This is a genomic window from Enterococcus sp. DIV0421, from assembly GCF_051713745.1.
Taxonomy (GTDB): Bacteria; Bacillota; Bacilli; order Lactobacillales; family Enterococcaceae; genus Enterococcus_D; species Enterococcus_D casseliflavus.
This window is the reverse complement of record NZ_JBIOQM010000002.1, coordinates 634,386-692,056: the sequence shown is the minus strand read 5'-3', so window position 1 is coordinate 692,056 and position 57,671 is coordinate 634,386. Positions and strand designations below refer to the sequence as shown.

Below are 57,671 nucleotides of genomic sequence, written 5' to 3'. Positions count from 1 at the left end.
CATGGGTTTCAAACAACGCTTCAGCCTGCTCTTTCTCCTTGATCGATGCCAAGACTTGTGAGTCCTTCTCATCAAAAATTTGCCAATAGGTAAGATGATAAAAATAGCGGATCGCATATTCATCACCTGCCAAAGGATCACCTTTTTTTAAACTATAGGACAAATGATAGTTCGCCAAAACATGATTTAACTCCTGCAATTTTCGTTGAATCGTGCGGGGACTGCTAAAGGTTTTGTGACTGAGTTGTTCAAGGGAATGATAATCCCCCTGAAAGAGTGCATCCAGCAAGATAAACCCAACGGTTCCCTGCAACAATACACTATAGGCTTGGCTCAATAGAAATCGTGGAGAAAAAGCAATCGACACTTCTTTTTCCAACCGATCATAGGTCAAAGTAAACTGAGGATAGCGTGCACGAAACACCTCTACTTGCTGAACGATCGACTGCATTTTGTTGGTTTTCCTATCGAAAACACCTGAGAGCTCTTTAATTGTATAGTCTTTCTTGTTCGTTTCGTAACAATAACTTAGAAACGCATATATTTGTTTTTCTGTCGTATCCAAAAGTGCCTGTAACATGAAATTTCCCTCGCTTGTATAATCAGCAAACGCTGTTTTTGTCCTAAATTTGTCATCTTACAAAATTGTAAGCTGGCAGTGTTTGGTGATCGTACCACCGTGCGCTCTTTTCTGTCAAATCACTTTTAACAAATTTTCCTTTCGTTATCTGTATATTTTCATAAAAAAAGTCTGACGCCTCAAAACGATCGTCAGACTTTTTGTTAAAAACGGTAAAACAAAACGTGATTGTGCTTTCTGGGGAAGAAAATTCCAATCGTGGGTTATCAATTCTCTCATTATCCTCGGCTTTTTTCTTTACTGCCTCTCCTCAGAAAATAACTTTCGATTCAGCCAGTAAAGGAAGACAGTAAGGATAACCACGCCTAGACCAAAGAGTAAATAGCGAATACTTGTATTTTTGCTACCGGTTTTCGGTAGTAAGGCTCCATTGACCTCCTTAGCGCTGCTTGTCTCCGTACGTTGTTCCTGTTGCATTTTCACTGAAGACGATGCTTTAGCGAGTTGTTTGCCTGCGGGATCATTGGAGGAAACACTTCGCTTGCTTGACTGACTTTGGTTCGGCGCTAATTTGTTTGGTTTCGTTTCTGAATCTGAAAGATTCTCATATGCCGCTTCACTGACGGTCGTTGTTCCTGTTGTTGCGGTGGTTTCTTGACTCCTAATTGTCTGACTCGATTCACTCTCACTAACTGGTTGGGTGTTCAAATTTTCTGACTCACTTGCATTGTGACTACTTTCGATACTTTGAGAATCCTGACTTGTGTTTTCCGTAGTAGAAGTCCTTGGATCCGTCGATTGAGAGTCGCTAAATTTCGGTTCGATACTACTAAAGGAAGAGCTTGTTTCTTCAGACACCTTAGCGCTTGTGCTTATCTCAGAGTTCGTGCGCTCACTAGAGCTCGGGGGTGTTATTACCTGCCATTGACTAGGCTTCAAGTTTTCAGTAATCGTTGTTTCACCGTCATAAATCACAACTAAATCTACTTTATCCACACTTTTGATCTCATCGATGGCCATCTCAGCATAGATCCTTAAGTAGTTTTCAACACCTGAAAACCAATCGACATTTGTTAGATACGTTTCACCAATCACCTTTTCACTGTGTCCATTGCCATCCCAACCATAAGTTAAACGGATACAAACGTTTTGTGAAGTCAGCGTTTTGTTCGGCCGTACCGGGATCGTAATGACGTTCAAGGCTTCATCATAGATCACACGGTTCGTTTGAACAGAAAACGATAAATTCCCTCCGGCTCGTTCTTTTGCTGAAGTATGATCGAAACCAAACACCAGCAGCAATAATCCCGCTAACAGCAAAATCAACACAATTCCAACCAGTTTTCTCATTTCCTCACTTCCTAAATGAATATTTCAAGATAACTTGATAAGGAAATTATAATAAATTCTCAGAGAAAACATGCGCCGAAAAAAAAAGGAAAGTGGCCATAAAATGGCATCTTCCCTTTGCTATAAAGCATCTGAAATTGTTGATAATCTTCCACGGAATCAAATTGGGCGTGCTTATTCACACATTTTACGATTGTTCTACGTCCATTTAATCGAAACCACTATTCAAGAAAACCTTTGTTCGATAGATAGTAATAAATTATAAACCGCACCAAGAAGGTTCGCTTCGTTCCCGTAAAGACAAGCTTCGATGCTAATTTCTTTAAAATTCATTTCCAAAAGTGGTAACTGTTTTCGAACTGAACGGTACTGGTGTTTTATTTCTTGTATTAAAATCGGTTGGGCACTAATGCCACCACCAATCACTAGTTTGTCAAGATCAAGTGTCACCTGCAAATTAATAATCATTCGTGCAATCAGCTGACAATAGTCCACAAACAATTTCTTTAACGCCACATTCTCACCTTTGACTAGTTCATCAAAAACAGTTTTCCCGTCATACTGATCGTCCATATTTAAAAGTGCTGCCCCACTTTGCACGAAGCCTACAGCGGAACCTTTCAACCCAATTAGTTGTTCCAAAGATAGTTCTCCAGTCATATTTGCTAAAAAACTTATCTCACCAGCCTGAAAGTTGCTTCCTTGATAAAGCTCGTTGTCGAGAATCAAACCACAACCAATGCCTGTACCCAAGACAATCGCTGCCCCGTGTGAACAGTCTTTTAGATTTCCAATCCACCATTCTGCTAACGCGGCGGCTTTTCCATCATTTGACAATGCACAAGGAAGTCCGTGTGTTTCTTCGATATATTTTTTTAGTGGGTATTCATGAAGATACGTTAGTGCTCCCCCGAAATACACAACTCCTTTTTTGGTATCAATTTTACCTGGTAGACTGATGCCTACCCCCTTGATTTGGTCATGATAGCTTTGAATAATAGAAGAAATCGTTTCGAGGAAATCGGTCAGATCATTCGGGGTTACACGTTGTTTTTTCTCCACGATGCTTCCTGTGTAGTCGATCAATGCATATTTGATTGCTGAACCACCAACATCAATTCCTAAATAATTCATCTATCCACTCCTGCTCTTTAATCGAACTGGTTTTTAAATTTCATAACTAATCGTTCAGTTTGTTAGTTTTCTGACACTCTCAATTGTTTACTAAAGAAGAATGTGATCAAAGCAAAGCCCGTAAAGGCATAGCCTGACGAAAGCATACTGAATGCTGCTGACTGGTTAGTAAAAAAGTTGCTGATAGCAGACATAATATACGGGGAAAAGAAAACACCCAAATTAACGCCTACCATGCCAATTGATACTGCTAAATTTGCCGCATTTCTCGGTGCTTTTTGCATTAGTATCCCAAAAGAATAGGGTGTATATAATGCTGCTCCCGCACTGGCTAAAAAGATTGCTACGGTCAATGAGAACATGCTCGAACTGTTCGAGATTAAAAAGAATGAGATCCCCAAAATAAGATAACTAATAGGCATTGTGTAATGTTTCGTGTACTTTACAATGTTTCCATACAAAAAATTACAAATAAATGCGACGATCGTCGCCAATGATAGAGCAGTGCCTAAAAACTCGGCATTCGAAAAATTTGCTTCTAAAACAAACGTTGTTGCTTTCGTGTATAAATTCATAATAAATGCAAAGGTGAAAAAGAAGCCTAGCGCCGATAGAATGGTAAAAGAATTTATTTTGATCGTTCCCTTATCTTTCTCATCGCCTTCAGTCTTCGTGTGAATTGTTGGAATAAAGAAAAGAAACAAAACAACTGGTACCAAGGCTAAACCATAAACGATGTATGCATACTGCCAACTGATCACAGCCAACTGACTTGCTAAAAAGGTCATAATCATCTGACCTAAACTTTGAAAAGCAGTTTGATAGCCTAGCATTTTATTACGAAGCTCCCCTTCATAAAAATAATCAATCAGACTCACAGCCAATGAATTGTACATTCCTAACCCTGCACCAAGCGCTAAACGCGACAGATAAACAATTGTATAATTTTCTGTAATCATGGGCACCATCCCACTGATCCCAGCAATCGTCAATCCTAATAATACAACCGTCTTTGTCCCTAAACTTCTAACTAAAAATGTGCTTAGTAAGACAAAGATCATGATCGTAATATTTGGTGCAGTTACTAGGGATTCAACGGCAGTCGCCGAATGATCAACAAAGGTTTCTTTCATTTTAGAGACCGCTATGGCAATTGTTCCGCCCGATTGTAGCATCAATGAAATTGAGAGAAGTGCTAGCTTAAAGCTGGCACTTCTCGGACTTGTTTTCTCCATAAAAACACTCCTTTTTTGATTGCTTTTATTACTTTTGAATGAATATTTTGACGTCCCAAGGGTTTAGCTCAACACTCGTTCCGGCAATCGTTGTCTTATTTTCAAAAAGGTCATAATATTCTTTGGTGAGACAAATTTTTTGAGGATCATTACAATAATTAAAGTAGAAAGATACTTTTTGTCCTTGGTCATTTAAACAATTTTTGATAATTACAGGGAAAGCTTCTGAGGGTCTTTCAATTTGAGCATGGGTCAACGTTTCAATGAGTAATTTACGAATCACTTTATTTGAAGCAAAGCACCCAATATATGTTGCTGTGCCTTTTCCATAATGATTTTTTGTGATAGCTGCATATTTTCCCCAATGCTGATGATTGTAGGAAGCGATCGTCTCTGCAGTAGTTGGGACCAGCAGTTCCATCCATTCAGAAATATCATACGTTGTTGCTTCGTCATCCGCGAATGACAGAGTCACATTCTTTGGCTTAACAAATTGCTGATAGTGGACCCCACAAACTTCCGAGATATAACCTGGCTGAGCGGTGGTCCGAACTTTCACATGCTCATCCGTAAAGCCAGACTTAAAGGTGTAAAGAATATGTCCTCCATTTTCCACAAATTGATTTAACTGTGCCAGTTCTGTGTCAGAAGCAGTGTATAAAGCTGGGACGATCAGCAACTTGTAACGGTTGATTCGTTCATCACCAACACTTATTACATCAGCGCCAACATTCAAATTATAAAGTTCATCATATAGTTGACGAAAAATATCATTGTAGCCATGCGCACCGTTATTATATAATTCATGACCAGAAAACGGGAACCAGTCATTAATGGCTGTCAAGCTCTCATTACTGACAACAAAGGCAACTTGATTTTTCTGTTGTAACCCAGAAAGTTCTTTTTGATATTTTTTCAACTCTGAGCCAATAATTTTCGCTTCGTTATAAACTGGATTTGGTTGCAGATCATGGCTTAACAAACCTTTCCAATAGGTTTCAGCAGAATTATGAATCGAATGCCAGTGCCAATAACAGATCATTGATGCACCTGAAGCAATATGGCTGAACGCTTGCAATCGCAATTGATTTTCATAAGGAACCCATTCCTTAAAGGCCTGTGCTTCTGTTTCAACAACAAAATAATTTTGATCTTTTGTTGTCCTAGCAACATCCCCCGCAAATGAAATCTCTCTGCCCGTGAGTTCATCCTGTGAAGGATGGTAAACATCAATTCCAGTAATATCGAGAGGTTTTGCAGCTTCAAAATGATTGACGTCTGGTTGAATGCCGAAAGAATAGCCACGCCATTCAAAATCAAAGTTGTGCATGACAAACTGATGATCTTTCTTATATTCATTGACGATCGAAACTTGCCATGCTAAAAAGTCAGTGACAAGTTTTCTTTGGAATTTTGAAAACTCACTGCCTAAGCTCCCATTGATCGTACCATTAACAGAGGGAAAATCTTCCCAAGCATTGATGCGATTGCTCCAATAAGACAAACCAAAGGCTTGATTCATTGCCTCCAAATCATGACTGAACATTTCTTTTACATATTTTTGAAATTGAATCTGGATATTTTCTCCTGCAGTTCCATAATGTTTCGTTTCATTATCTACCTGAAAACCAATCACCGCTGGATGATCAATGACTTCCTCAATCAGCTTTCGTATAATTCGTTCACTGTAATAAAGGTATTGAGGATTTGTTATATCCATAATTTGTCGCGCGCCGTACGTTTTCTTACCTTCTTTCGTAGTAACCAATACCTCCGGATATTTTTTTACTAGCCAAGTCGGTACAGCATATGTCGGTGTTCCTACGATTACATCAATTCCGGCTGCATGCATTGCATCTAAAACACGATGGACCGATTCGAAATCGAAAACTCCTTCTTGTGGTTCGTGGGTACTCCAAGTACTTTCCGCGATTCGCACAACATTGATATTCGCGTCTTTCATCATTTCAATATCTTTTTGCAATCGATCGTAGGGCATATACTCATCATAATAAGCAACGCCGTAGTGAATCTTACTCATAAAACTTCCCCTCTCTTTGAAACCGCTTTTATATTTGTGTTTACATTCTATAAAACATTTGCTAATCTGTATATGGACAAATATTTAGAGAATTTGTACATTTTTCAGGTGGTGGATCTATGAGTATATTAAAAGATGCTAAGCGATTACCAGCAATTGATTGGAAATTATCGTTCTTCGGGGGGCATACACAAGAAGTCGATGAGGGATGGTCTGTAGCTGAGGACAAGCACTTGGCTTTTGAATTGATCTATGTCATTCAAGGAAGTGAAGATGTTATTATAGATAAGACTTGTTACCACTTAGAAGCAAGTGACATGGTCATTATTCCCCCAAACAGCCTTCACAAAATCCAGGCCGGTCCTAAGCTTCATTATTTTTGCACGCATTTTGATATTGACGACCCAGATTTCGTCTCTGACATGATCAATTACAGCGACATTAAGATTACACCACAAAGTAGTTTTTTTATAGCAATCAAAGAAGTGATTCAACGTTGGATTCAATTGATCAATAACCCCGCTATCAAAGAATTCGAGAAGAAAATGCACATTCAAATTTTATTATCCCAATTTCTGCTTATATTGAATCATGAGATTGAGAAAAAAAAGCAACAGCAGCTCTTCCAAGAAAACAGCAACTTAACGATTCACTATGCAAAAACTATTTCAAAAAAAATTCAGTTGGAATTACAGAAAATTTGGAAAGATCCTCAAAAGCAGCGCTGTTTATCTGATATATCAATCAAGGAGCTGATTGAAGAGATTGGTATCCAAGCATCTTATGGCAGTACTCTCTTTAAAAGAGTGTATGGTCTTTCTCCAAAAAAATATGAATCATCCTTGATTTTAAAAGAAGCAAAAAATTTGCTTAAGATCCACTCCCTTTCGATTGAGGAAATCAGTGAACAACTGCGTTTTAACTCCCTAGCAAGTTTCAGCAAGCAATTTAAGCGGTGGGTCAACATGTCTCCGCAACAATACCGAAACAAATACTACAAATCCCTGAAAGAAAATGAACAATCAAAAAGTCGTTGAAACTATATTGTTTTCAGCGACTTTTTGATTGTTCATTTTTCATTCCATCTAACGATAACAAATAAAAACGAACGAATCATTTATATGAAAAGTTAGCTTTGTGTATCCAATTCCCACAAAGGTATTTGAAAAGTTCTCGCTCCTTTATACATAAAACGTTAGTATACACGTGCCAATGAATAATCTCTTTATGCACGATAGAGAAAATACAACGGTAGTTTTGCTAACTGGGATTCAGCGATTCAGCAAACATCAGGAAATGTTTCCATACATAAAAACACGATAGAAATTTTAGATAAACTGAACCCTAAACAAAATAAACCGCCAATAAAACAGTTTATTATTCATCATTTAAATATATATTATATATAATATATGACTATTTTTGTGCTAAAATTCAGGTATAAGCAAATCAACCTTTAGGAGTACGTGATCGATGGAATTAGAGCCAAAAGTAGCAAAATTGATTGTTAAAAGCTTAAAAGATATCATCAACCATGAAATCAATCTTTTTGATACCTCGGGTACGATCATAGCTAGTACAGATACCGTGCGGATTGGTACCAGTCATGAAGGCGCCCGTTTAGCAGCCAAAAATCAACAGACATTAACGATTGAACATGACAATCAGTTTAAAGGAGCAAAAAAAGGAATCAATATCCCGGTCCTTTTTAATCAATCCGTTGTAGCAATTATTGGAATTACTGGCGAGCGTACAAAGGTAGAGCCTTTGGGGAATATTATCAAAAAAATGACGGAGATTTTGATCCGAGAAAACTGGATTCAATTGACAAATTTCCATCAACGGCAAAACTACCACAGTCTAGCTACGATGCTGATCGCTCCTCAAAGAGATGATAGCTTGGCGGCTTATTTAGCCTCGCTCCTGGATATTGATTTGGAACGACCTCGCATCCTCGTGATAGGGAAATTCCTTTTTACTAGAGAAAAAAATAATCTGAATTATGAAAAACTGCTCCATACCATCCAATCGCATTTGCACATTTTTCCAGGTAGTTTCTTCTCGTTGATCAATCAAGAAATTTGCCTGTTTTTCGAAAAGCAGGAAGAAGCTTCGCTGATCCCCCTACTGATGCAAATGCAAAAGGATATTTCTAAGCGTTTTGATCGTCAAATGTCCTTTGGGATCGGCGGTTTAGCAGAAACCATCGATGAGTATTGGTCTAGTTATGAAAAGGCGCAAAAAACCGTCAATTGGTTGATCAATCAAAAAAGTGCGACCATCTCTTCTTATCAAGAAATGGATTACGGGTTGCTCTTTGTCGGGATTTCTACAGAAGATAATAAACAATTGCAAAAGAAAGTGCTTGGCAGTCTGACAGTTGAGGAGATTGAGCAGTTCCAATTGATCTTTGAAACGTATAAACGCTACAATGGTAGTATTATGAAGTGTGCCGAGGCACTTTTTTTACACAAGAATACTTTTCAAAACAAACTGAATCGCATCACGGAAAAGACGGGCTACAATCCACGTAATTTGAGTGATTTTACTGTGTTGTCGGCTGCTTTTATGAGTTATCGCTTGTCTAATCTAGAGAGATGATTTGTTGAACAAGCAAATGCTTCAGCGTAACAAACTTCGCATTTAAAATCGATGGTATCATTTGTTGTTCAAGTCATCTGTTTCCAATCAGCCTGATCATCCATCAACAGCCTAACTCATAGCACCAGCAACGTTTCCCTGTTTTCTGTCTTCCAGTTGACGTAAAATTGTTTTTACACTGTATTTTTGAGTTTCAATACACATAACAAAAAGAGCGCTCCTCTGAGAAGAAACGCTCTTTTATTATGTCTTTTAGTTGTGAACAGCTTGTGCTCTCTTTTCAGTGAAAAGGAAAACAAATGACCTCGATTTGTTACTGTTAACCTTGCAATTTTAAATCATTAATCGTTTCATAATAGTTTGCGATTGCAGAATGATCCCTTTTTTCTAATCCGTAGGCTTTCAATGATTGCATAATCTCCATTGCAGATGCTGTAAATGGTGTAGAAACATTACTATCATGTGAGGTGTCTAATGCATTTTGCAAGTCCTTGATATGCAATTCGATACGGAAACCAGGATCGAAGTTACCAGAAAAAATCTTTTCTGATTTTTGATCCATGACTGTGCTTCCTGCCAAACCTGTCCGAATGGCTTGATAAACTGCTTCAGGAGAAACACCTGCTTTTTTGGCTAGACAATAAGCTTCAGAAATAGCTGCGATGTTGATTGCTACAATCATTTGATTGGCAAGTTTCGTAATATTTCCAGCTCCTACTTCACCGACTCGTGTCACAGAAGAAGCCATCGTCTTCAATAAAGCTTCATATTTCTCAAAAACTGCTTTTTCTCCGCCAACCATTACCGCGATCGTCCCATCAATGGCTTTTGGTTCTCCACCAGAGACAGGCGCATCAATAAAATGGACTCCTTGTTCTTTCAAACGAGCCGCAAAGTCTTGGCTGGCTTTTGGCGCGATTGAACTCATATCAATGACTGTTTTACCAGCTGACAAGCCTTCAGCGATCCCTCCAGGATTGAATAGTGCCGCTTCTACGTTTGGAGAATTCGGCAGCATCGTAATAATCACTTCTGCTGCTTCTGCCACCTTGGCGCCTGACTCGGCTGCATGTGCACCAGCTGAAACAACTTCATCGATTGCGGATTGGTTAAAATCAAACACAATAACCTCATAGCCATTCTTTACTATATTTTTCACCATTGGTTTTCCCATGATTCCTAAACCGACAAATCCTACTTTCATCAATACCATCTCCTACTTTCGTTGATTTAATAAATATGCTCGGATCGCGGTTTCTCCAGCGATCACCACATTTTCCTCTACTTGTGTCATTGCTTCTTGCAAACTCATTGGTCGATGGATAATTGGCAAAATAAGGTCAATTCCAGCGGCATAAGCTGCCGAAACCTCTTTCTCCCGACTACCGACCACAGCAATCACCGGTTTATGGTGCTTTTTGGCTAGCTCGGCAATTCCCACAGGAACTTTGCCGTTCAGCGATTGCTGGTCAAGCTTGCCTTCGCCAGTTATGACGAGAGCAGCTTGGGCAATTTTTTTTTCAATTTCTACTAAATCTAAGATCGTTTCAATACCGTTGCACGTTTTGGCTTGGCAAAACACTTGCAATGCAGCCCCTAGACCGCCTGCTGCCCCTGCACCTGGTGCGTCAGCAATATCAATCTGCATCTCTTTTTTGATCACAGAGGCATAACGTTTCATCCACTGATCATAGGTTTTCGTTTGGTCAATCGGAATGCCTTTTTGAGGACCATAGATAGCAATGGCACCTTTTTCACCGACTAACGGATTCGTTACATCCGATAAAATATTGATTTTTACATCTTTTAATCGTGGATCGATCTTAGAAATATCTATCGAAGCAAGCTTTGCTAATCCAGCTAATCCTCTCGGGATGTCCTTTCCTTGATCGTCGTAAAAGGAGACCCCTAATGCTTTTGCCATTCCAGTCCCGCCATCACTTGTTGCACTGCCGCCTATGCCAAGGTAGATCTCTTTTGCGCCTTCATCGAGGGCTGCCAAAAGCAACTCCCCTACCCCGTAAGTCGAAGCATTTAAGGCATTCTCAGCATTTTGCTCGATCAAAGTAATCCCACTTGCTTCTGCCATTTCTAATACGACGATTTGATTAGGTAAAACACCATATTGCGCCTTCACAGGATTTCCCAATGGATTTTGAACAGTTATCCTTTTTCGTTTTCCTGCCAAGGCATCAACTAAAGCTTCGACTGTGCCTTCTCCACCATCGGCGACTGAAAATTTATCGATAGGACTATGGGGCAAAACCCGACGAATCCCTTTTTCTAACCACATTGAGATATCTTTACTGGAGGCACTTCCTTTGAAAGAATCTGCTGCAATCACAATTCGCTGTTCTTCCATGAATCCACCCCCTTTTCTATAGTTAGGCTTGATTATAAGAAACCCGCCTTCTTCATTTCATCAATCATCTTGTCTAAGACAACGCCCTTACTTGCTTCCGTCGGCAAGATCGAAGGTCCCACATTCAAGCCCATCAAGTTTGCCATATCTTTGGTAGCTGAAGGGAAACTTGCTGCATCTTGCGATAAACGGATCGGGTTCAGGGTAAATTGGTTCTTTAGCGCGCCTTGGAAATCACCAGATACGTACTGGTCATAAATACCGCAAACCAATTCAGGATAAATATTTGCCGTTGAACACACACCGCCGACTGCTCCCACACAGAGTGAAGGATAAACAATGGTATCTTTTCCTGCAATCACCCGAAAGCCAACATCAGCATTCCGTCGAACCAATTCGCTTAGGAAGGTCAAATCTCCGCTTGAATCTTTGATCCCTACGATATTCTCAACGGTATGCGCCAGCTTTTCGATCAATGGTTGACTCAACGAATACCCAGCTCTTGCTGGATTGTTATACAAAAGCACCATCGTATCGGAAACCGCGTCTGCGATTGCTTTAAAATGATTGTACAGTGCTTCTTCTGTGGGTTTGATGAACATTGGGTGTAAAACGGAAATACCAGCGATCGGCAATTTTGCTGCCCGTTTGGCAAGTGCCACCGCATGTTTCGTACGTATTGGGCCCATCCCAAAGAAAACAGGTACTTTTCCAGCGGCTTCATCTAAAATGATTTCTGTTGCTGCAAGCATTTCATCATGTTCGAACATATAAAACTCACTATTACTGCCAAAAGCCAAAATGCCATGAACACCATGATCGATCACATGCCGTACGATCTTTCGCAACTTAGTTTCGCAAATCATTTCTTCTTCATTCACTGGCGTGAGTAAAGGAACAATGATCCCTTTAATCTTTTCTTTTTCCATTATGGTCAATCCTCTCACTCAAAGCTTCGATTAATTTGTATTCGCTCGATTACTCTCTGACTAAAGCTGGTTTCTTATTGTCAAATGTCCAGCCAGGAATCAAGTACTGCATGGCAATCGCATCATTGCGCGCCCCTAAGCCTTCTTTTAAATACAGTTGATGCGCCGCATCTAGCTTTTCTCGGTCAAGTTCCAGCCCAAGGCCATGGGAATTTCTTGGAATGGTAATTTCACCGTTTTTGATTTGATGCGGATTTTTGGTCAAGCCTTCGCCATCTTGCCAAATCCAGTGGGTATCTGCGGCATTTACTTCCCCAGGTGCTGCCGCTGCAGTATGAGCGACCATCGCCAAAGAAATATCAAAATGATTATTGGAATGCACACCCCAAGTCAAATCTAAGTCATGACATAACTGCGCCACACGTACACTGCCTTGCATCGTCCAAAAATGCGGATCTGCCAGCGGAATCGTCACACTATCTAAGCGAATCGCTGCTTTCATTTCTCGCCAATCCGTTGCTACCATATTCGTCGCCGTCGGCAATCCTGTTTTTCGGCGGAATTCTGCCATCGTTTCTCTACCAGAGAAGCGACCTTCTGCACCACAAGGATCTTCTACATACGCTAATACGCCGTGAAGGTCTTTGCAAAGCGCAATTGCATCATCTAGTAACCATCCGCCATTCGGATCAAGGGTAATCCGAGCATTGGGAAATTCTTTTTTCAACGCTTTGACGGTTTGTACTTCTTCTTGCCCTGATAACACGCCGCCTTTTAATTTAAAGTCCTCAAAACCATAGCGCTCATAGGCAGCTTTCGCTAACTTGACGATTGCTTCTGGGGTCATCGCTTCTTCACGACGTAGTGCTCCCCATGAATCATCGAGCGTATTGTCAGAAGCATAAGGCAAGTCTGTTTTGTTGCGATCTGCTACATAAAACAGATAACCTAAAAACTTCACTGATTCGCGCACTTGTCCTTCACCTAACAAAGCGGCAACGGGCACCTTCATGTGCTGTCCTAGTAAATCCAACAATGGCGCTTCAACAGCAGTCATAACATGAACCGTCGTTCGCAAATCAAATGTTTGGTTCCCGCGCCCACCAGCATCCAACTGCGCATAACGTTCGTGAATCTCTTTCACGATGTTTTTGTATTCGCCCAAAGTCCGACCCACAACTAATTCACGACAGTCTTCCAATGTCTGACGAATTTTCTCACCACCTGGCACTTCTCCTAAACCTGTATTACCTGTGTCATCAGTTAAAATAACGATATTTCTAGTAAAGAAAGGGCCATGGGCTCCACTTAGATTTAGTAGCATACTGTCATGTCCTGCTACAGGGACAACTTCCATTTTTACGATTTTTGGAATCATCAAAATCTCTCCTAGTCAAATTGATAGTTTTTAATATACTGTTTCCCCAAAAAAGAATACAGAGTATCGAGTGCAGACTTTTCGTCGAAAAACAATGAATTTATGTGCTAAAGAACATTTTTAAATAAAGATCCCCAATAAGATCCCTACTAGCGTCCATGCCAAGCTGATTCCCCAGAATTTAAAGAAGGAATAACGCAAGAATTTTCGTACATTGGTTTCCCCTAAATCACAAGCCATGATGATTTGTGGTTGGGCAATCAGTGAAGCAAACGCACCAATATTAAAGAATAATGTCAAGGCAACAATATCTGGAGCAACGCCATATTCTCCTGCTAAAGCTGCAATGATCGGAATGAGCGCAAAAAACCAAGTATCGTTGGTAAACAACAGCATCAATGGTGTGCTGAAGATAGCGATCGCAATATGAACATAGGGACCAACAGCTGCGGGAATAATATTCACGAGAACTTGAACCATCGCATCCATCATGCCCGTTCCTTGCAAGATCCCTACGACAACCCCAGAAAGCAAAACGATGGGCGCAATCGGATATGTTTTTGAAGCATATTTACTGATCAATTGATTTTGATCTTTGAAGTCTGGATAGTTCACGCACAAAGCAATGATTAAACCAGCTGCGAAAATATAGTAAGAAGGCAGGTTTGAAAACGACAAAGCGATCACTAAGAGGATGGTCAAGATCAGATTGAACCAAAATAGCTTGGGACGAGCAAGCGGTCCATAGTTTTGCTCTTTCGCTAATGAATCAGCGATCCCTTCAAATTTTTCTCCATTTGCCAGATGCTTTTTATGGACACCTAAACCTAAGAAATAACCAAGGATCATCGTTCCGATAAAGACAGTGATCCAAACAGGTAGCAAGGTGGTAAATAAGGTCATCGGTGCATTGGGTACATCTGGAAGCAGACTTGCAGCCCGTAAGATCCGTGCGTTCCATGGTGTGATCGATCCTAACATGATACCGACTGAGCAAAGAAAAACGAGTATCACCGGATCGATTTTCAACTTCTTAAATAGCGGCAAAAACAACGGGATCGCAATTAGATAGGTCGACATGACACTTCCATCTAATGTGGTGATCACCGAAATAAACACAGTCAAGCTGCAGAGAATCGGTGCTTTGATTTTTACTTTTTTCAAAAACTTGAATACCATAATATCGAAGACTGCTGCATCAGATATCAGAGAAAAATAAGGTAATGAAAACATGATCATCAAAAAGATGTCTCGTGTCATATCAAGACCGTCAGCGATATATCCTTCCGTCGCTGTCCAGCTTGCCCCGCTTAAGAAAGAAAATCCGACAGGTATCAATGCAAAACAGACAAGTATATTAATTTTATTTCTTAGTAATAAACCCGTGATCAATGTCATCATGACAAAGCCAAGAATAGCTAAATAGCTCATTTTTTATATCCCTCCGAATAATAGATCAGTCAAAGAGGAATATAGCTGAAACTTCAAGCAAAAATTTCAGCTATATCTCTGACATCAAGTAGTCCTTCAATAAATACCTTTAGCGCACAAAGCAAGGTTTTTTTGCGTCAAACTGCCAATCTTCAATAAAGTATTGCATCGCAATTGAATCATCACGATCACGGTATTTGGGGTCCATTGACTGGTACAATTGATGTGCTTCCAGCAATTTCTCCATATTGATTTCAATACCTAGGCCAGGTTTATCGGTGATTTTGATCACGCCATCTTGAATCAAGACAGTGTCATCGCAAAGTTCTTGTCCATCCTGCCAAATCCAGTGTGTATCGATTGGTGTAATATTTCCTGGTGCAGCTGCGGCACACTGTGCGAATGTTGCCAACGTAATATCAAAATGGTTATTGGAGTGAGAACCCCAAGTCAATCCCCAGTCATTCAAGATTTGGGCCATGCGAACACTTCCGTTTAATGTCCAGAAATGCGGATCAGCCAGAACGATATCTACTGCTTTTGAATTTAATGCATGATAAAATTGTCGCCAGTTGGTCGCAATCATATTTGTTGCCACTTGATGTCTCGTGGCTGTTTTGAATTCATTCATGATCTCACGACTTGAAAAACCTGCTTCAGGACCACATGGATCCTCCACATAAGAAATCGTGTCAAGTTTGTCTTTGCAAAGCTCGATAGCCTCTGCTAACGACCAAGCACCATTAGGATCAATATTGATTCGCGCTTCTGGAAACGCCTCATGTAAAGCAACTACTGCTTCCATTTCCTCTGTTCCCTTCAGCACGCCACCTTTGACTTTGAAATTTTTGAACCCATAGCGTGCCTCAAGTGCTTTTGCTTGCTGCACCATTCCCTCTGGTGTTAAGGTTTCCTGTCTTCTAATGCGCTCCCACTCATCTTTGGGCTCTTCCTCTACGCGATAAGGCAGATCAGTTTTCCCTGCATCGGCGATATAAAACAAATACCCCAACACTTCAACTTCATTACGCTGCTGACCATCACCTAATAATGCACACATCGGTTTATTTAGAAACTTGCCAAGCAGATCCAGCATCGCACATTCAACCGCTGCCTCCGCTTGGACGACAAATTTCAGATTTTTTAAATCCAACCCTTGAAGTCCTTCCCCACCGTTTCCTTTCATCGCCGCTGCATTTTTGCGAATCGTTGTAATCACATTACGATAATTGGCAATTTCTTGACCCACGACAAAAGGAATGTAACTCTCCAGCATTTTGGTGATGTCTTCACCGCCATGGATCTCATCAATGCCTCTATTCCCAGTTTCGTCTTCTAATACAACAATATTCCTCGTAAAATAAGGTGCATGACACCCGCTTAAGGTAAGGGTCGGACTGTCATAACCAGCAATCGGAAACACCTGCATCTTTGTCACTTTTGGAGAACCATTTTTACTCATATTCATTCCACCTTCTCTATTATTATTGGTTTGTTCAGTTTGAAGAAAAACTTGCTTCGTAATCAAAACGCTTTAGGTTTTTATAAATTGCTTCCTGTGCATACCACTAAACCCTTCTTCGCTCATTCTTGTTAACAAAATCACAATCCATTGGTCAGTAAATGTTTTTGAAGAATTCTGCTCATTTTTCGAGCAATCGAAACAAAAATCAGTTTCTAGAAAGAAGGGTCCGAAACACTAACTAGACTAAGGGAACTTCTGATATTTCTCGCACATTTCCAGTCATATGTCGAAAAAGCGTCAGCGTATGGAAGCGGTTTATGATCATTAACTTGCTCTAAGAATACAAATATTCTTCGCGAATAAAAAGGGTATGTGAGATAGTTATCCGCATCGTTTCTGCTTGATAAATGTTACAGAAACCATTTTAAGAATTCCAAAACAGCCAAATTTTTTCTGTAATCGACGGGCTACAAGCGTAAAAACGGTAGGTCAACCCATCGAGAAAATAGCAAAAAAAAACCGATAATGCCCTTGATGACCTCTTTCAGCAAAAAGAACTAAATTTTACTGAATCAGTCGATCAAAACACATGAACGGTTTTGTCACTACTTTTTATTCTGTTTTCTGCTAACCCAAGTCCCCATTGAATAATTATGCTTGTTTTTGCCCGTTGTAGACTTTTGTTATCTGTTGAAGGGACTTTTCCCCATTGATTTTTTTAGCGTCATATAGGTAACGATAGACAGTATGACTATCCCTAAGAAAATCAACCGATCATTCAAGACTTCATCCGTCTGCGGGAGAAGCTTCTGCTGATTATGGTTGGCACCATCACTTCTTGCCGAGCTGGAAGAGTGACTTGAACCACTATTATTTAGCAAACCTTCCACTGTATTGCTTGTACTGCTTTCACTACTTGGTTCCGTGCTGCTACTGGTGCTGCTTTCACTACTTGGTTCCGTGCTGCTGGTGCTACTTTCAGTACTTGGTTCCGTACTACTACTTGTACTGCTTTCGCTACTTGGTTCCATGCTACTACTTGTGCTGCTTTCGCTACTTGGTTCCATGCTACTACTTGTGCTGCTTTCGCTACTTGGTTCCGTGCTGCTACTTGTGCTGCTTTCGCTACTTGGTTCCGTACTACTGCTGGTGCTACTTTCACTACTTGGTTCCGTGCTGCTACTTGTGCTGCTTTCGCTACTTGGTTCCGTGCTGCTACTAGTGCTGCTCTCACTACTTGGTTCCGTGCTGCTACTTGTGCTGCTTTCACTACTTGGTTCCGTGCTGCTACTTGTGCTGCTTTCGCTACTTGGTTCCGTGCTGCTACTGGTGCTGCTTTCGCTACTTGGTTCCGTGCTGCTACTGGTGCTACTTTCACTACTTGGTTCCGTGCTGCTACTGGTGCTGCTTTCGCTACTTGGTTCCGTACTACTACTCGTACTGCTTTCACTACTTGGTTCCGTGCTGCTGGACTCTCCGGGTTCACCGGTTCCGCCACCACCGCCACCATAGCGTGGCGTATAGCCAGTAATACTGCTTGTTCTTGGCACATCATTGACCAAAGCATCAAGGATGCCCCGATTGGTATATTGTTCCAATGAACCATCCGTTTCTGTTTTGTAGGTAATGTAGATCCGTTCCTCTGTATCCCGCAAAGGAATTTCAAAGGAGCCGTCACTATTTAAAACGATCGGTACTTGCTCGACATACGTTGGGTTGGAAACGCTGGGTCCATAGACCACTCGAGCACTCGTACTGACTAGTGTCTGATGAGGACCTAAAAAGTCAATAAACGTTCCATCTTTGATCGTCACTTGGTCCGTGTCAAACGAGTTGATATACACTCGCCAATCAATGATCCGTTTGGGTTCTTGCGTACCTAAATACAGTCCTTGTTTGGTGAGTAAGGCACCCTCCCCTGAATCATCCACTGCTTGAATAAAAATAGGCACCGATTGCGTCCCATTTGCCGTTTCAAAGTTGATGTTGTTGATCTGGTTTTCTATCACGTCATCACTGAACTTTGTCCAAAAATAAAAGTCCCCATGTACATTGGTATTTTGTTCGACAAATTCCGTGAAAACAAAGGTCAGCTGATTGCCAACTTGGGTAACATTGACCACTAAGTTGTTATTTTCATCGTATAAAGCATACGTATTATTAACGCCTTCAATCTCAGCTGGCAAGGTGACGGTCGCTTTGTCACCTGCTTTTAAATCACCTAAGTCCTCCAAACTCCAGGTCATATCTATTTTGAAGGAATCATCCTTTTCAATACTTGTGATGACCTCGTTGTGGCTATTAACGATCGATACATTGGTGATCAGCTTGGCACCCACATCGGTTTCCCCATAAACAACCCGCATACCAGCAAAAACAGGAATCAACAGCAGCAAGACAGCAAATGCTTTTCCTAAACGTTTGATCATTGGTTTCCTCCCTTAAGTGATCGCTTAGCTAAACCCATCGGTCACAGCAATTACTGTACTCGACATGAATATTTTCATTAACAGTTGTCTTTTCGTTTCACGGTGAGAAAAATAGACTTCCAGTTGCCACATTCTTGCAGGGTATCCGCGACTGCCTAATAGAATCAGTGTTAACTAATTTTATCGGCTTTTCGGTGATTTACACAATTAAAACGCTTCATTGGTGAAAGAAAATAACAATGCAGCAAACAAAAAAACCAAATCCCAATCTGTGTTGATTGAAAGGGATTTGGCTAAAAAATAAATCACTCTGTCGGATCGGCGATCCGATCAATTTGCTGGAAGTACCGATACTGACAAACAAAGTAAAAAACGATTTGGAAAATCAAAAAGAGACTAACGATCACACCATAGTATTGCCAAACAGGCAATTCTACTAAAATACGCAAAGCGGTCATTGCCACCGCAAAATGGATCATTGCCACAACTGTTGGCAAGAAGTACATCACTTGCAGCTGGCGTCTCAGAACGTTGTGACGCTCCTTCGGCGACACACCTAAAATATGCAAGGAACGATGATACGCACCATCTTTATCTAAATCTGCAAATAAACGGAAATAGATAATCGAAGCGGAGAAAATAAAGAAAACCGAACCTAGTAATACCGTGATCATTAAAATGATGCCATTTCCTTGACGATTTTCTTGGAAAACTTGGTATTTCGAGGTATAAGACGTACGCATCGGAATGTCTTTTGCCGCTTCTGACCACTCTTCATCTGTATAGTCACCTTTGGCTTCAAACTCCCGACTGAGTTCTTCGTATTGCTGATCGATCAAGGCATTTTCTTTATCTAACTTTCCATTGAAATCAGATACCAATTCAGGTGTTTCAGCCCATTCTGGATAGTCTAACCAAATAAAACCAGATTCCATATCATCGTTAGATTCTTGTAAGAGAGCTTGCCATTCCTCAAAGGTCTTATCTGTCACAACTGACAAACCAAAGTGATTCAGAGAAAGCATTGAGGGGCTGTGGACAATCGTAATATCCTTTTTTATACCGGTTTCTGAACCTAATTCAAGTGGATAGATACTTGTGCGTTCGTTCTCAGGGACTTCTAGAAGCTGTTTTCGACGTGAATAATTAGCACTAAGTGTCATTATTTGATTATCTGCAACGGAATCAGCTTCCTCACCGATTTGTTTCATCATTTTCTGATAGTCACTTTCTCGCATAATTGAAAAGCCATTCGTCGTATAAAATGAATCATTCATAACTGCAGATTCATCAAGATTTGCATAGGCCCATAGTAAGGAAACACTATCCGTTACAGGTGAGTACCCTTTTTCTTCTATGGCAGTTTTAATTTCATTCATTTTCCCCTCAGAATGATCGAGGTCTTCTGGCCCAGACCACGGAAACACATAGGCTACACTGATTCCTTGGATTGAAGAAAAAGAAGAACTGCCGATCGCCAGCATCACGGAGATCCCAACGAATGCCACGGAGGTACTAATAGCGATCAGACTGTACATCGCCGCATTGTCTCGCATGCGAAAGATCCATTCGCTGATAGTCAGCATCCGAGTCCCACGTAAGAAGGTCGGGCGTTTTTTTAATCGTTTCAATAGAAATACGCTGAACTGATGGAATGACAAGATCGTGCCTGCAACAGTCAACAAGACTCCTAGCATAAGTGGCAGCATTGAGTATGTTTGGTAGCTAAAATAAAAGACCGATCCATAGCCCGCCACCAATAATATAATTCCTGAAAATGCCAATGCCCAATGACTTTTTGGCTCAGGACGTGGTTTTTCATTTTCCTTGATCAATGAGATGATCTGTTCTCCTTGCAAGGCCCGAGTACTGAAAAAGGAGATCAAGAGGAAAATAAAGACATAGATCCCAAAGGTCAATCCTAAACCTTCCAGAGGAACCATAAATTTCAGTCCTTCTGTTAGATACATGACATTTTGCGCAATCAGCAGCAACAATTTCGTCACTAAAATCCCTAACCCAATACCAGATACTGTGGCACATGTTCCTAAAAGGGCATTTTCGACAAACAAAATCTTTCGCAGATCTTTTTCTTCGATCCCCAAAATCAAGTAGATCGCCAGATCACGTTTGCGTCGTTTCAAAAAGACCACAAATGTATACCATAAAAACAACAGCGACAGTAAGGCGATCACCACGAGTGCGACGGATAGACCAACCTTAGCTAAGCTTGAAATTGTATCGCTATTAGATAAGTTTTCTTCCAATTGCGGATGAAAGAGCAAAAGACTAAAGATATAAAACACCATCGCCGCAAAGGCGCTGCTGACGAAGTATGCTGCATAGGTTCGAAAATTCCCCCGCAGATTACGAATGATCAACTGTCTGAAATTCATGACGGCGACCTCCTAAATGTGCTAGGACTTCAAGAATTTTTTGATAAAATTGCTGTTGATCAGCACCACGATAGACTTCGTTATACAGCTTTCCGTCTTTGATGAAAACGACCCGATCAGAAAAGCTGGCGGAATACGGATCATGGGTGACCATCATAGTGGTGACTTTTCGCTGTTTGTTCATCTGACTTAGTATTTCCATGACATCTCGTGCTGCCTTGGAATCAAGATTACCCGTCGGTTCGTCTGCTAAAAGCAATTCTGGTTGATGGATCAAAGCTCTAGCAATCGCAACTCGCTGCTGCTCTCCACCGGAAAGCTGATAGATGCGTTTGTCTTTTTTCTCATAGATCCCAAGTTCACGTAATAGCTGCTCCGAACGTTCTTTCATCTCAGGAACTGCCACCCGATCCAATGTCAGTGGTAAAATCACATTCTCAAGCACGCTCAATGGCGAAAGTAAATTGTAGTTTTGAAAAACAAAGCCTAGTTGCCGACGACGAAACTCCGCGAGTTTTTGCTTAGATAATTCTAGTGGCTGCTCTCCCTTGAGGATCACCGAACCTGAAGTCGGTTTATCCAATGTTGCCACCAAATTCAGCATGGTGGTCTTGCCACTGCCAGATGGACCCATAATGCTGATAAATTCTCCTTCTGGCACTTTGAGATCGATTTGTTGTAAAACCTCAACAGACACTTCCCCTGTATAGGTTTTCGATACATTTTTCAATTCTAGTAAAGCCATCATCTTCACTCCTTTGCTACCAGTTTAGCAGGCGGCACCGCAATCAGTTATCGATTTCATGATAGAAAGCTTACAAAATTGTAAGAAAGCCTTCACCTCCGAAATGTTAAGGTAACTGTCGTGCCTTGATTCTCCTTAGAGGCAAGCGCCACATCGATATCTAATTGCGTACTGATCGTTTCAACTAAATAAAGACCGATCCCAGTTGCCTCTCCTGTTTGCCGCCCATTCTGACCTGTATAAAAGGGGCGGAAAACTCGCGGGAGATCCGCTGTTGCAATCCCGCAGCCTTCATCTGCGATCGTTAAGCTTCTAGAAAAAGGATCGATCTCAAAATAGACTTTACTGTCTGGCTTTGAGTACTTGATGGCGTTGCTGATGAGTTGAAAGAGCAAAATACCTAGCCATTTTTTGTCTGTTGTCACCGTGATATCTGCTTCACTCATCAGCTTCGGATAGACTTCACTGCGAATAAAATTTCGCTTCTGGTCACCGATACTGTGTTTTAACAATTCCAACAATGAGGCTGATTCGATAACGAAGTCCTCCGTGAAATCTTCCAAGCGCACAAAATTCAGCGCAGTCGCCAAGCCACTTTTTAAGCGATCTGTTTCAGCCAAAAGATCATAGCTATCGACTTCTTCACTTTCAGCCATTAGCGCCAAAACTGAGACAGGTGTTTTCATTTGATGAACCCAGATATTCATGAAACGAATATGATTTTGATGGTGCTGATCTAATTCTGTCAGCCGCTCTTGCTCTTTCTGTTCATGGGCATCGAACTGCTTGCGCCATTGCTTGGAAAGGTAGCCATTGCTTCGGTGTGTCGCTCTTCCATGCTTGATATACTGATAAAACGCAGTATTGGAAAGGTAATCTACCAAATAAACAAGAACAATGAACAGCCCAAATAGAAGCAGACCATAACCAATTACGAGGTAATTTCGATAGCCATCCAACCAAATCACTAAAACGAACAATGAAATGGCTAAGAAGGTAACGAGTAGTTTAGGTAAATGAACACTTGCATATGCTTTCATTCTTCCGTACCTATCACTGATAAAGCGTAGCCCTTTCCGCGAATCGTTTGGATCGGATCATTGATGCCCATTGCCGCCAGTTTTTTTCGCAAACGGCCGACATTGACAGAAAGCGTATTGTCATCAACGAAGCGTTCATCATCCCATAATAGATTTAAGATCCGTTCCCGTTTGACCATCTCTGGGTGTGCCGACATTAACAGGGTCAATAATTCTCCTTCTCGAACAGTCAGCCATTCACTGGCTTCACGATAGACCATCTTCAATGCTTCGGGATAGTAGATCAATTCGCCGACTTTCAAACTTCTCGCCCGATCAGACTGTGCATAATCCCCGTAGACTCTGCGAATGTGGCTTTTTACTTTTGCCAGCAGCAAGTCATAAGAAAAAGGTTTGACTAGATAATCATCAGCACCATATTCTAGAGCCATCACTTGGTCCATATTGCCGTCACGGGCGGAGATGAAGAGAATTGGAACCAACGAACGTTCCCTGATTTTTTGGCACCAATAAAACCCATCATAATAAGGTAGATTGACATCCAACAAAACCAAATCAGGTTGGATCATCAAGAATTCATCTAAAACCGCAGCGAAATTTTCAGGAACAAAGGTTTGATACGCATAGCGGGATAATTGGTTTTCCATCATTTTGACTAACGATTTGTCATCTTCGACCACGAATATTTTCATAGAAATCCTCCTGTTTTCTCTAAAGTTTACCAAATCTGTGTGAAAAAAACTGTAAAATTCCAGCTTTTTTAAAAAAAGTGTACTTATTTATTGTAAGCAAAATTATTTTATAGTATACTACGTTTTGTGATTAAAACTTACTTAAAGTAAAGGTGGAAAAAAATGAAAAATATTTTAGTTGTTAAAGCCAATAACCGTCCTGATGGAGTATCTGCAAAAATGTTTGATACGTTCGTTGAAAATCTTGATACCAACAATGTGGACGTTGTAACCTTTGATGTGTACGCACAACCAATGCCTTATATCGGTCAAACGTTATTTGAAGCATTTGGCAAACTTTCACAAGAACAAGAATTAAACCAAGAAGAACAAGAATTGATGACTGTCCGTCAAGACGTGATGAACAAATTCGCAGCAGCGGATACCATCGTTTTCGCTTTCCCAATGTGGAACTTAACGATTCCTGCTGCCTTGCACACATTCATCGACTATATCTTCCAAGCTGGCTTTACTTTTTCTTATAACGAAGATGGTTCAATGAACCAATTATTGAAAGACAAAGAAATCGTTCTATTGAATGCCCGTGGTGGTGTTTACTCAGGCGAAATGAGCGCAATGGAAAACGCTGTAACCTTTATGGAAAAAGTTTTCGGTGGTATGTTCGGCATGAACATCACAGAAGAAGTAATCATTGAAGGCCACAATGCAGATCCTTCTAAAACAGCAGAAATCATTGCTGAAGGTTTAGAACGCGTAGCAGCTGCTGCGAAAAAATTCTAATCATTGCTATCGATCAACTCCTCAACAAAGCGCTATTGCTTGTTGAGGAGTTTTTTTATCCAAAAGCGTAGCTCGTCCATGGGATCGATAAAATAAAGAAGCCCCTTAGAACACAGCGGTCTAAGGGGACTCTTTTTATTTTGATGCTTTCCAATCAACAGGCAACAGCTCTTCTAGCGTCATAATTTTTCCTGCTGCGATCATGACCTGCGTGTTATGGTTGGCAGGATCCAGCTGGCTGATGAATTCACGGCAACGACCACAAGGTGGGATCGGCTCACCTGCCGAATTGATTGCAACCATCTGTAACACCCGCTGCTGACCATCGGTGATCATTTGCGCAGCCGCAGCCTGTTCGGCGCAAAAACCCATAGAACAGCTGGTATCGATACAGATCCCTGTATAAATCTGTCCATCTGCAGTAGCCAGAGCTGCCGCGACACTCCCTGCTTCTGCAAATTGAGAGAGCTGTCTGAATCCCAGTTTTTGCTTCGCGGCATCGATCAGCAACTGAAAGTCCATTTTTCTTCCTCCAATAATAAGCTGGCTCATGGTTAAATGAACCGTTTAAGCACCCGCCATGATTTTCGTCAATAGCTCAGGATCAAAGGTCTTTTCCCGCAGCATCGCGATTTCATAGCCATAAGGGGCTTTTTTATTCTTTTTGTCTTCGCCAACATAGGGTGTTTCCAAAATTTTCGGTAACGCTGATAATTGCTCATGATGAACGATCTTATTCAAGGCTTCAAAGCCGATCGTGCCAAAACCAATATTCGCATGTCGGTCTTTGTGGCTGCCCTGTGGATTTTTTGAATCATTGACATGGATGACCTTCAAGCGATCCAACCCGATGATTTTGTCAAACTCGTTTAACACGCCGTCAAAGTCTTCTTTGACATTGTAGCCAGCATCATTCGTGTGACAAGTATCTAGTGTAACGGATAATTTTTCATTTAAGGTGACACCATCGATAATTGCTGCCAATTCTTCAAAGCTGCGACCAATCTCGGTGCCTTTACCTGCCATTGTTTCTAATGCGATCTGGGCAGTTTGATTTTTTTCAAGGACCTCGTTCAAGCCTTTAATGATCTGCTTGATCCCAGCTTCTGGTCCTGCACCGACATGGGCACCGGGGTGCAATGTGATTTGAGTTGCACCTAAAGCTTGGGCTCGTTGGATTTCTTCTTGTAAGAACGAAACAGCAAAGCCAAAGTTTTCTGGTTTGATGGTATTGCCTAAATTAATGATGTACGGGGCATGGACGACGATATTCGAAATTCCTTTTTCCGTCATAAAATCTTGTCCAGCTGCGATCTGCATCTCTTCGATCGGTTTGCGCCGCGTGTTTTGCGGAGCTCCGGTATAGATCATAAACGTAGTAGCTTGATAGCTAGCTGCCTCTTCTGCTGCTCCTAAAAGCATTTTTTTGCCGCTCATTGAAACGTGTGAACCAATCAACATTTTTCTTTTCCTCCTAAATCTAGTCTTCTCTATTATCGATAAAAGCGCCTTGTAAAGCGATTATTTTGCTCATTGCCGTATTTTTTTATCAAGCGAGTCCAAATAACATCAGGACACCCGTCATTAGCGGCATACTTATCAAAAAGCTAATGGAAGAAACGAACCCCACCGCTTCTTCCTCCATTCCAGCAATCACGGAATTAATGACACCGAATAAAGGAATTGGAGCAAACACTAACAAACAAAGAACTGGCTTTAATAAAACTGGGATTGGTAAAACATAGAAAGCTGCGAACAGCACGAATGCCAGTCCGTACCGCAAGCTTAAAATTTTGATCACGGTTTGGGTGGTGTGCTTCGGTAAGCGGAAATCCAAAAATAAGCCAATCATAAACATGGACAAAAACGTATTTGCGATCCCGATTGGTTGGACAAGCGCCAATGCCGCTTCGGGAATCCTCCAATCCGCACTGCGGATAATCAGCATCACTAGATAAATAGTAAACGTTGGCGAACGCAGGAGATTCAAAAAGATTTTCCCTGGTTCAAACGTCGTCCGCTTTCCAATCAAGAATTCGATGAAAATCGTCGTTCCCCCTGCCAACATGATACTGTTCCCCATATCAAACAGCGAAATCAGCGGAATCCCTAAAGGATAAAAGCTTTGGGCAAAAGGAATCGCAAAATTGCCGATATTAAAGCCTGAACCGCAGTACATCGCAAACTGCTGCAGCGTGTTCGATTCTTTTTTGGTCAAGAAAAATGCGAAGAGGATCTGGACGATCGTAATGATCAACGCGATCACAATCAAACTAAGCGCACTGACTTGTACTTGCATTGAAGCTAAATTCAAAATGATTGCTGCCGGTAACGTCACATTCAAAATAATTTTGGATAAGATCGAGCCATCCGCTTTTGAAAGGACATTTAGCCGCTTAAGAAAATACCCTAAGAAGATCATGGCAAATAAACCGGCGGCATTCAACACTATATTTCCCATTCCAACAAAAACCCTTCCTCTACAAAAATTTGAAAAAAGCGAACCAACAAGGCGGTTCGCTTTTTGCGATTAAAATGTTAATAAGAAATATTTTTTCTTGCCACGACGAATCACGACGTATTTTCCACCGATCCGATCACTTGCTTGGAGCTCGTACGTTAGGTCTTGGACGCGTTCCCCATTAATGTAGATGGCACCATTTTGAACGTCTTCTCTTGCTTGACGTTTTGATGGTTCGATTTTAGCAGTCGTCAACACTTCAACGATGTTCAAAGAATCATCTGCTGTTACCTGATGGCTTGGCACCCCTTTGAAGCCTTGTTCGATCTCTTCAGCGTTCAATTCTTTGATATTGCCACTGAATAAACTTGCTGAGATACGTACGGCTTGTTCATAAGCCTCTGCCCCATGAACCAAAGTAGTGACTTCTTTTGCCAAAGCTTTTTGTGCTGCTCGAGATTCTGGTGCAGCGTTAAACTCTGCTTCGATCGCAGCGATTTCTTCTAATGATAAGAAGGTGAAATATTTCAAGAATTTGACTGCATCACGATCATCCGTATTGATCCAGAATTGGTAGAACTCGTAAGGCGTCGTTTTCTTGGCATCTAGCCAAACCGCATTGCCTTCTGTTTTCCCAAATTTCGTTCCATCTGCTTTTGTGATCAATGGCATAGTCAAACCGAACCCTTGGACTTCACGCTCACGACGTAATAATTCGATCCCAGAGGTGATATTCCCCCATTGATCGCTACCGCCTAATTGCAACAAGCAACCGTGGTTGTCGTAAAGATTCAAAAAGTCATAGGCTTGTAATAGCTGGTATGCAAATTCCGTGTAGGAGATCCCAGTTTCGATCCGACGTTTGACACTTTCTTTGCTCATCATGTAATTGATCGTAAAGTTTTTCCCAGTGTCACGCAAGAAATCAATCAGTTTCAATTCCCCTAGCCACTCATAGTTATTGGCAATGATGGCAGGATTTTCTTGGTCATCAAAATCAATGAAGCGAGATAATTGGCTCTTGATACTTTGTGACCATTCTAAAACGGTATCTAGTGTGTTTAATTGACGTTCTTGATCTTTAAAGGATGGGTCACCGATCATTCCTGTACCGCCGCCTACTAATGCGATCGGCACATGTCCGTTTTGTTGGAAACGGCGCAACATCAAAATAGGCAATAAATGACCAATATGCAGGCTATCTGCGGTAGGATCAAAGCCGATATATAGTTTCACAGACTCTTCATTTAATTGTTGGGTCAAGGCTGCTTCGTCTGTGGTCTGATGAACTAATCCGCGTTGCTTTAGCTCTTCAAAAAAGTCTGTACTCATTCTTTCTCCTCCTAATAATTGCTTCATTGTTCATCTTAACTGAAAAAGAGGTCAATGAAAAGTCTTTCTCTCAAAGTCCTTTACCAAAAAAGAAACTTTTAGGCAAATCCGTTCATTTTCCTTTATTATCGCTGGTTCAATACAAACACCAACTGGCATTTTCTCCCACACTTCTTTCGATAACAGATAGGGTGCTACCCAAGCGCCTTGTTTTTTGCTATAATTACACGGAATCTATTCTAATTTATTGAGGTGACTCTTTTTGTCCCAGAAAACGAAAAATCAAAAGAATACAGAAAACAAAAATAGAGGCTGGTTCTATTTCAACATCAGTCTTAGGGTTTTACATGCCTTGTTCTTAGTTGCTATTTCTTTGCTGGTTCTAGGCGGTTCTTTAGCCTTAGGGATCGGTGCCGGCTACTTTGCTTTTCTTGTGGAAGATACCGCAGCTCCTTCTAAAGATGAGTTACAAAAAGAATTGACCGACATCACAGAGACTTCTCAACTCGCATACGCTGATGGCAGCAAAATCGCAACGATTCGCTCGGACCTAATGCGAACGTCGGTTAATTCCGATCAAATTTCAGATTATTTGAAAAAAGCGATCATCGCAACAGAGGACGAATATTTTAATATTCATAATGGGGTCGTACCAAAAGCAGTCGTGCGAGCATTATTATCAGAAGCGACAGGCTTTGGCGGCAGCGGGGGTTCCACTTTGACCCAGCAGCTGGTAAAACAACAAATCCTTTCCAGTGAAACGACCTTTAAACGCAAAGCCAATGAGATTTTATTAGCCATGGAAGTGGAGAAATTTTTCGATAAAGATGAGATCGTCACCATGTATTTAAACATCTCCCCTTTTGGTCGAAACAATAAAGGGCAAAATATCGCAGGTGTGCAAGAAGCGGCGCAAGGAATTTTTGGCGTCAACGCAGCTGACCTGTCTTTACCGCAAGCAGCCTTTATTGCGGGTCTGCCACAAAGCCCGATCGTCTACAGCCCTTATACAAATACGGGTGAGATCAAGGAAAACTTGACCGCTGGCTTAGAACGGAAAGACTTCGTGCTCTTCAGTATGTATCGTAACCACGATATCACGAAAGAAGAATACGAAGAGGCGCTTAATTATGACTTGAAGCAAGACTTCAAAAAACAAGAAGCCATTGAACAAACGGATCAAAGCTTCCTTTATTACACTGTGTTAAATGAAGCAAAAGACATTATTGCCAAACAGCTGGCAGATGAAGATGATGTCAGTGACGAAGAATACGCCAAAGAGGAAACCTATCAAAAATACTTCGAATTGGCGCAGCAAAAACTTGTTAATGGCGGCTATACCGTCACATCAACGATCGATAAAGATATTTATAATGCGATGCAAGATGCCGTCGACAAATACGGCTATATGCTAGACAACTGGGGTGACTCCACCATCGAAGTCGGCAATGTCATGATGGACAACGCCACTGGGAAAGTACTAGGCTTTATTGGCGGACGTAACTATGCTGACAATCAATTCAACCATGCCTTTGATGCCAAACGCCAAGCAGGTTCAAGTATCAAACCCATGCTGGTTTACGGACCGGCGATCGAAAGTGGCTTAATGGGCTCTGAATCGATGGTTTCTGACTATGCCGCAAAATGGCGGACAGGAGAAAACGCCGGTGAGCCGATCGTCAATGCCACAAACCGTGGAACCAATACCTTCATGTCGATTCGTGAATCATTGGAGGTTTCCAGTAATATCGCAGCGACAAATATTTTCCAAGATCTTTGGGAAAAAGAAGGCGATCATTTTTATGCCTACACAAATTATTTAAGCAAAATGGGCTATCCCGAAGATAATAGCTGGGCGTATGAATCAGCGCCATTAGGGGTTACAGATGTCACAGTCTTGAATCAAACGAATGGCTTCCAAACATTTGCCAATAATGGTGTTTATCAGCAAGGCTATATCATCGAATCAATCAAAGATAATGAAGGCGAAGTGCTTTACCAGCATGAAGCCAAACCTGTCCAAGTCTTTTCAGAAGCGACGGCTTCCATCATGACCGACATGATGCGCAGTGTCATCGATGAGCAAAAAACCAGTTCCTTTAAATCGGTTATCAGCGGATTGGATTGGAACCTCGGAAATGCCGATTGGGTCGGAAAAACTGGTTCCACCAACAACTGGTCGGACTCTTGGCTAGTCGTCTCCACCCCATCGATCACCATCAGCAGCTGGTCAGGTCGAGATGACAATAAAGGGACCGATAGCGCTGCAGGAACTCGGACAGCCAACTATATGGCTTACTTGATCAATCGTATTTATCAAACAAACCAAGAAGTCTTTGGTGTGAATCAGAAGTTTGAACTTTCTAGTGATGTCAAAAAAGCTCAAGTTTCCAAGTTTACTGGTACCCAACCAGGAGGAACCGTGCGAGTCGATAATCGAACCTATACCAATCCAAGCAGTACCGTTACTTCGTATTGGGCCACTGGCGGACCAGATACGGTCGATTTCAAATTTGGACTCGGTGGTTCAGATGCAAACTACGCTGACTATTGGAGAAAAGCATCTTCTAGCCGTTCAACAAATCGTTCGTCGAATACATCATCGAATAACACATCCAACAATGTTACACCTACGGCAAATGATGAGGATGACGATGAGGAACAGCAAGACAATAATCAACAAAATACCAACAATAATGATGACTGATCAGCCTTGTGCTGATCAGTTTTTTTATGCAAAAAAAGTGTGAGGAGAAAATCCATAGATTTTCTCCCCACACGAACGATCGTTGAAGCAAAAAGTGGAACAACAAGGCGTTGTTCCACTGATCGTTTGATCAAATCGCTGCTTATTTCGTAGAGCTTTTTTCTGAAATACCGTAAGGCAAGACGATCGTTTTTTGTTCTACATCTTCTTTGTTCATCATTTTTGTCAATAGACGCATCGCAACGGCACCCATATCATACAATGGTTGCGTCACGCTTGATAAGCGTGGACGAGCTGCTTCAGCCAATAATGAATTGTTGCTGGTGATGATCTCGAAATCTTCAGGAACTTTAACACCTTTGTCTAACAAACCATCTAAGACGCCGATGGCTAACTCATCGTCTGTGACATAAGCTGCTGTTGCACCACTGTTGATGATGCGATCAACTAAGGCTAAGCCTTCTTTAAAGCTGTATGGTGATTCAAAGATCAACCCTTCAGAATATTCAAGGTTGTTTTCTTTCAAGGCTTCTTTATAGCCTTTCAAGCGGTTTTGGCCATTGATTGGATCGATCAAAGCACCGCTGACAAAAGCGATTTTTTGATTGTTTTTCGCCAATAATGAAACAGCATCTTTGGCAGCTGCTGTGTAATCGATATTGACACTTCCTACTTGTTCATCAGGATCGATCGAACCAGCTAAAACGACTGGTGTTTTTGAGCGAGAGAATTCCCCGCGAATTTCATCCGTGATGCGATGACCCATGAAGATAACGCCGTCCACTTGTTTTGCTAACAAGTTGTTCAAAACGTTGACTTCTTTCATTGTATCGCCATCAGAGTTGGCTAAGATGATATTGTATTTATACATGGTCGCTACATCATCGATCCCACGAGCAAGTGATGAGAAGAACATATTGCTGACATCAGGAATGATGACACCAACAGTCGTGGTCTTTTTACTTGCTAACCCTCGAGCAACTGCGTTTGGACGATAATCCAAGCGGTCGATCACTTCCAGCACTTTCTTACGAGTTGCTGGTTTTACATTTGGATTTCCGTTGACTACCCGTGAAACAGTTGCCATCGATACATTCGCTTCCCGTGCAACATCATAAATCGTAATTGTTTGTTTTTCCATGATATATCTCCCTTATTCTATTTTCAGAAAATCTTATTTACATTTCTTTGTTAGGATAGCAAATTTTTTCCGTATTTGCAACCGTTTTAATTTTGTTTTCATGAAAACTTAGCAATTTCCTACTTTCCCCGCCCCTATTCTCTTCTAAAGCATGATAAAATAGAAAAAGAATACTTGAAAGAAGGTTTTTTCAAATGAATGATAAAAAAATCAATGAGTTAAATGGCTGGTTGAAAACCAATGGCGCAGATGTTGCCTATATTTCTAATCCAGCAACAATCGCTTATTTTTCAGGTTTTAAAAGTGAACCTCATGAACGGGTCCTTGCTTTGTTTGTCGCACCTGGAAAAGATCCCTTTCTTTTCACACCAGCTCTGGAAGTAGAAGAAGCAAAAAATAGTGGCTGGTCCTTTGATATTATCGGTTATCTCGATAGCGAAGACCCTTGGGCGAAAATCTGTCAGGAATTGACCTCTCGTTACCAAGTTTCTTCCTTGGCACTAGAAAAAAATGACCTTTCCGTCGAGCGCTATGAAGCATTGAAACGGTTTTTGCCACAGACCGATTTTTCTTTAGATGTGACTCCGGTCATTCAAAAAATGCAGTTAACCAAAACGGCTGCTGAAATTGACACCTTGCTAGAAGCTGGCAACTGGGCAGACGTTGCTTTTGAGATTGGGTTTGCTGCCATCAAAGAAGGCGTCAGCGAAATGGCAATCGTGGCAGAAATTGAGTACGAGTTGAAAAAACGTGGGGTTTCCCATATGTCCTTCGATACAACGGTGTTAGCTGGTGCCAATGCAGCAAGTCCTCATGGCGTACCTGGTGACCGCAAAGTGACTGCCAATGAACTCGTCTTGTTTGACCTAGGGGTCGTTTGGAAAGGATATTGCAGTGATGCAACCAGAACGGTTGCCTATAAAGAACCGACTGCATTACAAAGAAAAATTTATGACATCGTTCTTGAAGCAGAACTAGCAGCGCAAGCAGCGGTCAAACCTGGGATTACCGCTGGAGAACTAGACAAGATTGCTCGTGATGTGATTACTGGCTATGGCTACGGCGACTACTTCAACCATCGTCTAGGTCACGGCATCGGTACCACGGTTCATGAGTTCCCCTCTTTGATCACTGGCAATGATTTAGTGATCGAAGAAGGCATGTGCTTCTCTATCGAACCGGGCATTTATTTACCAGATCAGGTCGGTGTCCGCATTGAAGACTGTGTGTATGTCACAGCAGATGGCTGTGTACCTTTTACCAAGACAGCAAAAGAATTATTGATCTTATCTTGATTTTCCTAATGAAACGGCGCAACATGTTGGCATTACATGAAAAGGAGTGTTCTTTTGAGTAAAAAAGTGTTGGTTTTAGGCGGCACGCGTTTTTTCGGTAAATATTTGGTCCAATCACTAATTGATCAAGGATTGGACGTGACGATCGCTACCCGAGGGAACACGAAAGATTCCTTTGGCGATCAAGTCAACAGAATCATCTTCGATCGCACCGACGAAGAAAGTATCAAAACGGCATTAACAAAAGAAACCTATGAGGTCATTTACGACAATATTGCTTATACTTCCAACGACATTGAGATTCTACTGCGTCATGTCACACCGAAGCGCTACATCGTTACTAGCTCAATGTCTGCGTACCATGAATTACACTTCGATTTGATTGAAGCGGATTTTGACCCTGCTAAAGAACCCTTCAGACTGGTTGGCTCTGAGGAGGTCGATTATGCACAAGGCAAGCGAACCGTGGAAGAGATCCTGACCCAAAAATACAGTCAGATCCCGTCCGTTTTTGTCCGCTTTCCTTATGTGATCGGTGCAGATGATTACACAAAACGTTTTACCTTTTACATTGACCATCTGATAAAGCAAAAGCCAATGGCTGTCGATAATCTAACGCATCAAATGGGCTTTGTGGATGCCCAAGAGGCTGGTAAATTTTTAGCGTTTCTAGGTACTAGCTCGTTCACAGGACCCATCAATGGTGCGTCAAAAGGTACAGTTTCCTTAGAAGAAGTGCTGCAATACGTAACGAAAAAAACTGGTCTTTCCCCGCTCTTTTCAGAAACAGGTGATCAAGGCCCTTATAATGGTACACCTGCTTATTCGATCAATGTTGGTCTCGCTGAGGAAATTGGCTTTCCATTCAGTCACCTGCAGGATTGGCTCTATCAACTTTGCGATTGGGAAATCACCCAAGCATCAAGCGAATAACTACCAAAATCACAAAAAAACGTTCGCCGATTTTACTGGCGAACGTTTTATCTTTTGAAGTAATCAAATTTTTGTATCCTTGCTTATGCTTCAGGATTGTTTTTTTCTAATGTATCTTTTAATTCTTCTTTCGCATCTTCCAAGTCAGCTTTGGCATCTTTTGTTTCTGCTTTCGCTGTTTTTTTGGCATCATCTGCTGCTTTTCCAGCTTCTTTTTTCAAATCAGCTGCGGCTGCTTGACCGTCTTTTTTGGCTTCTTCAACGACAGGTTTTGCTTCTTGTGCCCCTTCTTTGACGGTTTGTTTCATATCAGCTGCAGAAGATTTTGCATCAATGATGATATCTTGCACCGTGTCATCAGCGTCTACTTTGGCATCTTTCGCTGATTCTTTGACCTCGTTCGCTGATTTTTTGAAGCGTTCTGATAGATCACCTGCTTGTTTCTTTAACTCTTCAACGGTTTCTTCTGATGAACCAGCTGCTGTTTCTTTTAAGTCATCGACTTTCGCTGTTAAAGAACCGGTGAAGTCAGATGCTTGCTCGCTTAGTTTTGCCGCTTTGTCTTTAGCGATATCGACAAGATCCGTACTTCTTTCTTTGGCTAAATCACCATAATCAGATGCTTTATCTAATAAATCGTCTGCTTGTTTTGCTAATTTATTTCTTAATGTTTTACCAGATTCTGGCGCCAACAAAAGTGCTGCTGCTGCTGCCGCTGTTCCTCCGATGATTGCTCCTAATAAAAATCCGCCTTTTTTACTCATTGAAAGTCCTCCTTTTATTTTTGGTTATTTTTGTCTTTGAAAAATTTCATGGCTGTTTGACCGACTTTTCCAGCTACCGTTGCTTTGGCAGTGGTCCGGCCAAGACTACCCACGCGCGTAATTAAATTTTTTCCAGAAACATTTAGTTCTGAAACACTGGTACTTAGATCTGCAACTGCTGTGAACAAAGGATCGATGGTTGCGACTTTTCCGTTCACATCTTGTAAAAGCTCATTCGTTTTTACCAAAAGACCTTCAACCTCTTTTGAAAGAATATCAACGTCTTTGGTAATGACACGGATGGTTGTGTTTGCCTCTTCGACCGTTTTGTCTACTTTGGTCATTGTCTTGCTGACTTGCATCAACAAACGAACGACGAAAATGACCAATACGACAAATGCAATCGCAGCAATCAATGCAGCTAGTTCTCCTCCTGACATAGAATGGCTCCTTTCCCCATTTACTTATATTAAGAATAGCATTTCACTGCACTTTCTACAAATAAAAGACTGCATTTTTAAGAAAATTATCCGCTTTCAACAGGAAATAATAAAAAAACAAAGCAATTTCATCAGAAATCGCCTTGTTTAGGAGTTTTTGTTATTTTTTTGACGCTTTCGGTGCTTCTTTGACTTCTTTTTGAGCCGGAGCTAGTTCTTTTCCTAACTCGATCAAATACTCTTTCAAGTTGTCTTTGACTTCAGGGTGCACTAGACCATACTCGATACTTGTTTTTAAGAAACCGAATTTGTCTCCAACATCGTAACGCTTGCCGGTAAATTGATGGGCAAAGACGCGTTGGGTTTTGTTTAATGTGTCGATGGCATCCGTCAATTGGATCTCGCCACCAGCACCTGGTTCTTGATTGGCTAAAATATCAAAAATTTCAGGGGTCAGCAAGTAGCGGCCAATAATTGCTAAATCACTTGGCGCGTTTTCTGGCGCTGGTTTTTCAACAAAGTTTTTGACATTGAACAAGCCTTTTTCAACTTCCATACCAGGATCAATGATCCCGTATTTTGATGTATCTTCATGAGGAACATCCATGACAGCGATCGTTGATGCATGCGTTTTTTCATAATTATCGATCAACTGTTTCGTCAATGGTACTTGATCTTCCATCAAGTCATCACCTAGCATAACTACAAACGGTTCGTTTCCGACAAATGCCCGAGCCTGTAATACGGCATGGCCTAATCCTTTCGGATGAGATTGGCGAATGAAGTGAAGATTTACGTCAGTTGTTTCTTCCACTAATTTCAAAAGCTCCGTCTTGCCTTTTTCTTTTAGATTCATCTCTAATTCTAAATTGGCATCGAAATGGTCTTCGATCGGACGCTTTGCTTTCCCTGTTACGATCAAAATATCTTCGATCCCCGATTGTAAAGCTTCTTCCACGATAAACTGAATCGTTGGTTTGTCAACGATCGGCAACATTTCCTTTGCCATTGCTTTTGTAGCTGGTAAAAATCGGGTACCCAGACCGGCTGCTGGGATAACTGCTTTTTTGACATTCATGTGACTCGCTCCTTTAATCATAATGATTGATCTACCGAAAATTCGTTTTCTTCTTTGCCGTCTCGCAGCATAATATCTTTCGCTGCTTGCTTGATGTCTTTGCCTTCATACAAGACCGAATAAATCGTTTCTGTGATTGGCATTTCCACCGACAAAGCTTCTGCTAATTCGCGGGCAGCTTTGGTGGTTGAAACTCCTTCAACGATCATTCCCATATTGTCTAATACTTCATCTAAGCTATGGCCTTTTCCTAATAGGTTTCCTGCACGCCAATTCCGTGAATGGACACTGGTACAAGTAACGATCAAATCGCCAACCCCACTCAATCCGATAAAGGTTAAAGGATTGGCACCCATTGCCACACCAAGACGACTGATTTCTGCTAACCCACGGGTCATGATCGCTGCCTTCGCATCATCCCCAAAGCCAAGTCCTGCGATAGCACCGGCACCAATGGCGATGATGTTTTTCAAAGCGGCGCCAGTTTCGACACCGATCACATCGTTATTCGTGTAGATTCTAAAGTAATCATTCATAAATAGCTCTTGTACATACTTAGCAGCCGCTTCATTTTCTGAAGCTGCCGTGATCGTGGTGATATCATGGACAGCGACTTCTTCCGCATGAGATGGTCCTGACAAGACAACGATTTCTTGCCGTTTATCAGCTGGGATCTCTTCGGCAAGTACTTCTGAGATTCGTTTATGACTGCCTTGTTCTAACCCTTTTGAGGCATGGATAATGACTGGCTTGCCGGTTGTCTTTTCAGCGAACTCTTGTGCCACGGCACGAATCGCTTTAGTTGGTACGACAAACAAAACGGCATCGGCATCTTGGATCGCCTCTTCTAAATCTTTACAGCCTAAGATATTTTCAGGTAATTTTAAATCTGGCAAATAATGCCGATTCGTATGATACGTATTGATTTCATCGATTTGGGCGGGATTGTTCCCCCAAATAGTCACTTCATGTCCATTTTCAGACAAGACTTGTGCCAAAGCAGTCCCCCATGATCCGGGACCTAAGACGGCGATTTTCTGTTTCACTATGGAAACCTCCTCTATCCTTTTCGCAAATTCATGCACTTCATCATTTTACCATAATTTCGATAAAATAACTGTTTAGATAATCGTTTGGTTCTTACCAAAGCTGCGGTTGTAATCCTTTAACGCTTGTTTTTTCCTGCGCCAGATCATTAAAGCGATCGCTCCGAAGAATAATAAAGCGGAAAGTGCCTGTGACACACGGATGCCACCAAATAAGTATAAACTATCAGTACGCATTCCTTCAATAAAGAAGCGCCCGAATCCATACCAAATCAAGTAGCTCAAGAAGACTTCGCCTTCTTTTAATAACCCAGTTTTCTTACGCAAGAAGATCAAAACGATAAAACCAATCACGTTCCAAACCGATTCATAAAGAAAGGTCGGCTGCCGATACGCTTCATCGATATACATATTATCGATAATGAATTTCGGTATATACAAACTTTCTAAGAAGGAGCGGCTGACTTCAGCGCCAAATGCTTCATGGTTCATAAAGTTGCCCCAACGCCCGATGCCTTGTGCCAATAAGACACTTGGTGCGGCGATGTCTAAGAAGGTCCAGGGAGAAATAAAATTTCGTTGGCAGAAAAAGTATAGCCAGATCCCCCCGGCGATCAGTGCGCCGTAGATCGCGATCCCACCAGAGCGAATATTGAAAATTTGACTTGGGTCATCAATGTAGTATTGCAAGTCAAACAGAATATAATAAAGCCGCGCACCAATGATCGCTACTGGCAATCCAATCAACATAAAATCAGTCACATCATCTGGCTTGAGCCCGACACGAACTGCCTCTCTCGTGCTTAACCACATAGCAATGATCACGCCTGATACGATAATGATCGCATACCAATAAATCGGCAAACCAAATAGTTCAAATGCGACTCGATTTACTAAACCTAACATCTATCTTATCCTCTCTAGTTTCCAGAATTTTCTTCGATCAATTGCGTCAATCGATTTTCAAAGGTCTTCGTTGCATCGTAGCCCATCGTTTTCGCTCGGAAATTCATGGCAGCGACTTCGATAATGATCGCAACATTTCGACCAGTTTTTACGGGGATCTTGATTTGTGGTACATCGACGCCACCAATTTCAACCGTCGTATCATCGGTTCCTAGTCGATCATACTTTTTGTCTTTCGCCCAAGCTTCTAAATACACCGCTACTTGAACCTGCATATACCCTCGTACGGCACTGGCACCAAAAAGATTCATGACATCGATGATTCCGATTCCGCGGATCTCGATCAAGTGCTGCAAGATTTTCGGCGGTTCCCCTACCAAAGTCAATTCATCTTGCTTATACACATCCACCCGATCGTCAGCGATCAATCGATGCCCACGTTTGATTAACTCTAAGGCTGTTTCGCTTTTCCCAATTCCGCTATCGCCTTGAATCAAAACACCTAGCCCATAGACATCCACTAATACCCCATGGACACTGGTTCTTGTGGCTAAGCGTCCATCGAGGAAACTAGAAAGCTCTCCTTGCAGACGTGAGGTTGAGATGGGCGAACGCAAAATTGTGATCTCATGTTCTTTGCAGGCTTGAATCATTTCTGCTGGTACTTCCAAGCCGCGAGAAACGATAAACCCTGGGGTATCCTCGGCACACATTTTGCGCATCACCATCAAGCGTTCTTCTGGCATCATCCGTTCCGCAAAGGTGATCTCTTTGCTGCCGAATAATTGCAGACGATCATGGGAATAGTAATTAAAATAACCCGTCAATTCCAAACCAGGTCGGGAAATATCGCCGGTAATGATTTCTCTTTCTAAACTGTTTTCAGTTCCTTCAACTATCTCTAAATTTAAAGCCTCCGCCAGCTCGCTAACTTTGACGGTTTCTGCCATAGGTTTTCCCTCTTTTCTCAATGATTCTTGCCGCTGTTTCTTGTAAACGACACTCTGGTTCTATTTTATCATTCTATCAGTAAAGTTACTACCTTCGCCAATAGAAGTCCTCATTCTTTTTCGTTTGTGTTATTATTTTACTAAGGAGGGATTTTTAATGAAATTTTCAGCATACAAGTATCAACGCCCTGATTTTCCAGTTTATCAAGAAACATTCAAAAAAGCATTAGCAAACCTTCAGTCAGCCGATACCTTCTCGGAGGCGAAGCAAGCTCTTGATGCTTTGAACGAACTAAGAGGAACGATCGATACCGCAATGAACTTGGCTTCGATCCGCTATTCGATCGATACCAACGATGCCTTTTATGAAGCAGAAGACACCTTTTGGAATGAATACCAGCCTCATTTTGAAGCTCTGGATTTCCAATTCTATCAAGCACTCCTGGCTTCACCTGTCTTAGATGAATTAAAAGCCGAATATCCAGAAACACTTTTTTTATTTGCCGAAAGCCGTGTGAAGCTTTTTGATGAGGCCTTGATCGAATTATTTCAAAAAGAAAACCAATTGGCTTCTGATTACAGCAAATTGGTCGCTTCTGCCCAAATCGACTTCCAAGGAGAAACCTATACCCTCGCACAACTGCGACCATTTACCGAAAACAAAGATCGCGGTGTTCGAAAAGAAGCGTTTGAAAAACAATCGGCTTTCTTCACGGAAAATGAAGACCGTTTTGATCAAATTTATGACGAGATGGTCAAGGTTCGTACCGAGATTGCCCACAAGCTCGGCTTTGAAAATTATGTTGCCTTTGCGGATACCCAAATGAATCGTTGGGACTATGATCGTTCAATGATCGAGACCTATCGTCGGGAAATTTTAGAAAAAGTCGTCCCAATTACCCAAAAACTATACCAAAGACAGGCGCAGCGTAATCAATTGACTCAGGCAACCTTTACCGACCTACCGCTTGTTTATCCTAGTGGTAACGCAGAGCCTAAAGGAACTCCTGGAGAACTAGTGGAAAAAGCCCGTGTGATGTATCAGGAACTATCCCCTGAAACTGGCGAATTTTTTGATTTTATGGTCGAGCATGACCTACTTGATCTACTAAGCAAAAAAGGCAAACAATCTGGCGGCTATTGTACGTTTATCCAAGACTATCAATCGCCATTTATCTTTGCCAACTTTAACGGCACTTCTGGCGATGTCGATGTTTTGACCCACGAAGCTGGCCACGCGTTTCAAGCCTTTCGCTCTCGTTGGATCAAAGAACCGGAAATTCTCTTTCCCAATTATGAGTCTTGCGAGATCCATTCAATGTCGATGGAGTTTATCGCCTGGCCATGGATGGATGCTTTTTTTGAAGAAGAAACAGAAAAATACAAATTTGCGCATCTTGCTAGCAGCCTGCAATTTCTGCCTTATGGCGTTTTAGTGGATCACTTCCAACAAGAGGTTTATGAGCATCCTGAGTGGTCACCAGCACAGCGCAAAGCCCGTTGGCGGGAATTAGAGCGCCAATATTGCCCAGAACGGGATTATTCAGAATATCCAGACCTTGATCGTGGCTTGTATTGGTTTAGACAAGGGCATATTTTTGAATCACCTTTCTATTATATCGATTATACATTGGCGCAAGTGTGTGCGTTCCAATTTTGGTATCGATTCATCGTGGCAAAAGACGAAACCGCTTGGCAAGATTATTTGGCCATCTGCGAAGTCGGCGGCACGAAAACATTCCTTGAGATCCTGTCTCTTGCTCATTTGCGTTCACCTTTTGAAAAAGGGGCGCTTGATGAGACGTTACAGGCAGTAGATACGTACCTTGCTGCTATCAAAGAAGAACAGTTAAACTAAAAAAAGACGTTTCCGTTTCTCCACTAGCTTCATAGCTAGTGGGAGAACACGTGAAACGTCTTTTTAACGTGAATATTTTTCGATATGGTGTTCAGTCACGATCATATTGATCACTGACATGATCAGTGCCACTAATAGCGCTGCCCCAAACGAGGATAAGCCGAAGTTGGCTGACCCAACAAAATATGAAGTCAAATTCAGCATGAGCGCATTGATCACAAAAGTGAAGAAACCAAGCGTCAGTAAAGTCAATGGAAATGAAATGACGATCAGAATTGGTTTAATCAAAGCATTCAGGATCGACAGTACGAAACTGGCGATCACTGCAGTCATAATGCTTTGAACATGGATCATATTTGGTAATAGAACCGCCAATGTGACAAACGTCAATGTATTCATGATAAGCCGTTGAAAATAAGACACTAGAAGTCACTCCAGTCCTCATCCTCCACCTTTTCCGCTTCTTTACGGGGACGATTTGCTTCATTGTATTTGTTTTGCTTGTAGTAGTGATTGTCGTGGCCATATCCTGAGGTACTCTTGCGACCAGAAGGAATCAAGACCGCCATGATGATATATAAAGTGATTCCAGGAAACGCAGCAGTCACTAAAGATAGAAAGACATAGATCACGCGAACGATGGTTGGATCAATTCGCAAGTATTCTGCCAGCCCCCCTAGAGTACCTGTAATGACAACGTTATTGGCTGATTTTGTTAATTTTTTGTTCATTTATCTACACCTTCCTTCTTTTCTTTAATGAGTGTAAACCCAGCGATTCTTATTTGTCTGTATCTTTGATAAAGACATTTCCTGTTGTTGTGGATAGATCAATTTGAGCGACTTTATCGGCAACCCGACGGAATTGCAATAGTTGGTTTAGGCGTTCTTTTTTCTCACGCACAACTTCCATCTCGCTTAAACGATTGTTGATGCTACCTAAACTTGTTTTTGCGATCCCTTCAAAACCGATTCCTGTCGGTAATGCTACTTTGACATTCCCGTTTACAGAGCTGGCGTTTAATTTTTGGACCGTTTCTTCTTTGTAGGTCACACGGATATTGCCGTTAACTAAAGAAATACCGGTATTTTGTGGCGTTGCTGTCAACGTAACGTCGCCGTTCACCGTTTCGATAATGGCATCTAAAATCTCACCCTCTTGAACAGTGATCGTTCCATTCACGCCTTCAATCTCTAACATCGATGCGTTTACTTTGCGGAAATCGATATTGCCGTTTGTTGATTTTGTATAGACATCTTTCGCATCCAATTCATTGAATGTAACATTGCCGTTCAACAATTTCACTGCCACATGATCATAGGTACGTTTTGGCAAGTAGAAAACGAGATCGGCACGAATGCGTTTGTTGGGAATTTGGAAAGAGATGCGTTCATCATCGACATTGATTTGGCTTCTTGCTTCAAAAGCATCGAAAGGCTCCGCCGCATCCATTTTACCATATAGTTTGATTTTGGCATCTACTTTGACACCTGGTTCATCCCATAATTGGAAGGAAACATTGCCGTTTGCCAATTTCACATCGATCAATGTCGCTGCCGTTTCATCATAGCTGAATGTGTGCTCAAATTTTGTCGCTGCAACACCAGGAACTTTCAAGTTGATGTCTTTCCATTCCATGTTGTCATTGACTGACTCTGTCACTGCCCGAACCGTTTTCTTCAAGAAGTGTCCGAAGTGTGTGCTGGCATCGACCATTTTTTCACTTACTTGGTTAAAGGTGTCAGTCGCTTGCTCTTTCCAATCCTCTGGAATATCTAATTTTTGAGAAATTTTTTCTTTTGTTTGAGACCATTGGTCTTTGCGAATATTTTTTAATTTTGCTTCCAATTCTGCTTTTTCTTCAGATAAACCATCTAAGGTTTCTTCCAAGGCAGTAATGGTCGCTTCTGTTTCGTGACGCGTAGCCAATTCATCTTCTGACAATTGATCCAACTCTTCTTTGGTGTTCAATTGCATCAGTGTTTCTTGTGCTTCTTTTAATTCTTCTTTGACGCCAAGAATTTCAGCATTGATTTCGTCCAACTCAGCAGATGCTTGGTTGGCTTCCGTTGCTAAACCATCGAGAATCTTTTCAAGATTTTCTTTGTCTTGCGCTTCGTTTTGACGAAGTTTTTCTTCGCCGTCAAACGTGAACATCTCATCGTCGTTTTCAGTATCATCAAATGGGCTTGTCGCATTCTTATCCGCGGTTACCTCAGCAGCAGCTTTGTTAATTTGTTTTTCGTCTTTGGCTTTTGCCATACCTTCTAGTAAATCCAAGGCTTCTTCTGTAGAAAGCACACCTTTTTTTACTAGATCCAATATACGTTCTCTTTCGTTCATGGAAATTGCCTCCTTCAGCAAATGTGTGATTGCAAGTTTAGCTTACGAACCTATTATGCCTTGTTTTTGCAAAAGTGTCATAGGTCTTAAGTACCAAGTTTTTCTCAATCTGCAGATTGGCAAGCAAAACCGACACTTTTTCTTCATTACACTAGGCTCAAAACGACCTTCCTATTATTAACAGTACCACGAAAAACCAATAGAAACAAAAGTTTCAGCTAGTAGAAGGCTTAAGGAATAGGCCTGCTAGAGTAAATGAGTGATTGCTCCTTTCACTGCAGGTCGGCGACGAAAAGAATAGACGGCTCAACTAGTAAATTTCAGGGACGATAGAATCGATTTCCATTGGCCATCTTTACGGAGGAGCCATTTTCTAATTTGCCTATCCTATTTACGTCATCGATTGAAGCGATTCTTTCAAATCAAAAAGACCGCCGAGAGAAGTTACTCCTTAAAGGACAACTTCTTTCGACGGTCCGTCCCATCTCTTTTAAAAGAGATATGTGATCAAGAACCCAAGCTGTTTCTTAAATCATTTCCGTACGGTTTGTATTCAATTCACTGATTTTCCCAGTAGCAAGATACACGATCCATTCACAAATATTCGTTACGTAGTCACCGATTCGTTCCAAGTATTGAGCAACGGATAAATAATCGGTCCCGCTGACAACTGTTTCTGGATTTTCTTTCATACTCTCGATCGTTTTGTAATAAATGTCTTTGTAATATTCATTGACCCGATCGTCCATTTGAGCGATCATGCGGGCATCATCTTGATCAGTTTTTACATACGCCACTAAGACATTATCAACCATTTTTTTGACGTAATCCGACATATCTGAGATTTCTTTTTCGATTTCGGCAATCCGCGTTTCGCCTTTGACCCGAATCGTTGACTTCGCGATGGATACCGCATGGTCCCCCATCCGCTCCAAGTCAGAGCTTGCTTTCATTACAGTAATGATCATTCGTAGATCGGTCGTTACTGGTTGTTGCAAAGCAATCATCTCAAAGCTCTTTTTTTCTAAACGAACTTCCATATTGTTGATCGCCAAATCATTTTCAATTACTTCCTGCGCAATTTCTTTGTCATGTCTGACATATGCTCGCACAGATTTATGAATGGCACTGCTGACTAGCATCCCCATTTCATAAAATTGATTGTGTAAATTTAATAATTCTTCTTCAAATTGTGTACGCAACATCCCTTTTCCTCCTAACCAAATCTTCCTGAGATATAATCTTCTGTTTCTTTTTTGCTTGGACTTAGGAACACTTTTTTCGTGTCATTGAACTCGATCAAGTTACCGTCCAAAAAGAACGCGGTTTTATCTGAGATTCTTGAAGCTTGTGACATGTTGTGAGTCACGATGATCATGGTGTAGCGTTCTTTCAGTGCTAGAAGGGTATTCTCGATTTTCCCTGATGAAATGGGGTCTAACGCACTGGTTGGTTCATCCAGCAAAATGATTTCTGGATCGACAGCCAATACCCGAGCGATACAAACCCGCTGCTGTTGTCCACCTGATAAAGAAAGCGCACTTTGGTGAAGTTTGTCTTTGACATCTTCCCAGACAGAAGCTGCTTTCAGGCTTTCTTCTACCGTCTTATCAAGAATCGCCTTGTCCGTGACTCCTTTTAATTTTAACCCATAAATCACATTTTCGTAAATTGAAAAGGGAAAAGGATTCGGTTGTTGAAAAACCATCCCGATTTCTTTGCGCAAATCAACGATGTCTTGCTTTGGACTATAAATGTCTTTCCCTTTATAGACAACACTTCCTGTAATTGTCACACCAGGGATCAAATCATTCATTCGATTAAGAGAACGCAAGTAGGTCGATTTCCCACAACCTGAAGGTCCGATCATTGCTGTGATCTCGCCTTTTTTGATGGAAAGGTCGATTCCTTTTAATGCTTCTTTTTTTCCGTAGTATAAATGCAGATCTTTCGATGTAATAATTTCTTCTGCCATTGTTTTGCCTCCGTTTACTGATCGAATCGGCTCAGCCAAAATGACCGGATACGTAATCTTCTGTTGCTTTAATTTTTGGACGAGTAAATATCTTACGGGTCTCATCGTACTCGATCGCATTTCCTAAGTAGAAAAAGGCAGTATAATCGCTGATCCGAGCAGCTTGCTGCATATTATGGGTCACGATGATGATAGAATAGTCGTTTTTCAAGTTGATAAGAGTTTCTTCCACTGTCCCGGTCGAGATTGGATCAAGGGCACTAGCTGGTTCATCTAGAAGCAAAATATCTGGTTTCATCGCAATTGCTCGAGCAATACACAGACGTTGCTGCTGTCCACCGGACAATGCCAAAGCACTTTTGTCTAAGCTGTCCTTTACTTGATCCCAAAGTGCGGCTTGTTTCAAGCTGGTTTCGACTGCTTCATCCAATTTCTTTTTGTTTCTTTCTCCATGACGTCGCAAAGCAAAGGCGATGTTGTCATAGATCGATTTACTGAAAGGGTTTGGTCGTTGGAAAACCATGCCGATACGCTTGCGCATTTCGAAAACATCGACTTCTTTTGTATTGACGTCGACTCCTTTATACATGATGTTTCCTGTGACTCTCGTATTTGCGATCCCATCATTCATTCGATTCAAAGAACGCAGATACGTTGATTTACCGCAACCGGAAGGTCCGATCAATGCGGTGATTTTATTTTTTTCAAATTGTAGATCAATGCCTTTGATGGCTTCATTTGATCCATACCATACATGCAAGTCAGTGGTATAAAGCGCCACATCTTCTGGTTTATCGAAGGTAATGATATTTCGATCGTCCCAATTGTAATCGTTCATACTGTCATTCTCCTTATGCTGACGTCATTTTCTTGTACAACCGTTTGCCAGCTACACGGGCGCCAAAGTTAAATAGCAAGACGGCAATGATCAATACCGCCGAAGCCCCGGCTGAAACTTGAGCGCCATCAGGCATCGTACCTTCTGTATTGATTTTCCAAATATGGACTGCCAGCGTCTCCGCTTGTCGGAAAAGACCGATCGGGCTGGAAACACTCAATGGATTCCAGTTTGTAAAATCAAGGGCCGGTGCACTTTGTCCTGCAGTGTAGATCAGCGCTGCCGCTTCACCAAAAATCCGACCAGAACTTAGAATGACCCCAGTCAAAATCCCTGGTGTTGCTTCTGGGACAATGATGCGTGTGACAGTTTCCCAACGGGATAAGCCTAAAGACAAGCCCGCTTCACGCTGCGTATAATGAATCGCTTGTAGAGATTCTTCCACATTTCTAGTCAATAGTGGCAAATTGAAGAAAGTCAATGCCAAGGCACCTGAAATGATCGAAAAGCCATAACCAAACTGGATAACAAAGACCAAGAAACCAAAAAGACCGACAACCACAGAAGGCAGTGAACTCAAGATTTCGATCGATGTCCGAATGATATCCGTCAACCAGTTTTTCTTCGCATATTCTGATAAGTAGATCCCCGCTCCTAAAGAAATCGGAAAACTAATGATCATTGTCACTAAAAGCAAGTATAGGGAATTGAACAATTGGATGCCGATCCCGCCACCTTCTTGATACGCTTTTGAAGAAGAAGTCAGAAACTCCCAATTGATATGGGGAATACCACGTACCAAAATGTACAATAGTAAGGAAGCCAAAATCAAAACAATGACTCCAGCAACAGCATACAAGACGCCGGTAGCAATTTTATCTGAACGTTTTGCATTCATTATTTCAATGCTCCTTTCTTCCCAATAAAGCGAATGACAATGTTAAATAGTAAGGACATCAATAAGAGAATCAAGGCTAATGACCATAGAACGTTGTTTTGGACTGTTCCCATGATCGTATTCCCAATACCCATGGTTAAGATCGATGTCAATGTTGATGCAGGTGTCACTAAGCTCGTCGGCATCAATGCCGCATTACCGATAACCATTTGGATCGCCAATGCTTCCCCAAATGCGCGAGCCATTCCGAAAACAACCGCCGTTAAAATCCCAGGGACAGCTGCTCGTAAAACAACTTTATAGATCGTTTGCCAGCGTGTTGCCCCTAAAGCTAAGGATGCCTCACGGTAGTGCCGAGGGACTGCCCGTAACGCATCGACAGTCATCGTAGTCACTGTCGGCAAAATCATGATAAATAGGACAAAGGTCCCCGCCAAGATCCCAAACCCTGTACCGCCAAAAACAGAACGGACTGCTGGTACAATGACAGACAAACCGATAAAACCATAAACTACAGAAGGAATACCGACTAATAGTTCGATGACGGGCTGCAAAATCTTCTCTCCGTTACGAGGGGAGATCTCCACCATAAAGACTGCTGCACCGATCGCAAATGGTGTTGCGACGATCGCTGATAGGAAGGTTACGAAGAACGAACCAAGGATCATCGGTAAAGCACCTACTAATGGTTGTCCATCAGGACCAACAGCACTTGGATTCCATTGCGTACCAAACAAAAAGTCGAAAACATTGACTTTGTCTACAAAGAATGTCGCTAATCCACGGCTAGCAACGAAATAAAAAATGGAGATCACAACCAATACAATCAACGCAATACATAGAAAGCTAACCAGCTTTCCTCTTTGTTCCATTCTTGCGCGCTTGGATTTTTTTGTTAACACTTCTTTTACATTTTCCACGAGGGTTCCTCCTCAAAAATCAAACTAAACTCATAACCATTAGTTTATCGGTTCAACATCAATTTCTGTTAAAGCTTGTGTAAATTTTGTGTAAAGATTACTCGACGATGTTGCCTTCCCAATCTCTTTCCACCTGCATGATGGAAATTGGAATATAACCCAGATCCCCGACGATATGCTCTTGTACTTCATCAGAAAGCATATATTCGAGAAATTCAGCGGTCAATCCCGTTGGTTCTCCTTTTGTATACATATGCTCGTAAGCCCAAACTTTCCAATCATTGGTCGTTACATTTTCAATCGTTGGTTGAACCCCATCGATCGAAAGGACGTTGACTTCATCTGTCACATAAGAAAATGCAACATAACTGATGGCGCCTGGTGTATCTGAAACGATCGAACGGACCATCCCACTAGAATCTTGCTCTTGGGAAGGAATCGCTGTTTCACCATCCATGATCCATTTTTCAAACGTACTTCTCGTGCCGCTTCCAGTCGCCCGATTCAACAAAACGATGGGCAGATCATTTCCACCAACTTCACGCCAATTTGTAATATTTCCTAAGAAGATATTTTTTAAGTCCTCTGTTGAAATATCCGTGATCCCGACGCCTTTGTTGACGATCGGTGTGATACCCACCGTTGCCACTCGGTGGTCAACGAGTGCATCCGCATCGATCCCTGGCTTTTCTTCTGCAAACAAATCAGAATTCCCAATATCGACTGCGCCTGCTTGGACTTGACTTAACCCAGTGCCGCTCCCGCCTCCTTGGACATTGATAAATCGCCCAGGATTTGAGTTTTGAAATTCTTCCGCAACGGTTTCTACGAGTGGCTGCAAGGCAGAAGACCCGACTGCTGTGATCGATTCTCCTCGATCTGCCCAGCTTGCACATCCTGAGAGTAAAATAACCAATCCGATGATAGGACTTAGAAGTTTTAATTTTTTCATCATAACGCTCCTTGTACTTTCGAAAGTCATTGATTGTAAAAATCAATTATTTTCATTTTACCATTAGTTGAAATCAATGAAAATTATTATTTGCTTTTTTTTCTTAAGCTGAGTCTGATCCTTTATTTAAAACGCTTTTTTTCTTTTACAAAATAACTATTTTGTAAATAAAATGACAAGATTTCTTAATTAAATTACGTGCATCCAGAAGGTATGCTGTGCTATACTGTGAGAGGAAACGTATTTTAAAAAGAACATAATTATTAATCTTGCTTCCCCAATCAAGTACAATATGTTGTTATGTTCAGCGTTTTCACGATTTCATCAACATTTCCCCAAAATGTCTGTTGAATCGAAACGGCAGAAAGAAGCATTCCTATGCATCTTCTGCCGTCTTTTTTTTATTCTAATTCACTTAACCATGCCGCCATCTGCTCAATGATGGCTTCTTGCTGTGCTTCATTTGGTAGATCCGCTGCTGCTTCTCCTTTTTGTACCCCATAGGTACCAAAGCCAGCATGAATGCCGCCTTCGATCGTTTGGAACGTCGTAGTTTCTGGAAGGAGGCTGCGGGCAGCTTGCCAATTTTCCTGATTCACTACTTGGTCATGACTGCCTGAGAGTGACAACACAGCAATCGATTGATCAGCTAAGGATCCTTTTTCATCTGGGTAACTAGCAAAGAAAAAGACGCCTTTTAACTCGTTGTCGTTTTCAGCCAACTGATTCGCTGCAAAACGGCTTGCCATGACGCCACCTAATGAATGACCACCAATGACATAGGAGCTATGGGGAATTTCTTTCAAGACCTCTTCTGCACGATTGCCTGCTAAAACAGCCATGTTAAAGGGCATTTTAACGATCGCGACAGGATAGCCTTTTTCCGCTAAACCTGCTGCCCATACACTATAGCTTTCGGCATCGACAAGCGCACCAGGATAGAAAATAACCAAAGGCTTTTCTTCATCTCCAGCAAAATAGAGGACATTTCCCTCCTCATCTGCCTCTTTCGCAGCTGTAACTGCAGCATCCACTGCTGGGTAATGCAGTTGTTGCCAACCGACCCAACCGGCAATAATTAAAATAACAACGGTGATCAATACACCGATCAAGACTTTTGTTCTTTTTCTCATCATGTCCTCCTGCAAAAAAGAAGATCAGGAAAGGATGGCAGACGAAACTTGCGGGTCCATCATCTCCTGAATCTTTCTATAAGTGTTTCCAATTTTTATCGGTGAGCCAGCGCCAATAGTTCTCGTGCATGTTCGATTGTTAAATCGGTGATTTCTGCACCTGAGAGCATACGGGCGATCTCAGCCACTCGTTCTTCTTCTGATAATTTACGGACATGGGTTTCTGTCCGACCTTCTTGAATTGCTTTTTCGATAAAATATTGATTGTCCGCCACAGCCGCTACTTGCGGCAAGTGGGTGATACACAAGACTTGCGAATTCGCAGCGATCTTGGCGATTTTTTCGGCGATCGCCTGGGCTACTCGGCCACTGACCCCAGTATCCACCTCATCAAAGACAATACTAGTGATTCCTTGCTTGCGGGAGAAAATCGATTTAAGCGCTAATAAGATTCGGGAAAGCTCTCCTCCAGAAGCAACTCGCACTAACGGTTTCATGCCTTCACCGGGGTTGGTGGTCAAATAAAACTCCACGGTATCAAAGCCGCTGCTGCTTAATTGTTTTGAGCCAGATGCAAACCGTACTTCAAATTGCGCGTGCTCCATATACAGCTCTTTTAACTCTTGAACGATTTCTTTTTCTAAACGATGAGCCAATTCACGTCGTTTGACGTGCAAGGCTTCCGCCAGCTGCCAAACTGCTTCAGCTTTTTGGGCAAGCTCTTCTTCTAATTGCTCCAACTGACCTTCCGTATAGGCTGATTCGCTGATTTCTTTGCTGATCTCGTCATAATAAGCAAGAATCACAGGAATTGACTCCCCGTATTTGCGCTTCAATTGACGAATCGTTTCCAGCCGTGAAATGACTTCTTCCAGTCGGCCTTCATCTAATTCAAGGTTGTCGACTTGCCGCGAAATATCAGTGGCTGCATCTTGCAACAAGTAATACGCACTTTGGATCGCTTCACTGATTTTTTCATACGCAGGATCAAGATGGGCGATCGACTGGATCTCTGATAATGCCACACTGACTCCATCTAGGCTATTAACTTCTTCGGCGGATAGAGCGCCATAGCTTTGCCCTAGAGCATCCACGATTTTTTGATAATTGGTCAGTTTTTCTCGTTCATCGATCAGCTGCTCTTCTTCATTTTCCATCAATTCCGCTTGGGCGATCTCTTCTTGTTGAAAACGCAGCATGTCCATTCGCTGCACATAGAGCTGTTCATTTTCTTGAATGGTCCGCACATGTTTTTCTAAGGAGCGATAGGCTTGATAGGCTTGACGGTAACTTGCAAGTTCCGCTTTAAAGGCATCATCTCCAAAACCATCCATCAACGCCAAATGTTTTTCTGGCTGCAGCAGCTCTTGATGCTCATTTTGTCCTTGGATATCAACTAAAAACAAGCCGATTTGGCGCAAAACCGACAAGGTAACAGTTCGACCATTTACACGACAAATAGTTTTACCCGATTGAGAGATATCCCGTTGTACGATCAGAACTTCCTCTTCATCAATACCCAGATCTGCGGTCAGCTCTTTGAACTCCTGCTGATTCGGCCATTCAAAAATCCCTTCCAAACGGCATTTTTCTGCGCCTTGACGCAAATAGTCACTGGATCCTCTGCCACCTGCTAGTAAGCCCATCGCATCGATAATGATTGATTTCCCAGCACCTGTTTCACCTGTTAGAGCCGTCATCCCCTCATGAAAAGACAGGTGCAAGTTGGAGATAATCGCAAAATTTTGGATCGACAATTCTAAAAGCATCCCTTGCCTCCTCTTTTATACGTAACGTTGGAAATCCTTGAATAGGTTCTCGGTATCTGCTTCTGTTCTAGTGATCATCAAGACGTTGTCATCATCGTTTAGCGTGCCAAATAACTCTTTGGCATAACGCTTATCGATCAAATTCGCCAAAGCCGAAGCATTGCCAGGCAGTGTGCGCAGGATCACAAATTTGTCCATTCGATCGACAGAAACAAACGCCGTTTTTAGGATTTTATCTAGTTTACCACTCACGTCTTCCGTTGTCTCTTGTGGAATACTATAGCGATAGCCGCCTTTTTGGGAAGGAACTTTCACTAACTTCAATTCCTTGATATCCCTTGATATGGTTGCTTGTGTGACTGAGACGCCGCGATCTTTTAACAACTCGACAAAATCTTCTTGTTTCTGAATATCTTGTTCACTTAACAATCGTGTAATCAAGCGATGCCGTTCTTTTTTTCTCATCTCTTGTTCCTCCTGAATGAATTCCTACTAATTTTATCCTATTTTGCGCAAGAAAGAAAGAGAGCCGACAAGTAAAATGTCCACTCTCTTCCATTCTTTATTTTGGTTGATGAAAGGTCTCATGTGCTGATGCAACAACTTTCGGGATGTCGATCCCTGCTGCGGTGCCTTCTTGCAGGCTTTTCTTTAAATGTACGATAAACTCGATATTCCCTTCGCCACCAGTGATTGGTGAAAAACTTAGGTTTAATACATCGAATTTTGTTTTCTTAGCGAATGCCAGTACTTCCTCCAACACTCGTTCATGGGTTTTGGGGTCACGAACGATCCCATTTTTTCCGACCGCTTCTTTGCCCGCTTCAAATTGTGGTTTGATCAGCGCCATCACTTCGCCATCCGCTACCAAAATATCATAAAGGGGAGGTAAGATCAGTTTAAGTGAAATAAAAGAAACATCGATCGTAGCAGCTTCAGGAAGACCATCCAGGAAGTCTGTTGGTTTTGCATAACGGAAGTTGACCCGTTCCATTACAATCACTCGCTCATCTTGCCGCAGCTTCCATGCCAACTGATTGTAACCGACATCCAGTGCATAGCTTTTTTTGGCGCCATTTTGCAGCGCCGCATCAGTAAAGCCACCGGTGGAAGCGCCGATATCTAACATGATTTTATCGGTTACGTCAAAATCAAAAACTTTGAGTGCTTTTTCTAACTTGAGACCACCACGAGAAACATAAGGCAGCTTCTTCCCTTTGATCTGCAGCAGTGTATCTGCGGCAATTTTTTCTCCAGGCTTATCTAGTCGCTCATTGTTTTTTTCTTTGTACACCAATCCAGCCATCACTCCTCGTTTGGCTTGCTCGCGGGTCTCAAAGAGGCCTTGCTGGACAGCTAAAACATCTACTCGTTCTTTCTTCATGCGTTCCCTCGAATCTCAAATCGTTCCACAAATGCCAATAAAACATCCGGCGTAAATTGACCGTATCGGCTTAACTGTGCCAGAATTTCTTTGGCTTTGCTCAATTCTTCAGTCAAGGCTTGCTGCGCGCCTGCTAAGCCAAGTAAAGCAGGATAGGTACTTTTCGCCAACTCGTCATCTCGGCGGACAACTTTGCCTAGCTCTTCGGTCGTACTAGTGGCATCTAACAGATCGTCGCGAATTTGAAAGGCTAACCCAATATGCTGGGCAAAGCGATCCAATTCATGCAGAACCTCTTCCGTCTGGTCGGCTAAGACACCACCAGCAATCACCGCAAAGCGGATCAATTCTCCAGTCTTTCGTTCATGGATTGACATGAGCTCCTCAAGACGAAGGGCTTGGTTCTCCCCTTGAATATCAGCTGCTTGGCCGGCGACCATCCCTTGCGTGCCCGCTGCTTTACTCAACTGCTGCAGCAGCAAGACTTTTTGATTGGCTTCGATTTCCGCCATAGCGACCAATTGAAACGCAGCCGTCAAAAGACCATCTCCAGCTAAAATCGCTAAAGCTTCACCAAAAACCTTATGGTTGGTGGGTTTGCCTCGACGCAGATCATCGTTGTCCATTGCTGGCAGATCATCATGGATCAGCGAATACGTATGCACCATTTCTAGGGCTGCTGCACACTGGTACACCGCGGTATTGATGGGTTTGTGAAAAGCGGCGACTGTTGCTGCCAATAAAAGCGGGCGAATGCGTTTGCCGCCAGCTTGGATCGAATACTGCATGCTTTCAAATAGTCGTTGATCAGAAGTGTGTTCTTTGACAAAACGTTCCATAACTTCTTCGATCAATGGGGCGTGTTCTTTCGTAAATTCCTTCAAAGCACTCATTGGCTTTCCTCTTCAAAGGGGACTTCTTCATTGGATTCAGTCATCATTTTTGTTAAGGATTTTTCCGCTTTACTCAAGGTGTCCTTGCATTGCTTGCTCAAAACCATGCCTTTTTGAAAAGCATCTAACGCTTCTTCCAATGGAACATCACCTTGTTCCAAACGGGTTACGATTTTTTCTAATTCTTGTAATGATTCTTCAAATGTTGGATTTGCCATGATTAACTCCTTCTGTACTAATAACTTCGACCAGCGCTTGGCCATCTTGGTAATGGATCGTCAGCTGATCTTCTGGCTCGATCGCATCAATCGATTTGATCACCTGCTCATTTTTCGTGGTATAGCTGTAGCCGCGTCCCATGATTTTTAGTGGGCTTAACAAATCAAGGGATTGGACTGCATTTGCAAATTGATTTTCTTTTGCCGCATAAATATCTTTCATGGCTTTCGTTAAGCGTTGAGAAAGATAGCTGACCTCTTGATTGCTGGCTTGTAATCGCGCTTTTGGTTGTTGCTGGGCCAACCGTGAAATCAATTGCTGTGCCTGGCGATCCTTGTCATAAAGCAAGGTTTGCAAGCCTTGCTGCATCCGCTGCTGCAACTGATCGAGTTTGATCGACTGTGCCTCATACAAGCGCTCTGGTTGTCGAAAAACATACGATCCAATCACTCGCTGATAGCGTTCTTGTTTGTACTGGATCTGGTGCATAAATGCTTGCTCTAATCGGGCTTGTCTTTCTTCGATCCGCAAAATCTCCTCCGACAGCACTGGCACCGCTAATTCGGCAGCGGCGGTCGGAGTTGCCGCCCGCACATCCGCCACTAAATCGGCAATCGTCGTATCGGTTTCATGCCCCACTGAAGAAATAATGGGGGTTTTTGCATCAAAAATGGCTCTTGCCACTCGTTCTTCATTGAAAGGCCAGAGGTCCTCGATCGATCCACCCCCACGTCCGATGATCATAGTATCAAAGGTCCCATCGGCTTCGACTCGTTGGATATTTTTCACCACATCATCCGCAGCTTTATTGCCTTGTACCACGGTTGGATACAAAACGATCTGAGCAATGGGATAACGCCGCTGTGTCGTCGTGATGATATCTCTGATCACCGCTCCACTAGGACTGGTCAAAACCGCGATGCGTTTCGGGTATTTCGGCAAGGACTGCTTCGGTGCAGAAAATAAACCTTCTGCTGCCAATTTCTGCTTTAATTGTTCATAGGCTTGATAAAGAGCGCCGACACCGTCTGGTTCCATATGATCGATCACCATCTGGTAATTTCCGCTTGCCTCATACAGAGTGATACGCCCAACCGCCATGACTTTCATGCCCTCTTCTGGTTGAAAGCGCAGCTTGTCAAAAGCGCCTTTGAACATGACGGTCGAAATCTTTGCACCATCATCCTTCAAACTAAAGTATTGGTGATTGGGGCGACGACGAAAATTGGAGATCTCCCCCGTCAAATAAACCCGCTCTAGATACGGATCGACGTCAAACTTACGCTTGATATATTTTGTTAATGCGGTTACCGTTAAATATTCTTGCGCCATTTAGTTTTTCATTGTCTCCTTTGCTGCCTCGATCGTTTGGGCCATCAACATCGTGATCGTCATTGGACCTACACCTCTAGGTACCGGTGTGATATAGCTAGCGATCGGTTCGACTTCATCAAATTTCACATCGCCGATCAACTTGCCGTTGGCATCACGATTCATCCCAACATCAATCACCACAGCCCCTTCTTTTACGAAGTCTTTTGTGACAAAATGACCGCGGCCGATAGCCACGACTAAAATGTCCGCTTGTTTTGCCAACTCGGGCAGATTTTTGGTTTTTGAATGAGCAATAGTCACGGTGGCATTTGCCCCCAAGAGCAAGTGCGCCATTGGTTTTCCGACAATGTTGCTGCGACCGATCACTAAGGCATTTTTCCCTTCCAATTCGATCCCATACGCAGCAAACATTTTCATAATGCCATAAGGGGTACAAGGAATTCGGTCAGGTACACCTGCGAATAATTTTCCTAAATTGATTGGATGAAAGCCGTCGACATCTTTTTCTGGTTTGATGGCTAACAGTACTTTTTCTTCATTGATATGTTTTGGCAAAGGAAGTTGAACCAAAATTCCATGAAAGGCATCATCGTTATTGAACTGCTCGATTTCTGCTAATAATTCTGCCTCAGTAATGGATTCAGGGTAGCGGGCAACACGGGAATTGATGCCGATTTTCGCCGCAGCTAGTTCTTTATTTTTCACATAAGTCTGACTCGCTTTGTCTTCTCCAACAAGCAAAACAACTAATCCCGGTGTCACACCCTGATCTTTTAGTGTTGCTGTCTCTGAAAGAAACGCTGCTTGCATTTTTTCAGCCAATTCTTTTCCATTGATTAATGTACCCATTCTGACAACTCCTCCAACCTGATTATACTGACTTATTTTGTAAAAAGAAACGCACCAATCGTTTGTCGATATGCTTCTTCATGTTTTCTATCATAGCATTTTCTGAAAAGAAAAACACCGTCTAAGGCTCCCTTTTTTCGGAAAAAACGAGGGTAAACCGACAAAGTGCGTGCAAAAAAAACCGAACGATCAAGCAGGACCGTCAAAACAAGGCGGTTGCTCATAAATCGTTCGGTTTCTGACTCGATCGAAAAAAAGCTGATCTCTTTTGATCGATCGTGTTAGGGCTGAAAATTACTCACTTACTTGGTTGGTTTTTGTTTCTAGCTCTTGATTGACTGTCGATAAAATACCGTTGACAAACTTTCTGGACTGATCGTCACTAAAGGTTTTCGCTAATTCGATCGCTTCATTCAAAGCCACACGATTCGGCACATTATCCACATAGATCATTTCATACAAAGCAATTCGTAAAATCGTCACGTCCATTTTTGATAAACGCTGGATTTTCCAACCAGCTTTTAAATGACTTTGAATGACCTCATCCAAGGCTTCTTTGTAATGACAGACACCTGCCACTAATTGATCTAAATAAACAGGCACAAAATGCTCTTGTTCTTCATCGATCAATTCATGGTGTTCCAACTCGATGGCATGCATGATG

The 57,671-nt window shown here is 42.0% G+C and carries 52 protein-coding genes (2 of these 52 cut by a window edge); 7 read left to right on the top strand and 45 right to left on the bottom strand.

Going from position 1 to position 57,671, the window contains the following annotated elements; genetic code table 11:
- The 5 genes from IGI96_RS14335 to IGI96_RS14315 all read right to left on the bottom strand — a co-directional run.
- A protein-coding gene (locus IGI96_RS14335; protein WP_086338328.1) for a helix-turn-helix domain-containing protein crosses the window boundary here: on the bottom strand, positions 1-580 show its 5' portion. 944 nt of this gene lie to the left of the window's left edge; the window shows 580 of its 1,524 coding nt (coding positions 1-580); it begins with the start codon at positions 578-580; its stop codon lies beyond the left edge, outside the window.
- 297 nt (positions 581-877) lie between these two features.
- On the bottom strand, positions 878-1,930 hold the full coding sequence (locus tag IGI96_RS14330; protein WP_375838611.1) for an LPXTG cell wall anchor domain-containing protein: 1,053 nt from the start codon (positions 1,928-1,930) through the stop codon (positions 878-880).
- Between the two features lie 225 nt (positions 1,931-2,155).
- Positions 2,156-3,064, bottom strand: a complete 909-nt coding sequence (locus tag IGI96_RS14325; protein ID WP_086338330.1) for an ROK family protein — start codon at positions 3,062-3,064, stop codon at positions 2,156-2,158.
- 62 nt (positions 3,065-3,126) lie between these two features.
- On the bottom strand, positions 3,127-4,299 hold the full coding sequence (locus IGI96_RS14320; RefSeq protein WP_086338331.1) for an MFS transporter: 1,173 nt from the start codon (positions 4,297-4,299) through the stop codon (positions 3,127-3,129).
- Between the two features lie 28 nt (positions 4,300-4,327).
- Positions 4,328-6,340: a beta-galactosidase gene (locus IGI96_RS14315; RefSeq protein ID WP_086338332.1), complete on the bottom strand. Its 2,013-nt coding sequence runs from the start codon at positions 6,338-6,340 to the stop codon at positions 4,328-4,330.
- Positions 6,341-6,459: 119 nt separating this feature from the next.
- On the opposite strand from IGI96_RS14315, the gene IGI96_RS14310 reads away from it, so the two are divergent.
- Both IGI96_RS14310 and IGI96_RS14305 read left to right on the top strand, forming a co-directional pair.
- The gene (locus tag IGI96_RS14310; RefSeq protein WP_086338333.1) at positions 6,460-7,377 is read left to right on the top strand and encodes an AraC family transcriptional regulator; all 918 of its coding nucleotides are present in this window, start codon (positions 6,460-6,462) and stop codon (positions 7,375-7,377) included.
- 436 nt (positions 7,378-7,813) lie between these two features.
- Positions 7,814-8,941, top strand: a complete 1,128-nt coding sequence (locus tag IGI96_RS14305) for a CdaR family transcriptional regulator (protein ID WP_086338334.1) — start codon at positions 7,814-7,816, stop codon at positions 8,939-8,941.
- A gap of 319 nt (positions 8,942-9,260) precedes the next feature.
- Here the strand turns inward: IGI96_RS14305 and garR are convergent, their stop codons facing one another.
- From garR to IGI96_RS14250, 11 genes are all read right to left on the bottom strand, one after another.
- On the bottom strand, positions 9,261-10,145 hold the full coding sequence (garR, locus tag IGI96_RS14300; protein ID WP_086338335.1) for a 2-hydroxy-3-oxopropionate reductase: 885 nt from the start codon (positions 10,143-10,145) through the stop codon (positions 9,261-9,263).
- A 12-nt stretch (positions 10,146-10,157) separates the two neighbouring features.
- The gene (locus tag IGI96_RS14295) at positions 10,158-11,303 is read right to left on the bottom strand and encodes a glycerate kinase (RefSeq protein ID WP_086338336.1); all 1,146 of its coding nucleotides are present in this window, start codon (positions 11,301-11,303) and stop codon (positions 10,158-10,160) included.
- Between the two features lie 32 nt (positions 11,304-11,335).
- A complete protein-coding gene (locus tag IGI96_RS14290; RefSeq protein ID WP_086338337.1) occupies positions 11,336-12,232 on the bottom strand; it encodes a dihydrodipicolinate synthase family protein in 897 nt (298 codons plus the stop codon).
- 49 nt (positions 12,233-12,281) lie between these two features.
- Positions 12,282-13,610, bottom strand: a complete 1,329-nt coding sequence (locus IGI96_RS14285) for an enolase C-terminal domain-like protein (RefSeq protein ID WP_176323964.1) — start codon at positions 13,608-13,610, stop codon at positions 12,282-12,284.
- Positions 13,611-13,730: 120 nt separating this feature from the next.
- On the bottom strand, positions 13,731-15,041 hold the full coding sequence (locus tag IGI96_RS14280; RefSeq protein WP_086338339.1) for an SLC13 family permease: 1,311 nt from the start codon (positions 15,039-15,041) through the stop codon (positions 13,731-13,733).
- Positions 15,042-15,150: 109 nt separating this feature from the next.
- Positions 15,151-16,503 (bottom strand): enolase C-terminal domain-like protein, encoded by a 1,353-nt coding sequence (locus IGI96_RS14275; RefSeq protein ID WP_438785234.1) that lies wholly within the window; start codon positions 16,501-16,503, stop codon positions 15,151-15,153.
- A 686-nt stretch (positions 16,504-17,189) separates the two neighbouring features.
- A complete protein-coding gene (locus IGI96_RS14270; RefSeq protein WP_438785233.1) occupies positions 17,190-18,935 on the bottom strand; it encodes an Ig-like domain-containing protein in 1,746 nt (581 codons plus the stop codon).
- A 305-nt stretch (positions 18,936-19,240) separates the two neighbouring features.
- Positions 19,241-21,331 (bottom strand): ABC transporter permease, encoded by a 2,091-nt coding sequence (locus IGI96_RS14265; protein ID WP_142972904.1) that lies wholly within the window; start codon positions 21,329-21,331, stop codon positions 19,241-19,243.
- Positions 21,303-22,079, bottom strand: coding sequence for an ABC transporter ATP-binding protein (locus tag IGI96_RS14260; RefSeq protein ID WP_016610278.1), 777 nt, complete (start codon positions 22,077-22,079; stop codon positions 21,303-21,305). Before IGI96_RS14260 ends, IGI96_RS14265 begins: the two co-directional genes overlap by 29 nt.
- Positions 22,080-22,168: 89 nt before the next feature.
- Entirely contained in the window at positions 22,169-23,116 is a 948-nt protein-coding gene (locus IGI96_RS14255; protein WP_086338343.1) for a sensor histidine kinase, read from the bottom strand.
- Positions 23,113-23,808, bottom strand: a complete 696-nt coding sequence (locus tag IGI96_RS14250) for a response regulator transcription factor (protein ID WP_438785232.1) — start codon at positions 23,806-23,808, stop codon at positions 23,113-23,115. The genes IGI96_RS14255 and IGI96_RS14250 overlap by 4 nt, the downstream gene beginning before the upstream one ends.
- 162 nt (positions 23,809-23,970) lie before the next feature.
- Between IGI96_RS14250 and IGI96_RS14245 the strand changes: the two genes are divergently transcribed.
- A complete protein-coding gene (locus tag IGI96_RS14245) occupies positions 23,971-24,588 on the top strand; it encodes an FMN-dependent NADH-azoreductase (protein WP_005225804.1) in 618 nt (205 codons plus the stop codon).
- 135 nt (positions 24,589-24,723) lie between these two features.
- Here the strand turns inward: IGI96_RS14245 and IGI96_RS14240 are convergent, their stop codons facing one another.
- The 4 genes from IGI96_RS14240 to tyrS all read right to left on the bottom strand — a co-directional run bounded on the left by IGI96_RS14240 (position 24,724) and on the right by tyrS (position 28,381).
- Positions 24,724-25,110 carry a cytidine deaminase family protein gene (locus tag IGI96_RS14240; protein ID WP_034858030.1) on the bottom strand — a complete coding sequence of 129 codons (387 nt, stop codon included), beginning with the start codon at positions 25,108-25,110 and terminating at the stop codon, positions 24,724-24,726.
- 45 nt (positions 25,111-25,155) lie between these two features.
- Positions 25,156-26,049, bottom strand: coding sequence for a deoxyribonuclease IV (locus IGI96_RS14235; protein ID WP_005225802.1), 894 nt, complete (start codon positions 26,047-26,049; stop codon positions 25,156-25,158).
- 88 nt (positions 26,050-26,137) lie between these two features.
- Positions 26,138-27,049, bottom strand: coding sequence for an AEC family transporter (locus IGI96_RS14230; protein WP_005225801.1), 912 nt, complete (start codon positions 27,047-27,049; stop codon positions 26,138-26,140).
- A 69-nt stretch (positions 27,050-27,118) separates the two neighbouring features.
- Positions 27,119-28,381 (bottom strand): tyrosine--tRNA ligase, encoded by a 1,263-nt coding sequence (tyrS, locus tag IGI96_RS14225; protein WP_086338344.1) that lies wholly within the window; start codon positions 28,379-28,381, stop codon positions 27,119-27,121.
- 262 nt (positions 28,382-28,643) lie between these two features.
- On the opposite strand from tyrS, the gene IGI96_RS14220 reads away from it, so the two are divergent.
- Entirely contained in the window at positions 28,644-31,088 is a 2,445-nt protein-coding gene (locus tag IGI96_RS14220; protein WP_086338345.1) for a transglycosylase domain-containing protein, read from the top strand.
- A 142-nt stretch (positions 31,089-31,230) separates the two neighbouring features.
- Here IGI96_RS14220 and ccpA read toward each other — a convergent pair whose 3' ends face one another.
- Positions 31,231-32,229: a catabolite control protein A gene (ccpA, locus tag IGI96_RS14215; protein WP_005225798.1), complete on the bottom strand. Its 999-nt coding sequence runs from the start codon at positions 32,227-32,229 to the stop codon at positions 31,231-31,233.
- A gap of 194 nt (positions 32,230-32,423) precedes the next feature.
- Between ccpA and IGI96_RS14210 the strand changes: the two genes are divergently transcribed.
- Positions 32,424-33,524, top strand: a complete 1,101-nt coding sequence (locus IGI96_RS14210) for a M24 family metallopeptidase (protein WP_086338346.1) — start codon at positions 32,424-32,426, stop codon at positions 33,522-33,524.
- Between the two features lie 36 nt (positions 33,525-33,560).
- The gene (locus IGI96_RS14205; protein ID WP_176323965.1) at positions 33,561-34,457 is read left to right on the top strand and encodes an NAD-dependent epimerase/dehydratase family protein; all 897 of its coding nucleotides are present in this window, start codon (positions 33,561-33,563) and stop codon (positions 34,455-34,457) included.
- Between the two features lie 83 nt (positions 34,458-34,540).
- On the opposite strand, the gene IGI96_RS14200 is transcribed toward IGI96_RS14205, so the two are convergent.
- The 6 genes from IGI96_RS14200 to hprK form a co-directional block, all read right to left on the bottom strand.
- The gene (locus tag IGI96_RS14200) at positions 34,541-35,221 is read right to left on the bottom strand and encodes a YtxH domain-containing protein (protein WP_016610287.1); all 681 of its coding nucleotides are present in this window, start codon (positions 35,219-35,221) and stop codon (positions 34,541-34,543) included.
- A gap of 14 nt (positions 35,222-35,235) precedes the next feature.
- A complete protein-coding gene (locus IGI96_RS14195; protein ID WP_005235398.1) occupies positions 35,236-35,661 on the bottom strand; it encodes a DUF948 domain-containing protein in 426 nt (141 codons plus the stop codon).
- A gap of 160 nt (positions 35,662-35,821) precedes the next feature.
- Positions 35,822-36,739 (bottom strand): UTP--glucose-1-phosphate uridylyltransferase GalU, encoded by a 918-nt coding sequence (gene galU, locus IGI96_RS14190; protein WP_074931604.1) that lies wholly within the window; start codon positions 36,737-36,739, stop codon positions 35,822-35,824.
- Positions 36,740-36,756: 17 nt separating this feature from the next.
- On the bottom strand, positions 36,757-37,785 hold the full coding sequence (locus IGI96_RS14185) for an NAD(P)H-dependent glycerol-3-phosphate dehydrogenase (RefSeq protein WP_074931607.1): 1,029 nt from the start codon (positions 37,783-37,785) through the stop codon (positions 36,757-36,759).
- A gap of 75 nt (positions 37,786-37,860) precedes the next feature.
- Entirely contained in the window at positions 37,861-38,691 is an 831-nt protein-coding gene (lgt, locus tag IGI96_RS14180) for a prolipoprotein diacylglyceryl transferase (protein ID WP_074931610.1), read from the bottom strand.
- Positions 38,692-38,705: 14 nt separating this feature from the next.
- Positions 38,706-39,641, bottom strand: a complete 936-nt coding sequence (gene hprK, locus IGI96_RS14175) for an HPr(Ser) kinase/phosphatase (protein WP_005225790.1) — start codon at positions 39,639-39,641, stop codon at positions 38,706-38,708.
- A gap of 157 nt (positions 39,642-39,798) precedes the next feature.
- On the opposite strand from hprK, the gene IGI96_RS14170 reads away from it, so the two are divergent.
- Positions 39,799-41,499, top strand: coding sequence for a M3 family oligoendopeptidase (locus IGI96_RS14170; RefSeq protein ID WP_438785231.1), 1,701 nt, complete (start codon positions 39,799-39,801; stop codon positions 41,497-41,499).
- Between the two features lie 63 nt (positions 41,500-41,562).
- Here the strand turns inward: IGI96_RS14170 and IGI96_RS14165 are convergent, their stop codons facing one another.
- The 18 genes from IGI96_RS14165 to nusB all read right to left on the bottom strand — a co-directional run.
- Complete coding sequence (locus IGI96_RS14165; protein WP_086338348.1) at positions 41,563-41,922, bottom strand: phage holin family protein; 360 nt, start codon at positions 41,920-41,922, stop codon at positions 41,563-41,565.
- Entirely contained in the window at positions 41,922-42,230 is a 309-nt protein-coding gene (locus IGI96_RS14160; protein WP_010748006.1) for a PspC domain-containing protein, read from the bottom strand. The genes IGI96_RS14165 and IGI96_RS14160 overlap by 1 nt, the downstream gene beginning before the upstream one ends.
- Positions 42,231-42,279: 49 nt before the next feature.
- A complete protein-coding gene (gene liaX, locus IGI96_RS14155; RefSeq protein WP_074931614.1) occupies positions 42,280-43,842 on the bottom strand; it encodes a daptomycin-sensing surface protein LiaX in 1,563 nt (520 codons plus the stop codon).
- Between the two features lie 527 nt (positions 43,843-44,369).
- Positions 44,370-45,047 (bottom strand): phosphate signaling complex protein PhoU, encoded by a 678-nt coding sequence (phoU, locus tag IGI96_RS14150; RefSeq protein ID WP_005225785.1) that lies wholly within the window; start codon positions 45,045-45,047, stop codon positions 44,370-44,372.
- A gap of 11 nt (positions 45,048-45,058) precedes the next feature.
- The gene (gene pstB, locus IGI96_RS14145; RefSeq protein WP_005235379.1) at positions 45,059-45,817 is read right to left on the bottom strand and encodes a phosphate ABC transporter ATP-binding protein PstB; all 759 of its coding nucleotides are present in this window, start codon (positions 45,815-45,817) and stop codon (positions 45,059-45,061) included.
- Positions 45,818-45,848: 31 nt separating this feature from the next.
- Positions 45,849-46,655 carry a phosphate ABC transporter ATP-binding protein PstB gene (pstB, locus tag IGI96_RS14140; RefSeq protein ID WP_005225783.1) on the bottom strand — a complete coding sequence of 269 codons (807 nt, stop codon included), beginning with the start codon at positions 46,653-46,655 and terminating at the stop codon, positions 45,849-45,851.
- Between the two features lie 13 nt (positions 46,656-46,668).
- A complete protein-coding gene (gene pstA / locus IGI96_RS14135) occupies positions 46,669-47,553 on the bottom strand; it encodes a phosphate ABC transporter permease PstA (RefSeq protein WP_438785230.1) in 885 nt (294 codons plus the stop codon).
- Positions 47,553-48,473 (bottom strand): phosphate ABC transporter permease subunit PstC, encoded by a 921-nt coding sequence (pstC, locus tag IGI96_RS14130; RefSeq protein WP_005225781.1) that lies wholly within the window; start codon positions 48,471-48,473, stop codon positions 47,553-47,555. Before pstC ends, pstA begins: the two co-directional genes overlap by 1 nt.
- A 97-nt stretch (positions 48,474-48,570) precedes the next feature.
- Positions 48,571-49,425, bottom strand: a complete 855-nt coding sequence (locus tag IGI96_RS14125) for a phosphate ABC transporter substrate-binding protein PstS (protein WP_010748000.1) — start codon at positions 49,423-49,425, stop codon at positions 48,571-48,573.
- A gap of 401 nt (positions 49,426-49,826) precedes the next feature.
- Positions 49,827-50,558 carry an alpha/beta hydrolase gene (locus IGI96_RS14120; RefSeq protein ID WP_176323966.1) on the bottom strand — a complete coding sequence of 244 codons (732 nt, stop codon included), beginning with the start codon at positions 50,556-50,558 and terminating at the stop codon, positions 49,827-49,829.
- A gap of 95 nt (positions 50,559-50,653) precedes the next feature.
- Positions 50,654-52,327, bottom strand: coding sequence for a DNA repair protein RecN (gene recN / locus IGI96_RS14115; RefSeq protein WP_016610293.1), 1,674 nt, complete (start codon positions 52,325-52,327; stop codon positions 50,654-50,656).
- Between the two features lie 15 nt (positions 52,328-52,342).
- Complete coding sequence (gene argR, locus IGI96_RS14110) at positions 52,343-52,792, bottom strand: arginine repressor (RefSeq protein ID WP_005225777.1); 450 nt, start codon at positions 52,790-52,792, stop codon at positions 52,343-52,345.
- Between the two features lie 97 nt (positions 52,793-52,889).
- Positions 52,890-53,711, bottom strand: coding sequence for a TlyA family RNA methyltransferase (locus IGI96_RS14105; protein WP_005225776.1), 822 nt, complete (start codon positions 53,709-53,711; stop codon positions 52,890-52,892).
- The gene (locus tag IGI96_RS14100) at positions 53,708-54,604 is read right to left on the bottom strand and encodes a polyprenyl synthetase family protein (protein WP_074535690.1); all 897 of its coding nucleotides are present in this window, start codon (positions 54,602-54,604) and stop codon (positions 53,708-53,710) included. Before IGI96_RS14100 ends, IGI96_RS14105 begins: the two co-directional genes overlap by 4 nt.
- On the bottom strand, positions 54,601-54,822 hold the full coding sequence (locus IGI96_RS14095) for an exodeoxyribonuclease VII small subunit (protein WP_086338350.1): 222 nt from the start codon (positions 54,820-54,822) through the stop codon (positions 54,601-54,603). Before IGI96_RS14095 ends, IGI96_RS14100 begins: the two co-directional genes overlap by 4 nt.
- On the bottom strand, positions 54,803-56,155 hold the full coding sequence (gene xseA / locus IGI96_RS14090; protein ID WP_010747995.1) for an exodeoxyribonuclease VII large subunit: 1,353 nt from the start codon (positions 56,153-56,155) through the stop codon (positions 54,803-54,805). The genes IGI96_RS14095 and xseA overlap by 20 nt, the downstream gene beginning before the upstream one ends.
- Entirely contained in the window at positions 56,156-57,007 is an 852-nt protein-coding gene (locus IGI96_RS14085; RefSeq protein ID WP_086292168.1) for a bifunctional methylenetetrahydrofolate dehydrogenase/methenyltetrahydrofolate cyclohydrolase, read from the bottom strand.
- 294 nt (positions 57,008-57,301) lie between these two features.
- Positions 57,302-57,671, bottom strand: the 3' portion of a protein-coding gene (gene nusB / locus IGI96_RS14080; RefSeq protein ID WP_081116530.1) for a transcription antitermination factor NusB. 95 nt of this gene lie beyond the right edge of the window; the window shows 370 of its 465 coding nt (coding positions 96-465); the start codon falls outside the window, past its right edge — the gene reads right to left on this strand; the stop codon is at positions 57,302-57,304.

Bases quoted from the DNA above. Each gene is read 5' to 3' on its own strand.
- IGI96_RS14330 (WP_375838611.1), bottom strand. From the start codon at position 1,930: ATGAGAAAACTGGTTGGAATTGTGTTGATTTTGCTGTTAGCGGGATTA.
- IGI96_RS14325 (WP_086338330.1), bottom strand. From the start codon at position 3,064: ATGAATTATTTAGGAATTGATGTTGGTGGTTCAGCAATCAAATATGCA.
- IGI96_RS14320 (WP_086338331.1), bottom strand. From the start codon at position 4,299: ATGGAGAAAACAAGTCCGAGAAGTGCCAGCTTTAAGCTAGCACTTCTC.
- IGI96_RS14315 (WP_086338332.1), bottom strand. From the start codon at position 6,340: ATGAGTAAGATTCACTACGGCGTTGCTTATTATGATGAGTATATGCCC.
- IGI96_RS14310 (WP_086338333.1), top strand. From the start codon at position 6,460: ATGAGTATATTAAAAGATGCTAAGCGATTACCAGCAATTGATTGGAAA.
- IGI96_RS14305 (WP_086338334.1), top strand. From the start codon at position 7,814: ATGGAATTAGAGCCAAAAGTAGCAAAATTGATTGTTAAAAGCTTAAAA.
- garR (WP_086338335.1), bottom strand. From the start codon at position 10,145: ATGAAAGTAGGATTTGTCGGTTTAGGAATCATGGGAAAACCAATGGTG.
- IGI96_RS14295 (WP_086338336.1), bottom strand. From the start codon at position 11,303: ATGGAAGAACAGCGAATTGTGATTGCAGCAGATTCTTTCAAAGGAAGT.
- IGI96_RS14290 (WP_086338337.1), bottom strand. From the start codon at position 12,232: ATGGAAAAAGAAAAGATTAAAGGGATCATTGTTCCTTTACTCACGCCA.
- IGI96_RS14285 (WP_176323964.1), bottom strand. From the start codon at position 13,610: ATGATTCCAAAAATCGTAAAAATGGAAGTTGTCCCTGTAGCAGGACAT.
- IGI96_RS14280 (WP_086338339.1), bottom strand. From the start codon at position 15,041: ATGAGCTATTTAGCTATTCTTGGCTTTGTCATGATGACATTGATCACG.
- IGI96_RS14275 (WP_438785234.1), bottom strand. From the start codon at position 16,503: ATGAGTAAAAATGGTTCTCCAAAAGTGACAAAGATGCAGGTGTTTCCG.
- IGI96_RS14270 (WP_438785233.1), bottom strand. From the start codon at position 18,935: ATGATCAAACGTTTAGGAAAAGCATTTGCTGTCTTGCTGCTGTTGATT.
- IGI96_RS14265 (WP_142972904.1), bottom strand. From the start codon at position 21,331: ATGAATTTCAGACAGTTGATCATTCGTAATCTGCGGGGGAATTTTCGA.
- IGI96_RS14260 (WP_016610278.1), bottom strand. From the start codon at position 22,079: ATGATGGCTTTACTAGAATTGAAAAATGTATCGAAAACCTATACAGGG.
- IGI96_RS14255 (WP_086338343.1), bottom strand. From the start codon at position 23,116: ATGAAAGCATATGCAAGTGTTCATTTACCTAAACTACTCGTTACCTTC.
- IGI96_RS14250 (WP_438785232.1), bottom strand. From the start codon at position 23,808: ATGAAAATATTCGTGGTCGAAGATGACAAATCGTTAGTCAAAATGATG.
- IGI96_RS14245 (WP_005225804.1), top strand. From the start codon at position 23,971: ATGAAAAATATTTTAGTTGTTAAAGCCAATAACCGTCCTGATGGAGTA.
- IGI96_RS14240 (WP_034858030.1), bottom strand. From the start codon at position 25,110: ATGGACTTTCAGTTGCTGATCGATGCCGCGAAGCAAAAACTGGGATTC.
- IGI96_RS14235 (WP_005225802.1), bottom strand. From the start codon at position 26,049: ATGTTGATTGGTTCACACGTTTCAATGAGCGGCAAAAAAATGCTTTTA.
- IGI96_RS14230 (WP_005225801.1), bottom strand. From the start codon at position 27,049: ATGGGAAATATAGTGTTGAATGCCGCCGGTTTATTTGCCATGATCTTC.
- tyrS (WP_086338344.1), bottom strand. From the start codon at position 28,381: ATGAGTACAGACTTTTTTGAAGAGCTAAAGCAACGCGGATTAGTTCAT.
- ccpA (WP_005225798.1), bottom strand. From the start codon at position 32,229: ATGGAAAAACAAACAATTACGATTTATGATGTTGCACGGGAAGCGAAT.
- IGI96_RS14210 (WP_086338346.1), top strand. From the start codon at position 32,424: ATGAATGATAAAAAAATCAATGAGTTAAATGGCTGGTTGAAAACCAAT.
- IGI96_RS14205 (WP_176323965.1), top strand. From the start codon at position 33,561: ATGAAAAGGAGTGTTCTTTTGAGTAAAAAAGTGTTGGTTTTAGGCGGC.
- IGI96_RS14200 (WP_016610287.1), bottom strand. From the start codon at position 35,221: ATGAGTAAAAAAGGCGGATTTTTATTAGGAGCAATCATCGGAGGAACA.
- IGI96_RS14195 (WP_005235398.1), bottom strand. From the start codon at position 35,661: ATGTCAGGAGGAGAACTAGCTGCATTGATTGCTGCGATTGCATTTGTC.
- galU (WP_074931604.1), bottom strand. From the start codon at position 36,739: ATGAATGTCAAAAAAGCAGTTATCCCAGCAGCCGGTCTGGGTACCCGA.
- lgt (WP_074931610.1), bottom strand. From the start codon at position 38,691: ATGTTAGGTTTAGTAAATCGAGTCGCATTTGAACTATTTGGTTTGCCG.
- hprK (WP_005225790.1), bottom strand. From the start codon at position 39,641: ATGGCAGAAACCGTCAAAGTTAGCGAGCTGGCGGAGGCTTTAAATTTA.
- IGI96_RS14170 (WP_438785231.1), top strand. From the start codon at position 39,799: ATGAAATTTTCAGCATACAAGTATCAACGCCCTGATTTTCCAGTTTAT.
- IGI96_RS14160 (WP_010748006.1), bottom strand. From the start codon at position 42,230: ATGAACAAAAAATTAACAAAATCAGCCAATAACGTTGTCATTACAGGT.
- liaX (WP_074931614.1), bottom strand. From the start codon at position 43,842: ATGAACGAAAGAGAACGTATATTGGATCTAGTAAAAAAAGGTGTGCTT.
- phoU (WP_005225785.1), bottom strand. From the start codon at position 45,047: ATGTTGCGTACACAATTTGAAGAAGAATTATTAAATTTACACAATCAA.
- pstB (WP_005235379.1), bottom strand. From the start codon at position 45,817: ATGGCAGAAGAAATTATTACATCGAAAGATCTGCATTTATACTACGGA.
- pstB (WP_005225783.1), bottom strand. From the start codon at position 46,655: ATGAACGATTACAATTGGGACGATCGAAATATCATTACCTTCGATAAA.
- pstA (WP_438785230.1), bottom strand. From the start codon at position 47,553: ATGAATGCAAAACGTTCAGATAAAATTGCTACCGGCGTCTTGTATGCT.
- IGI96_RS14125 (WP_010748000.1), bottom strand. From the start codon at position 49,425: ATGAAAAAATTAAAACTTCTAAGTCCTATCATCGGATTGGTTATTTTA.
- IGI96_RS14120 (WP_176323966.1), bottom strand. From the start codon at position 50,558: ATGAGAAAAAGAACAAAAGTCTTGATCGGTGTATTGATCACCGTTGTT.
- recN (WP_016610293.1), bottom strand. From the start codon at position 52,327: ATGCTTTTAGAATTGTCGATCCAAAATTTTGCGATTATCTCCAACTTG.
- argR (WP_005225777.1), bottom strand. From the start codon at position 52,792: ATGAGAAAAAAAGAACGGCATCGCTTGATTACACGATTGTTAAGTGAA.
- IGI96_RS14105 (WP_005225776.1), bottom strand. From the start codon at position 53,711: ATGAAGAAAGAACGAGTAGATGTTTTAGCTGTCCAGCAAGGCCTCTTT.
- IGI96_RS14100 (WP_074535690.1), bottom strand. From the start codon at position 54,604: ATGAGTGCTTTGAAGGAATTTACGAAAGAACACGCCCCATTGATCGAA.
- IGI96_RS14095 (WP_086338350.1), bottom strand. From the start codon at position 54,822: ATGGCAAATCCAACATTTGAAGAATCATTACAAGAATTAGAAAAAATC.
- xseA (WP_010747995.1), bottom strand. From the start codon at position 56,155: ATGGCGCAAGAATATTTAACGGTAACCGCATTAACAAAATATATCAAG.
- IGI96_RS14085 (WP_086292168.1), bottom strand. From the start codon at position 57,007: ATGGGTACATTAATCAATGGAAAAGAATTGGCTGAAAAAATGCAAGCA.